General features: G+C 57.4%; 45 protein-coding genes and 1 pseudogene (1 of these 46 running past the window's edge). 18 read left to right on the top strand and 28 right to left on the bottom strand.

The window, feature by feature from the left end; all coding sequences use genetic code 11:
- The 14 genes from GSQ94_RS04820 to GSQ94_RS04755 form a co-directional block, all read right to left on the bottom strand.
- A protein-coding gene (locus GSQ94_RS04820; RefSeq protein WP_254063656.1) for a choice-of-anchor D domain-containing protein crosses the window boundary here: on the bottom strand, positions 1-796 show its 5' end (the start). Its footprint begins 3,593 nt before the window's first position; the window shows 796 of its 4,389 coding nt (coding positions 1-796); the start codon lies at positions 794-796; its stop codon lies beyond the left edge, outside the window.
- Positions 797-1,361: 565 nt separating this feature from the next.
- Positions 1,362-2,789, bottom strand: coding sequence for a deoxyribodipyrimidine photo-lyase (locus GSQ94_RS04815; protein WP_371417441.1), 1,428 nt, complete (start codon positions 2,787-2,789; stop codon positions 1,362-1,364).
- A 101-nt stretch (positions 2,790-2,890) separates the two neighbouring features.
- Complete coding sequence (locus GSQ94_RS04810; protein ID WP_158942175.1) at positions 2,891-3,226, bottom strand: cytochrome C oxidase subunit IV family protein; 336 nt, start codon at positions 3,224-3,226, stop codon at positions 2,891-2,893.
- A 44-nt stretch (positions 3,227-3,270) separates the two neighbouring features.
- A complete protein-coding gene (locus GSQ94_RS04805) occupies positions 3,271-4,035 on the bottom strand; it encodes a cytochrome c oxidase subunit 3 (RefSeq protein WP_158942174.1) in 765 nt (254 codons plus the stop codon).
- Positions 4,028-5,701 (bottom strand): cbb3-type cytochrome c oxidase subunit I, encoded by a 1,674-nt coding sequence (locus tag GSQ94_RS04800; RefSeq protein WP_158942173.1) that lies wholly within the window; start codon positions 5,699-5,701, stop codon positions 4,028-4,030. The genes GSQ94_RS04805 and GSQ94_RS04800 overlap by 8 nt, the downstream gene beginning before the upstream one ends.
- Positions 5,698-6,741 carry a cytochrome c oxidase subunit II gene (gene coxB, locus GSQ94_RS04795; RefSeq protein ID WP_158942172.1) on the bottom strand — a complete coding sequence of 348 codons (1,044 nt, stop codon included), beginning with the start codon at positions 6,739-6,741 and terminating at the stop codon, positions 5,698-5,700. The genes GSQ94_RS04800 and coxB overlap by 4 nt, the downstream gene beginning before the upstream one ends.
- 9 nt (positions 6,742-6,750) lie before the next feature.
- Complete coding sequence (locus GSQ94_RS04790; RefSeq protein WP_158942171.1) at positions 6,751-7,647, bottom strand: SCO family protein; 897 nt, start codon at positions 7,645-7,647, stop codon at positions 6,751-6,753.
- 40 nt (positions 7,648-7,687) lie between these two features.
- Positions 7,688-8,380 (bottom strand): hypothetical protein, encoded by a 693-nt coding sequence (locus tag GSQ94_RS04785; protein WP_158942170.1) that lies wholly within the window; start codon positions 8,378-8,380, stop codon positions 7,688-7,690.
- Positions 8,370-9,713: a hypothetical protein gene (locus tag GSQ94_RS04780; RefSeq protein WP_158942169.1), complete on the bottom strand. Its 1,344-nt coding sequence runs from the start codon at positions 9,711-9,713 to the stop codon at positions 8,370-8,372. Before GSQ94_RS04780 ends, GSQ94_RS04785 begins: the two co-directional genes overlap by 11 nt.
- A 33-nt stretch (positions 9,714-9,746) precedes the next feature.
- Positions 9,747-10,529 carry a cytochrome c gene (locus GSQ94_RS04775; protein WP_254063655.1) on the bottom strand — a complete coding sequence of 261 codons (783 nt, stop codon included), beginning with the start codon at positions 10,527-10,529 and terminating at the stop codon, positions 9,747-9,749.
- Between the two features lie 7 nt (positions 10,530-10,536).
- A complete protein-coding gene (locus tag GSQ94_RS04770; RefSeq protein ID WP_158942168.1) occupies positions 10,537-11,079 on the bottom strand; it encodes a DUF3341 domain-containing protein in 543 nt (180 codons plus the stop codon).
- Positions 11,079-12,521, bottom strand: a complete 1,443-nt coding sequence (gene nrfD, locus GSQ94_RS04765; RefSeq protein ID WP_158942167.1) for an NrfD/PsrC family molybdoenzyme membrane anchor subunit — start codon at positions 12,519-12,521, stop codon at positions 11,079-11,081. The genes GSQ94_RS04770 and nrfD overlap by 1 nt, the downstream gene beginning before the upstream one ends.
- The gene (locus GSQ94_RS04760; RefSeq protein ID WP_158942166.1) at positions 12,522-15,749 is read right to left on the bottom strand and encodes a TAT-variant-translocated molybdopterin oxidoreductase; all 3,228 of its coding nucleotides are present in this window, start codon (positions 15,747-15,749) and stop codon (positions 12,522-12,524) included. It abuts the gene before it with no gap.
- Entirely contained in the window at positions 15,746-16,615 is an 870-nt protein-coding gene (locus tag GSQ94_RS04755; RefSeq protein WP_158942165.1) for a cytochrome c3 family protein, read from the bottom strand. The genes GSQ94_RS04760 and GSQ94_RS04755 overlap by 4 nt, the downstream gene beginning before the upstream one ends.
- Positions 16,616-17,029: 414 nt before the next feature.
- On the opposite strand from GSQ94_RS04755, the gene GSQ94_RS04750 reads away from it, so the two are divergent.
- From GSQ94_RS04750 to GSQ94_RS04740, 3 genes are read left to right on the top strand one after another with little or no spacing between them, the layout of a single operon-like run.
- Positions 17,030-17,752, top strand: coding sequence for a DNA-3-methyladenine glycosylase (locus tag GSQ94_RS04750; RefSeq protein ID WP_158942164.1), 723 nt, complete (start codon positions 17,030-17,032; stop codon positions 17,750-17,752).
- Positions 17,752-19,008 (top strand): hypothetical protein, encoded by a 1,257-nt coding sequence (locus tag GSQ94_RS04745; RefSeq protein WP_216843012.1) that lies wholly within the window; start codon positions 17,752-17,754, stop codon positions 19,006-19,008. The genes GSQ94_RS04750 and GSQ94_RS04745 overlap by 1 nt, the downstream gene beginning before the upstream one ends.
- A gap of 20 nt (positions 19,009-19,028) precedes the next feature.
- Complete coding sequence (locus GSQ94_RS04740) at positions 19,029-21,671, top strand: DUF3536 domain-containing protein (RefSeq protein WP_158942163.1); 2,643 nt, start codon at positions 19,029-19,031, stop codon at positions 21,669-21,671.
- A 2-nt stretch (positions 21,672-21,673) separates the two neighbouring features.
- On the opposite strand, the gene GSQ94_RS04735 is transcribed toward GSQ94_RS04740, so the two are convergent.
- Positions 21,674-22,759: a M23 family metallopeptidase gene (locus GSQ94_RS04735; RefSeq protein WP_158942162.1), complete on the bottom strand. Its 1,086-nt coding sequence runs from the start codon at positions 22,757-22,759 to the stop codon at positions 21,674-21,676.
- A 300-nt stretch (positions 22,760-23,059) separates the two neighbouring features.
- Here GSQ94_RS04735 and GSQ94_RS04730 point away from each other — a divergent pair, with 300 nt between their 5' ends.
- Positions 23,060-23,755: an MBL fold metallo-hydrolase gene (locus tag GSQ94_RS04730; protein WP_158942161.1), complete on the top strand. Its 696-nt coding sequence runs from the start codon at positions 23,060-23,062 to the stop codon at positions 23,753-23,755.
- Positions 23,756-23,851: 96 nt separating this feature from the next.
- Here GSQ94_RS04730 and GSQ94_RS04725 read toward each other — a convergent pair whose 3' ends face one another.
- Together GSQ94_RS04725 and GSQ94_RS04720 are read right to left on the bottom strand one after the other, a co-directional pair.
- Positions 23,852-24,067, bottom strand: a complete 216-nt coding sequence (locus tag GSQ94_RS04725) for a hypothetical protein (RefSeq protein WP_158942160.1) — start codon at positions 24,065-24,067, stop codon at positions 23,852-23,854.
- Positions 24,068-24,383: 316 nt separating this feature from the next.
- Positions 24,384-25,466, bottom strand: coding sequence for a Rieske 2Fe-2S domain-containing protein (locus GSQ94_RS04720; RefSeq protein ID WP_158942159.1), 1,083 nt, complete (start codon positions 25,464-25,466; stop codon positions 24,384-24,386).
- Positions 25,467-25,570: 104 nt separating this feature from the next.
- On the opposite strand from GSQ94_RS04720, the gene GSQ94_RS04715 reads away from it, so the two are divergent.
- Positions 25,571-27,601 carry a glycosyltransferase family 39 protein gene (locus GSQ94_RS04715; RefSeq protein WP_158942158.1) on the top strand — a complete coding sequence of 677 codons (2,031 nt, stop codon included), beginning with the start codon at positions 25,571-25,573 and terminating at the stop codon, positions 27,599-27,601.
- A 114-nt stretch (positions 27,602-27,715) separates the two neighbouring features.
- Here GSQ94_RS04715 and GSQ94_RS04710 read toward each other — a convergent pair whose 3' ends face one another.
- Positions 27,716-28,003, bottom strand: coding sequence for a hypothetical protein (locus GSQ94_RS04710; RefSeq protein WP_158942157.1), 288 nt, complete (start codon positions 28,001-28,003; stop codon positions 27,716-27,718).
- A gap of 185 nt (positions 28,004-28,188) precedes the next feature.
- On the opposite strand from GSQ94_RS04710, the gene GSQ94_RS04705 reads away from it, so the two are divergent.
- Positions 28,189-28,704: a response regulator gene (locus tag GSQ94_RS04705; RefSeq protein WP_158942507.1), complete on the top strand. Its 516-nt coding sequence runs from the start codon at positions 28,189-28,191 to the stop codon at positions 28,702-28,704.
- Here the strand turns inward: GSQ94_RS04705 and GSQ94_RS04700 are convergent.
- Positions 28,701-29,426 (bottom strand): YafY family protein, encoded by a 726-nt coding sequence (locus tag GSQ94_RS04700; protein WP_158942156.1) that lies wholly within the window; start codon positions 29,424-29,426, stop codon positions 28,701-28,703. The two genes, GSQ94_RS04705 and GSQ94_RS04700, sit on opposite strands and share 4 nt — an antisense overlap.
- A gap of 226 nt (positions 29,427-29,652) precedes the next feature.
- Positions 29,653-30,036, bottom strand: a complete 384-nt coding sequence (locus GSQ94_RS04695) for a VOC family protein (protein WP_158942155.1) — start codon at positions 30,034-30,036, stop codon at positions 29,653-29,655.
- Between the two features lie 433 nt (positions 30,037-30,469).
- Here GSQ94_RS04695 and GSQ94_RS04690 point away from each other — a divergent pair, with 433 nt between their 5' ends.
- Positions 30,470-30,895 (top strand): DUF3291 domain-containing protein, encoded by a 426-nt coding sequence (locus tag GSQ94_RS04690; protein ID WP_158942154.1) that lies wholly within the window; start codon positions 30,470-30,472, stop codon positions 30,893-30,895.
- Positions 30,896-30,928: 33 nt separating this feature from the next.
- Here the strand turns inward: GSQ94_RS04690 and GSQ94_RS04685 are convergent.
- Both GSQ94_RS04685 and dnaB read right to left on the bottom strand, forming a co-directional pair.
- Positions 30,929-31,325 (bottom strand): annotated as a pseudogene (locus GSQ94_RS04685) (cupin domain-containing protein).
- Positions 31,326-31,443: 118 nt separating this feature from the next.
- Positions 31,444-32,820: a replicative DNA helicase gene (dnaB, locus tag GSQ94_RS04680; RefSeq protein WP_158942153.1), complete on the bottom strand. Its 1,377-nt coding sequence runs from the start codon at positions 32,818-32,820 to the stop codon at positions 31,444-31,446.
- A gap of 217 nt (positions 32,821-33,037) precedes the next feature.
- Here dnaB and GSQ94_RS04675 point away from each other — a divergent pair, with 217 nt between their 5' ends.
- The gene (locus GSQ94_RS04675; protein WP_158942152.1) at positions 33,038-33,337 is read left to right on the top strand and encodes a DUF5076 domain-containing protein; all 300 of its coding nucleotides are present in this window, start codon (positions 33,038-33,040) and stop codon (positions 33,335-33,337) included.
- Positions 33,338-33,714: 377 nt separating this feature from the next.
- Here GSQ94_RS04675 and msrA read toward each other — a convergent pair whose 3' ends face one another.
- On the bottom strand, positions 33,715-34,332 hold the full coding sequence (gene msrA / locus GSQ94_RS04670) for a peptide-methionine (S)-S-oxide reductase MsrA (protein ID WP_254063679.1): 618 nt from the start codon (positions 34,330-34,332) through the stop codon (positions 33,715-33,717).
- Positions 34,333-34,500: 168 nt separating this feature from the next.
- The gene (locus tag GSQ94_RS04665; RefSeq protein ID WP_158942151.1) at positions 34,501-36,639 is read right to left on the bottom strand and encodes a tRNA uridine-5-carboxymethylaminomethyl(34) synthesis enzyme MnmG; all 2,139 of its coding nucleotides are present in this window, start codon (positions 36,637-36,639) and stop codon (positions 34,501-34,503) included.
- Positions 36,640-36,720: 81 nt separating this feature from the next.
- Here GSQ94_RS04665 and GSQ94_RS04660 point away from each other — a divergent pair, with 81 nt between their 5' ends.
- A complete protein-coding gene (locus GSQ94_RS04660) occupies positions 36,721-37,662 on the top strand; it encodes an alpha/beta fold hydrolase (protein WP_158942150.1) in 942 nt (313 codons plus the stop codon).
- A gap of 75 nt (positions 37,663-37,737) precedes the next feature.
- The gene (locus GSQ94_RS04655) at positions 37,738-38,898 is read left to right on the top strand and encodes a mechanosensitive ion channel family protein (protein ID WP_158942149.1); all 1,161 of its coding nucleotides are present in this window, start codon (positions 37,738-37,740) and stop codon (positions 38,896-38,898) included.
- 98 nt (positions 38,899-38,996) lie between these two features.
- Here the strand turns inward: GSQ94_RS04655 and GSQ94_RS04650 are convergent, their stop codons facing one another.
- Positions 38,997-39,977 carry a VTT domain-containing protein gene (locus tag GSQ94_RS04650; protein ID WP_158942148.1) on the bottom strand — a complete coding sequence of 327 codons (981 nt, stop codon included), beginning with the start codon at positions 39,975-39,977 and terminating at the stop codon, positions 38,997-38,999.
- A gap of 72 nt (positions 39,978-40,049) precedes the next feature.
- Complete coding sequence (locus tag GSQ94_RS04645; protein ID WP_158942147.1) at positions 40,050-43,469, bottom strand: TonB-dependent receptor; 3,420 nt, start codon at positions 43,467-43,469, stop codon at positions 40,050-40,052.
- Between the two features lie 295 nt (positions 43,470-43,764).
- Between GSQ94_RS04645 and obgE the strand changes: the two genes are divergently transcribed.
- From obgE to GSQ94_RS04605, 8 genes are all read left to right on the top strand, one after another.
- A complete protein-coding gene (gene obgE / locus GSQ94_RS04640) occupies positions 43,765-44,877 on the top strand; it encodes a GTPase ObgE (protein ID WP_158942146.1) in 1,113 nt (370 codons plus the stop codon).
- A gap of 149 nt (positions 44,878-45,026) precedes the next feature.
- Complete coding sequence (locus GSQ94_RS04635) at positions 45,027-45,827, top strand: GNAT family N-acetyltransferase (protein ID WP_158942145.1); 801 nt, start codon at positions 45,027-45,029, stop codon at positions 45,825-45,827.
- Positions 45,828-46,348: 521 nt separating this feature from the next.
- Positions 46,349-47,263: a 3-methyl-2-oxobutanoate hydroxymethyltransferase gene (gene panB, locus GSQ94_RS04630; protein WP_158942144.1), complete on the top strand. Its 915-nt coding sequence runs from the start codon at positions 46,349-46,351 to the stop codon at positions 47,261-47,263.
- Positions 47,264-47,383: 120 nt separating this feature from the next.
- Entirely contained in the window at positions 47,384-48,226 is an 843-nt protein-coding gene (gene panC / locus GSQ94_RS04625) for a pantoate--beta-alanine ligase (RefSeq protein WP_158942143.1), read from the top strand.
- Between the two features lie 217 nt (positions 48,227-48,443).
- A complete protein-coding gene (locus tag GSQ94_RS04620; RefSeq protein ID WP_158942142.1) occupies positions 48,444-49,724 on the top strand; it encodes a GGDEF domain-containing protein in 1,281 nt (426 codons plus the stop codon).
- A gap of 513 nt (positions 49,725-50,237) precedes the next feature.
- Positions 50,238-51,002, top strand: coding sequence for a DeoR/GlpR family DNA-binding transcription regulator (locus GSQ94_RS04615; protein WP_158942141.1), 765 nt, complete (start codon positions 50,238-50,240; stop codon positions 51,000-51,002).
- Positions 51,003-51,183: 181 nt separating this feature from the next.
- Positions 51,184-52,140: an MFS transporter gene (locus tag GSQ94_RS04610; protein WP_254063654.1), complete on the top strand. Its 957-nt coding sequence runs from the start codon at positions 51,184-51,186 to the stop codon at positions 52,138-52,140.
- 32 nt (positions 52,141-52,172) lie between these two features.
- Complete coding sequence (locus GSQ94_RS04605; RefSeq protein WP_254063652.1) at positions 52,173-54,404, top strand: glycoside hydrolase family 3 protein; 2,232 nt, start codon at positions 52,173-52,175, stop codon at positions 54,402-54,404.
- 214 nt (positions 54,405-54,618) lie between these two features.
- Here the strand turns inward: GSQ94_RS04605 and GSQ94_RS04600 are convergent, their stop codons facing one another.
- Positions 54,619-55,767, bottom strand: a complete 1,149-nt coding sequence (locus tag GSQ94_RS04600) for an acyltransferase (RefSeq protein ID WP_158942139.1) — start codon at positions 55,765-55,767, stop codon at positions 54,619-54,621.
- 114 nt (positions 55,768-55,881) lie between these two features.
- Positions 55,882-57,624 carry a glycoside hydrolase family 3 C-terminal domain-containing protein gene (locus GSQ94_RS04595; protein ID WP_254063678.1) on the bottom strand — a complete coding sequence of 581 codons (1,743 nt, stop codon included), beginning with the start codon at positions 57,622-57,624 and terminating at the stop codon, positions 55,882-55,884.
- Between the last annotated feature and the right edge of the window lie 47 nt (positions 57,625-57,671).

Genomic DNA, 57,671 nt, shown 5'->3' with positions numbered 1-57,671 from the left:
AGCGTTGGCGGAACTGGTTCCACACAACAGCCGTAGCCGCTCTTCCGCCGAGATCTCCGTTTGAAGGCTCTGGTGTCTGTACGATCTGGCTGCCATCCATAATCGTGGACATCTGCCAGGTGACTCCGGCATCGGTCGAGTAATAAAGTCCCATCACGCTATTCGCCAGGTCGGGTGCATTGACCAGAACACCCTCTGCCGCCTGCGACACCGCTGCAACAACAGTGCTTGGCGTCACGGTACTCCATGCAAAACCTGCAAAGCCCAGACCTGTAAATAAGTGGCTCCCCGAAATACCATCCTGCGAGGCTTGAATGAGCGTCCAAGTCACCCCGTTATCCGCCGACCGCAATAACCCACCCCCATAGAAAGAGTCGGCCGCGTCGTTAGGATCCCCAGTGCCTGCCAGTATCACTCCACCGCCTGTCTGAACGCTGAGTGCACCTATGCTGAGCGATGGAATGGCCGCGCTCCCCGCATTCGCGCTGAAGACCGGCAACGTGTCCGTAAGAGGAACAAAGGTGACACTTGAAGATGGGCCCGCTGCGTTCGTTGACTTCCATACGCCCCCCCCGGTGGTCCCAAGGTAAACCGTGTTGCCTGTCGGGTCAGCTGGATCGATCGCTATTGCCGTGACGCGCCCAGTTATGTTGCCATAAGCGATACTTGCAACCTGGCCAGGCCCTATCGCCTGCCACGGCGCACTTAGACTCGATTGTTGAGACGAGTTCGCCTGTTGCAGCAACATCTCCACATGCTTCTGGCGAGCAGCGGCCATAGCTTGTGCGGCCGGCACGTCTCCTGCAAGCGTCCGGCCACCAAGAAACTGACGCGCCCGGATCGCATGCTGTGAGGCGGAAATTGTTTTGGGAGCTGTGCCCTGCCGAATGACTGTAGAAGATTCAAAGGGAGTCTGAGCCAGGAGAGGGCGGAATGCAGTAAAGACGATTACAAGAATGATCCCAAAAACGAAGCAGCAAGCTCTGTGGCGTACCCACCCTGCGCGACGTTCGAGATGTGAAGTGGTGACCAGGCCCATAGCGTACGATTCGCAATACGAAGACAGCTAGCAATGATGCTGCAAGCTGACACCGGATGAGTCAACGCTAGAACAGGAGAGGTATGACAGACAGTGCCAGAACGGGATGAGAGATCTCTCAGAAACGTTCGGGACTCAAGCTTTGCCGGGGCTCTACGGCCACTTCTTCAAAGCTTCCACTGGTAAACAGTAAAAAACTTGTGCAGCTTATCGAAGCTATCACCAGTCATGACAACATCACAATCTCACCATAGTGGTAGATCAAAAACCAATGAGTGTTTGGCAGGTGCCCCCGATCCACCAACCTACTATTAGCACCGCCTTAAAACATCAGCGACCCCTGCTGGGGAAGTGTTACCATCTGGCGGATATATTCTTTCGAATCGAATTTCTTCCCAGTTGAAGCACCCGACATGTGTCGAATCTTGCCAAAGATGGGCCGTGATCCCCATGCCCGGTCGAACTTTCCAAGAATTGCCCACGCAATCCCCGCATATCCATTTGGATCGCGGCCATCAAGAAAGTACTTATCATTGAGATAGATCGAGTGCTTCATCGCCGTAGCAGCGTCAGGCGTCCACTCCAGGATCTTCTTCGCCCAGTACATCCGCAGATAGTTATGCATCCAGCCGTATCGAACCATCTGAGTCTGGGCTGCATTCCACAGATCGTCGTAAGTCTGCGCGCTCTCCAGTTGGCGAAGCGTGTACAGATGTTCCCTCTCATCGCGGGCGTGTTCAGCGATGGTCGTCTTCGCCCAGTTCTCCGCACAGTCAGCTGAATCATAGTTCGGCGTGTAGCGAACGAAATTGATAGCCAGCTCTCTCCACGCGATCAGTTCGTTGAAGTAGCTGTCACGCGCAGATTGCAGCTTAGGATCAGCTTTCGCAGCAGCGTCTACCGCAAGCGCGATCGTAATCGGACCAATATGTCCGTAGTGAAGATAAGGGGACATGCACGACGTACCGTCTGTCTCCGGATGGTTGCGCTGCGTGTCGTAGTCGCTCAGGAGCTTTCCGGTAAATACCTTCAACCGTTTCAACGCAGCATGTGTTCCGCCCTTCCATGCCTCAACTGGCGCCACGCTACGGTCGAAGTCCTTCCAGTCGCGCGTCATGTCTTCATGGACAGAATCGGCATAAAATCCCTTGGGCCGTTTCCATGCATGATCTGCATGCAGATTTTCAAAGGGATGCAGATACTCCGGCAGCAGGCGATACAGCCTCGGTCGAATCGTATAGGCCCCATACTGCGCCTTCTCCATCAGCTTCGATGGAACCACCACATCTGTATCGACAGTCCAAAACGGAATCCTGACCTTCGACGCCAGCTCTCTGCGCCACTGCTCCGGCACACGCATAGGATTTTCATCCCCAATCAGGAACGCTGCATTCACATCGGCCAGCAACTGTTCATGCGACTCATGCGGAGCGCGCCGCATCACAAAACTGATATTGCGTGCTGCGAGGTCAACTTCGATATCCGGCAATCCCTGATTCAAAAAGACGTAGTGCCGCAGATTCGCGTGAGGAAAATTAGAGATGCCGGCAAAATATACGACGAGTGGGAGCCTAAGAAGATTAGCCACCTTCACGGCAAGATCAACCGCGTGATTATCGACCCCTCTCTGCGCCCGTTGCATCCAGTACACAACGCACTTACCCTTTGCATCCGGCAGCCCATCACGCCGCACAGCCACGCGGGGATCTTTCGACCAGAGAATTAGCTTCTCCGACAGTGAAGATTTCATAAGACTCATATAAGGAGAGTGTACGAGGAGGGAACGAGCCTACTTCGACCGCAACAAAAATGCGGCCCAAAGGCCGCATCCTTGTGAAAAATCCTGCGAATCTACCAGAGACCCCATGCGCGGCTGATGTAGTCGCTCAGTGTCATCGTGATCAAAACGAGAAAGGTGAAAAATCCGGCAGCAACCGTCAGCTTGATCAGCTTGGACTGATATTTGACGTGCATGAAGAACAGAATCACGACAACCGCTTTGAAGCTTGCGATCGCCAGCGCCACTACTGGATTCAATATCCCCAGATCGACATAGGCTGCTCCCACCGTAACCCCGGTGAAGACCAGCAGCGTCAGAAAAACAATCCCATAAGTGACCGGACTGATGATGTGATGATCTGCGTGTTCAGGATTGACTACATTTGATGGATCGTGAAATTCGGACATTAATAATCTTCTCCTTCCAGCCAAAACTGCACTTGCGGTCGCGGCTAGGAGCCGGGATGTCTATTGATGAGATAAAGCAAGGGGAAAAGAAACAACCAGACAATATCGACAAAGTGCCAATACAATCCAAAGTTTTCAATGGGCGCAACATACCCCGAGGAAAACTCCCCTCGATGGGCGCGCCAGGTAAGCCAGAACAAGAGACCAATTCCCAGAATCATGTGAAAGGCGTGCATCCCGGTCATGGCGAAATAAAGGAAAAAGAAGACCTGTGTCTTCTGCGCCATGTCAGGTGCCAGCGGCTTCTCCTTAAGACCGTAAGCCTGGGGATTGATGAACTCGGAGACATCGAAATGCGCTCCAGGAATATGGTGCTTCTCCCACTTCTCGTGGTACTCGACCGCCTTCACACCGAGAAACGCCACCCCGAAGACGGTCGTGAGAACGAGGAAAAGAACAAGCAGCCCCTTCTTCTGCACCTCAGCGGCCCAGACTCCCAGCGCCATGCAAAAGCCAGAGGTAATCAGAATCGCTGTATTCGCGGCTCCAAGGGGAATACTCAGCTGATTCGACGACACGACAAACGCATCGTGGTACCAGTTGCGGTAGAGCAGGTAGGCGAAGAAGAGCCCGCCGAAGAACATGATCTCGGTGAGAAGGAACAGCCACATCCCAAAGGTAGCAGCCTCCCGCTGCTGCTCCTTCGTCTCGAAGTGGTGGCGATGCTGCGGAAGCATGACGTGCTCATGCTCTGCCGCTACCGCGGTCTCATGCGTATGTGGATGCGTAGCTACAATCGCATTATCCAACGGTCGTCACCTCTTGTGCGGTCTTGTGTGCGAGCCACTCGTAATCATAGGCCTCATGATCCATGATGGGTGTCTCAATAAAGTTTTCAGTCAGTGGCGGCGACTGGATCTGCCACTCAAGTCCTGTAGCCTGCCACGGGTTGTTGCCTGCAATCGCACCATACTTCAGCGACCAACCGAGGTAAAGCAGCGGCAGCATGTAGCCAATACCCAGAACGGTCGCACCGGCGGTCGAAAGAACATTCAGCACCTGAAACTCCGGCGGGTACGCATGGTACCGGCGAGGCATTCCCAGATAGCCGAGAATGAACTGCGGCAGGAAAGTCAGGTTGAATCCGATGAATGTCGTAACCGCGGCAAGCTTCGAGAGCGACTCCGGATACATCCGTCCAGTCATCTTCGGCCACCAGAAGTGAATCCCGGCGAGGAACGCCATCAACATTCCACCCACCATCACAAAATGAAAGTGAGCAACGATGAAGTAGGTCTCCGTCAGGTGGATGTCCATTCCCAGTGCACCCAGGAAGACTCCGGTCATGCCGCCGATCGTAAACAGCCCAAGAAAACCGAAGGCGTAAAGCATGGGAGTCTCGAACGTAATCGAACCCTTCTGCAAGGTAAACGCCCAGTTGAAAATCTTGATCGCCGAAGGGACCGCGACAAGCATCGTCAGCAGCGAAAACACCAGAGCGGAGTAGTTGGATACGCCCATGATGAACATATGGTGAGCCCAGACGAAGAAACCGAACAATGCGATCGCCACGGACGAGAACGCAACGGCGGTATAACCGAAGACGCGCTTGCGGCTAAACGTGCTGATTACCTCTGAGATCACACCCATACCCGGAAGAATCATGATGTAAACGGCCGGGTGAGAGTAAAACCAGAAGAGATGCTGGAACAGCAACGGATCGCCGCCTTTGGTTGGATCGAAGACTCCGATTCCCACAAGCCGCTCCAGCGCGACCAGCACCAGGGTGATCGCCAGCACTGGAGTGCCCAGCACCATCAGGATCGAAGCGGCATAGTTTGACCAGCAGAACAGCGGCAGGCGGAACCAGGTCATCCCAGGAGCACGCATCCGATGCAGCGTAACGATGAAGTTCAATCCCGTGAAGATGGACGAGAATCCGATGATGAAGACCCCGGTCGCGGCGGTGACAACATGCGTATTCAGATAATGTGTCGAAAGCGGAGTCGTAAAGGTCCAGCCCGTATCCACTCCACCCAGAACCAACGCGGCCAACGTAAAGAGTCCGCCGATCCAGTAGAGATACCAGCTGAGCAGATTCACCTTTGGAAACGCGAGATCCTTCGCTCCAATCATGATCGGAATCAGGAAGTTCCCTAAAGTTGCTGGTACCGATGGCACCAGAAAAAGGAAGATCATGATGATGCCGTGCATCGAGAAAAACTTGTTATAGGTGTCCGACGCAACAAGATCAGCCTGAGGCGTCAGCAGCTCGAGCCGAATCAGACCCGCAAACGCACCTCCAATGAAGAAGAAGAAGGTGATCGAAATCAGGTACAGAATCGCGATCCGCTTATGATCGCCGGTAAACAGCCAGCTAAGCAGCCCGTCCTCGTTATTCAGATAATTCCGCTTCGGGATCCTGGCTGTTCTCTGATCGGGTAAGTTGACGATGGTAGTACTCGTTGTACTCATGGCTTCATCACCCCTGGCGTTGTCGGCGCCGCTTGATTCGACGTTGACGTGGTCAGCGTCTGCTGCACACGGTAGTTACTCTGCATAGCTTTGATGTACTCGACCAGATCAATCAGGCCGTCTTCACTGATCTGTCCCTGGTAGGTCGGCATGATCGGAGCGTATCCAGCCGTAATATGTTGCGAAGGATTCAGAATCGCATCCCGCAGGTAAGCATCGTTGACCAGCACTTGCGAACCATTGGTTAGCTGCAGCTTCGAGCCATAAACACCTGCAAGGTTTGGTCCACGGGCTGCTGCGCTTCCTGAGTGGCAAGCGTTGCAACCCATGCTGGCAAACAGCCGCTCGCCATTCTGAGCTAGCGACATGCCGCTCGTCGACTCCTGTGTCCACTTGTCGTAGTCATCCGGACTAAGCACGGTAACTTCACCGATCATCGCCGAGTGATTCGTTCCGCAATACTGTGTGCAGAAGATATGGTACGTGCCCGGAGTTGTCGCCTGAAACCAGACTGTGGAATATCTGCCAGGAATAACCTCACGCTTTACGCGAAAGTCGGGAATCGAAAAGCTGTGGAAGACGTCTTGCGAGATCATCGTCAATTGCACAGGACGGCCAGTCGGCACATGAAGTGCATTAATCTCGTGCTGGCCACCTGGATGCTCGGCCTTCCACATCCATTGTTTCCCGATGACATAAATATTCATCGCATTCGTAGGCGGATTATAGATGCGGAAATACAGCAGAGCGCCCCATACGAACACAATCAGAAACAAGGCAAGAGGAATGATCGTCCAGGTCGCCTCCAGCAACGTCGAACCTTCTACCTGGATCGCAACGGGGTGCTTCTCCTTGCGGTAGCGAATCGAGAAACCGAAGATCAAAATGCCTACCAGCGCCAGACCAACTACCGTGATCAACAGCAGGAAGAAGTAGAGCGCGTCAGCGTAGGGAGCGATGGTCGACGCCTCGCGCGGAAAGAGCGCCGAAGCGTTGAGCCACTTCACCAAAAATTGCCACAGGACTGGACTGATATGCATCGTTACCCTTTATCCGTTCTCTTTCTTAGTCAGGTCGTGTTTGCGCGCCGAGTTGACATCTCTTCGAAACATCAAAAACATAAATCCGCCCAATCCCGCTACTGTCACCATTCCGCCGAATTGCACAACGCGAGCAATCCTCAGTGACTGTTTGTTCGTCTGCGGATCGTAGTGGTAGCAGTAGGTCAAAATGTTCGCGACCGGGGAGCCAATCTTGTTGCCCGAGGCATCGATCAACCCCAGCAGTACATCCTTCGGCGAATACTCCACTCCAAGGTAGTACTGAGCCAGCTTGCCGTCTGTCGTCACGATCTCGATCGAGCTCGCGTGGGCGAACTGCGTGAGCTTTCCATCAGGTCCGGGAACTTTCACATAGCCAAAGCCGACTGCATTCGTTACCGCATCAATCGCCGGCCGCTGACCCGTAAGGAAGTGCCAGCCGGATGCTGTCTCTGGCCGTCCGTACCGCTTCACGTAGAAAGCTTTCTTCGCAGCCGCAAGCTCCGGCGTCTCACTCGGATCGATACTGACAATCACCACATCGAAGTCTTTGCCCGGTGTCAGCTTGACCATCTCCAGGGCCCCGGTGAGGCCATCCAACTCCTCAGAGCACAGCATCGGACAGTTGTAATAGACCATCGACAGAATAGCCGGATGCTTGCCAAAGTAATCTCCCAGCTTAACCGTCTTGCCGGTATCGTCCACAAAAGTGGCGTCAAGAGGAAGCTGCTGATTCAAATGCTGTGAAACGCCAACCTTCTGTAACACCTGTGGCAACTGGTCGCCGGAGTTATCGCCACTCTGCTTGTCGCCATAGCTTGAGACTTGGGCAAACAGGGGAACGCTCAGCAGCACGCAAAGAATCACCGTCTGCCATCCACTCCGTATTGTCCGCCCGTGTCTCATACCGTCTCTTCTCTATGCTAAATCTGCTGGAACAAACTTGTTACTTCACAGGCGCAAGCTCTGCCTGATTTGCAGCCTCGGCTTTGCCGTAGCTCATCTTCTGCTGCCGTGCTTCGATAACATCAAGCTCGTATCCCGTCCGGGCAAATCCTGAAGTCAAAGGAGCCAAAACCACCGGCTTCTCGTCTCCAGCCATCTCCACCGTGGTTGTCGCCGACTGGTTGTTGACCGGCAGACCACGCTGCGCAACCAGCTCCATCGCACGCGAGATCGGAATCCGAATCGACCCGTTCTCCGCAGGCGTCACACTGTAGTTGTCGAGCAGCAGATCTTCCCGGGCGTGGAGATCCGCCGTCGCCTGGTTACCATCGTCGATATCCAGACGTGGCTCCGGAAAGGTCGACGTCATCTGTTGAAACTCCTTCTGCTGCATCTCAGGGTTGCTCGCAAGATCCTGCCGCTTGCCGTTGGTCGTCTCCGCACCGGCAAACGCTGAGAGCTTGTTCCACTTTGTCGTCGGCCCGTCTGACTTCTCAATAGCCGAGTTGATAACCTTACCCATCACAAAGCAAAAGACAAAGAAGACGAGGACAAATCCGAACAGGCCAGCCAGAAACACCGCCACACCACCGGCGTTGACGTCCGTCGTCTCGTAGCCAGGTGACTCCGCATCGCGCGTGTGTACGTCGTGCGGTCCCGGCGTTTGGTGCATCTCGTGATCGTTAGTGGGCATGTTCGGGCTCCAGCATCTCTTCCACGTGAGGATCGTTCACGTTGATCAAAGGACGTGCTTGCAACTGAGTGATGTAGTAGGCCGCCCACAGGGATATCACCGCTGCAGGGACCGTAATGTAGGCAAGAATTCCTACGTTGCCAGAGAGATGTAGGTTGCCGGCGGCGTCCGCAAAGTTCGGCTCGATCAGCCAGAACATATCCAGGCAGCGAGCAAAAATCATGAAGCACGTCAGCCAGATCATCTTCTGCTTGTTCCGCTTCAGGTCACGCGACAGCAATAGGCAGAAGGGAATCAGCCAATGGCAGATAAAGTCTGCCGAGCAGACATACCACCATCCCCCATGAATTCGGTTCAAATACCACGGAATCTCGTCCGGAACGTTACCTGACCAGATGATCAGGAACTCGGCGAAGCAGAGATAGATGTTGAGCATCACGAACGCGAATGCCAGCTTGCCCAGATCGTGCTGTTCGGTCGCTCGCAGCATCGTCTTCATCGGCTCGTATCGCGACAGCAGGATCACCGTCAGAATGCTCAGCGCCAACACCGCGTATCCCTGGCCAACCAGGAACTGCAGTCCCCAGATCGACGAGTACCACGTAATGTCGAGCGACTTGATCCAAACGATCGCGCCATCGGTAAGAAGGATGACGTAGATCAGAATTCCAATACCGCTCAGGTTCTCAAACTTCACCCGCCAACGGTCGAAGCTGGGCTCTGTTCCCCGCGCAGGATCCGCATCCCGCTGCAACGACCACTTGTTGAGAAGGAAGGCAAACGTGCAGAGAACCGCAAAGATAAAAGCCGTCTGGAAGATTGCCGCGCCGGGGTTCAGCATCGTCCGCTTGTCGTTCAAAGTCATTGCCTGTTCCAGCGTCACGGCATGATTCGAGAGGGCCTGGGCCACCGCCGTCGCAGTAGGAAAGGCCGCCCACTGGTAAAGGTGCTTCCAGAGAAAGATGATCGGCACGAACATCAGCCCAACCAGCCAAAGCGTACGCGACATCGCCTCTAGAGGACGGCGAAGCAGCAGTCCCCACTTACCGCCACTGACATACTGCAGCATCAATAACACCAGCCCACCGCCAGCGAAGCTGAAGCAGATCATGTATCCCATTAGGTAGGCGCGGAGAAGATGATTCTTTCCCTCGTGGCTGAAGGTGAAGAAGACCGACAGAATCGTGGCGATCGCAAAGACGATCAGCGCGCGCATCCGCCAGGCGGAGAGGATCTCCGGCGCAGCCAACGACGCAGGCAGAGTCCGCGGCCCATGGTGGGAGTGGTCGTGTTGCCCGCCTGCTTCTCCGTTATGTTCGTGTCCAAATGACATGCGTTTCAAACCTTCGTTCGGAAGCTTCCGAGGTTACTGCTTCGGTACGGTTTGTCCGGCAGATGCAGCCGGAGGTATTGCATTGGTTCGAGAAGGTGTGGCAGTCGTCGGTGCGGCTGCTCCGGATCCTGCAGTCGGAAGAACATACAATCCGTTATCAGGCGTACCGGTCACTGCCGTCGGTGGCAACGTCCATTCATCGGCAAAGGAGGCAGGCAGGCCCTCCCGCTCGGCGATGCTTGACAGCGGCTCAACGTGTGAACCAGAAGCGACATCCGCCTGCGTTGCTTTCTGGCTCAGCTGCAACGCCTTGATGTAAGCGACAATCGCCCAACGGTCCACTGGCACAACCTGCGCAGAGTAATCAGGCATGGAGCCGTAGCCATTCGAAATCACATGAAAGAAGTGTCCCAGTGGCGCAGCTTCGAGCCGGGCGGAATGAAAGCTGCCTGCCTTCGAGTATCCGCGCTGCACGATCATTCCGATCCCGTTTCCTACGCGCGAGTGGCATGGCGTGCAGTAGACGTTGTAACGCTCCTGCCCACGCGCCAGCACCTGCATCGTCACCGGGAAGGGCATACCGTCGCCCTCTTTTCCATTCACCAGACCCGTATAGAAGTAGGTATCTTCATGTAACTGATTCCGCGCCACCGTATTCTCGACCTGCGGGCGCACCGAACGGCCATCCGCATAAAAATCTGTCCCGCGCTGCGGAAAGAACTTCGGCTGGTTATGCATATCCTGGCGGCAGCCCGTCACAACCAGCAGAGACAACGCTGCGGTGGCGAGGCCCAGACGCCGGGATGTCAATCTCACTTGCGTATTAATGATCCACCTCCACCACGGAGACCGCAGGGAACTGCTCAAGGAACGTCCGCGTCTCGCCTAGCGAGAACTTCGGATCTACCGCCTCGAGGCACAAAAAGAACTTGTCAGTCGTCGCGCCGTTACGAAAGTTAGGCGCGTTGAAGACCGGATGATAAAGCTGTGGCAAGCCATTGAGCGCAATCATGCCAAGAGCCGCCGAGAAGCCCGCAAAGAGAATCGTCCACTCGTACGCCGGAATGATGAACGCAGGCCAAGAGAACAGCGGACGGCCCGCGATGTTCAGCGGATAAGCCCACACGTTGATCCAGGTCTCCATCAGAAACGCAGTCGTCACTCCCATCAGACCACCGATCAGGCAGACCATCGGCACACGGGTCTTGTGGAAGTGCAGCGCCTCCGCAGCCTCTTCCACCGGATAAGGCGTGTAGCACTCCATACGACGATAGCCCGCATGGTGCGCCGCTTCCGTCGCTTGCACTAGCTCACCAGGCGTATTGAACTCGGCCAGCAATCCGTAAACTCCTTCACGCGGCGGCATTAGACTGTCTCCTTACTAACCGTCTCAGCATCGGCTCCGCCGCGTGTGACCTTGGTCTGCGGCAACATCATTCGAATCTCAGACATCGGAATCATCGGCAGGAAGCGTACGAACAGGAAGAACAGGAACGTAAACAGACCCATCGTTCCCACGTAGATCATGTAGTCCCATTTTGTCGCCCGGTACGTGCCCCAACTGGAAGGCAAGTAGTCGCGATAGAGACTCGTTACGACGATGACGAATCGCTCGAACCACATACCCGTATTCACGATCAGCGAGAGGATAAACAGGTACGTCACATTGACCCGGAGCTTTCGCGACCACAGCGAAGTCAGCGGAATAGCGATGTTGGTCAGGATCAGGATCCAGTACGCCCAGCCCATCGGCCCGAACATACGGTTCCACATCATGAAGAACTCCCAGTGGCTGGCCGAGTACCACGCCATGAAGACCTCCATGCCGTAGCCATACGCCACAATCGAGCCCGTTGCCAGCATCACCTTGGCCATGTTGTCCAGGTGCCGCAGCGTGACCAGATCCTCCATGTGATAGAACTTCCGGATCGGAATCGCCAACGTCAGCACCATGGCAAACCCCGAGTACACGGCGCCAGCCACAAAGTAAGGCGGGAAGATCGTCGTATGCCAGCCCGCCAGCGCCGCCACCGCAAAGTCAAAGCTGATGACCGTATGCACCGACAGCACGAGAGGAGTCGAAAGTCCGGCCAGCAGCAGGGAAGCCGACTCATAACGAATCCAGTGACGGGTCGAACCACGCCAGCCCAGCGAAAGCATTCCGTAAAAGTACTTCGCGGCTGGCATCGTCGCGCGATCACGCAGCGTCCCGAAGTCGGGAATCATGCCGATGTACCAGAAGATGATCGAGATCGAAGCGTAGGTCGATACCGCGAACACGTCCCAGGCCAGCGGACTGCGGAACTGCGGCCACACGTTCATCGTGTTCGGGTAAGGGAACAGCCAATACGCCAGCCATGGACGGCCAACGTGAATCAGTGGGAACGTTCCGGCGCAGACCACGGCAAAGATGGTCATCGCCTCGGCAAACCGGTTGATCGAGTTTCGCCAGGTCTGCTTGAACAGCAGCAGAATCGCCGAGATCAACGTGCCCGCATGGCCGATACCGATCCACCACACAAAGTTGATGATGGCGAATCCCCAAGCTCCCGGAATCGTCACACCCCAGATTCCGACGCCCTTCAGAAACAACCAGGTACAGCCGATCACCACGCCCAGCGCCACGCCGCCGCCCACCATCAGACCAAAGAACCAGCCCAGCGGAGTGTTCGACGTAAGCACAATGCCCGCGATCTTCTGCGTCACCGACTTGAAGTTATGGCCCGGCGCGATAACCGCATACTCGCCAGTACGCGGGTCGATCATGGGATCGACGATCGGGTCTTGCATGGGTCCTTTGGTCGCCATTTATGCCAGCTCCGGATGCGGGTTGATGACTCCGGCCGTGTAGGTTGTGCGCGGACGGAAAGCCAGATCCGCGAGTACCTGGTAATCGCGCTCCTCAGCCTTGGCCTTTGCCACCCTGCTTGCCTTGTCGTTGATATTGCCGAAGGTGATGGCGCTGGTCGGGCAGGCCTGCTGGCATGCCGTCACAATCTCGCCATCGCGAATCTCTCGATTTTCCTTATCAGCCGTGATCTTGGCCGCTTCGATCCTCTGCACGCAGTAGCTGCACTTCTCCATCACGCCGCGCGAGCGAACTGTTACGTCAGGATTACGCATGAACTTCAGGCTCTCGGTGTCATAGTCCGAGTACAGCAGGAAGTTGAACCGGCGAACTTTGTACGGGCAGTTATTCGAGCAGTAGCGGGTTCCCACGCAACGGTTGTAGACCATCGTGTTGATGCCTTCAGGCGTGTGCACCGTCGCACCCACCGGGCAGACCTGCTCACAACCCGCGTTCTCGCAGTGCTGGCAGGCCATCGGCTGGAAGTGCGCCTTCGGAGCATGCAGATCGCCCTCAAAATAGGTATCGATCCGCAGCCATTGCATATTGCGTCCGACCTTCACCTGTTCGCGGCCAACCACGGGAACATTGTTCTCCGCATAGCAGCTCACGATGCAGGCATTGCACCCGATGCAGCTATTAAGGTCAATCGCCATACCCCACGCATTCTGAATCTTCAGCGTCGAGGGGTCCTGCTTCTCATAGTTCCATGCATTCGGGAAGAACGAGTTCTCCTTGGGAACGGTCTCGCCCTGCGGGGAGTAGCCAACCTTATCGATCAGCGTCCCGCTCGCCCCATCCTCATGGGCAAACTTCGGATTCTTCTTCACCTCATCCAACGTCGCATAACGGATGATCGACCGCTCCATCGCTTCATGGCCAGCAAGAGAGTACACACCCTCTTTATCAGAGAGCGGCTTTTCGAGGTCGTGCTGGGCAAAACTGCCGCGATGTTCGATGTTATGCACCTTCGTGATGCAAAGGTCATAGGTTCCCGGTACCTTTACCGCCGTCGCACCGGAGACGAAGAGCGCTCCATCGGAGTTCCGAATCTGGTAAGCATCGAAGCCGACGCCTTGTCCTACGCGGCCCGCTTGAACACCGCGGCCAAAGCCAAGGTGAACAGTGATCACGCCATCCGGATGTCCCGGAATCATCAACGCCGGTGCAATTACCTCGCGACCGTTGACCGTAATCTTCACCGGGTCCGACTCATCCAGCTTCAGATCGGCCAGGGTGTTGATGCTCATGATCGCCGCATTATCCCAGCTCAGGTTCGTCACCTGCTTGGGCAGCTCCTGCATCCAGCCGACGTTGGCGAAGCGGCCATCGTAGATCGAAGGATCAGGCCGGAACGAGATCTCCAGGCCATTCGAAGCAGGTGCAGAAGGAAAGGAAGCGATAGCGCTCTTGCCTGCACCGCCGCCCTTCGCCGTAAACGCGGTTCCTTCTACCCAGCCGTCGTGCAGAGCCTTGCGCCATCCAGTGGCGAAATCGCCCTTGATATAAGTCTTCGCGTTCGCCACCACAACGTCATAGGCGGACTGCTGTGGATCGGCCAGCAACGCCTGCAGCATGTCATGCGAGGACCTGCCCCCATACATCGGATCGATCATCGGCTGAATAATGGAGATCGTTCCGTCATACGCGCGCGCATCCGACCAGCTCTCTAGGTAGTGGCTCTTGTTGATGTGCCAGTTCGAGATCACGCCCGTCTCATCTACATGCGAGGCAAGCTGCACCGTCACCGGAACCTTCGCAAACGCATCTTGAAACTCGAGATCGGCAGGAGCGGAGTAGATCGGGTTCACCCCGAGCATCACCAGCCACTGCACCTTGCCGGCGTTGATGTCGGCGACCAGCGACTTCATCTCGGCGACCTGCTCGCTCGGCATCGGGTTTACCGTCTCGGTATAGATCACCGTCTTGCCGACCGCACCCAGGGACGAGTTCAGCGCATACGCTGCCGCGTGGACTGCCGGCGAAGCCTGCTCGCCAGGAATCACCACGCACTTGCCGCCGCTGTTCTTCAGGTCGCTGCTCAGAGCCGCGAAGAACTTCTGCTGTTCGCTGCTGGCACCCTGCGGCGCAGCACCATTCGCCAGCGCAACGGCGAAGGTCGCAATCTCGCTCGGCTTCAAACCCAGCCGATGCTCCGCCTTAAATCCGGTCACAGTCGGCATCGTCTCGACGACATACAGCCGGTTCATCGTCTTGCCTTCTTCGTAACGGTGACGCTCGGCATAGCCGGCAGCCAGAGGAAGGAATCCAGGATGACCGATCCCACCGAGGAAATCGGCATCGAGCGATAGGATGACGTCCGCCTCTTCGATCTTGTACTGCGCATCGGTATAGCTGCCGAACGCCGCCTTCGAAGCTGCGCGCGAAGAGTCCTGGTTCACCGGCTCCCACTGCACCAGCTTCGCCTGCGGATACGCCGCCTGCACCTGCTTCCACTGCGTGGCCAGCGTTGGCGAAGTAATCGTCTCGCTTAAGAAATAGATGCCCTGTCCGCCTGAGGTCTTCTTCGCCGCACTCGCGAACGCCTGCTGAAACTCACCCCAAGAAGAAACCTCCCCGCGGTGCAGCACATGCTGCGAGCGGTCAGGATCGTACAGATCCAACAGGGTAGCCTGTGTAAACGTGTCCGACTTGCCCTTCGACATCGGATGCTCAGGATTGCCGTCAACCTTGATCGGCCGGAACGAATCCGACTTCACCAGGACAGGAATCGCACCGGTCGGAAAAGGGTACGCGGTAGCAAAGTACATCGGCTTGCCGAGAACCAGGTCCTCAGGCTGCTTGATATAGGGAAAGATTGGCTCGTCAGGCTGCTTCGTACAACCGGCTAATCCAGCCAGGGCGAAGGAAGCACCCATCACCTTCAGGAAGCCGCGGCGGCTCACCGCATCGACCCACTCGCCCGCTCCAGCCTGGCGCGGAAACTCTTCCTTCATCAAGTCATGGAACGCCGGCGTCTCCGCCAGCTCATCCAGATTCTTCCAGAAGCGTCGTCCCGTCTTACCGTCCAACTTGGCATGAACCTCAGCCAGCGTCATCTTCGCCGGGGAAATCTGGGTGACCACTACGGGTTGTGCTGCCGGTGTTTTCATCTCAGCCATCGTGTCTTCGGTTCCATTCCCAATCGCTTTGAATCCAGTCGTCGTCGATCCAGTCGTCTTCATCATCGGTGGCACGTCTCGCAACTCGATAGCTGCTCCGGATTGCGGATGTGGTACTGAGTAGTCAGATACTTGCCCAGATCCATCTGGTTCGTAAACTTCTGGTAGCTCGCAGGCATCGTGATCCCCAGCGGCGGAACATCGCTCGACGTAGGCCCGTTCGCCTCTGCGTTCATCTGCAACATCGCCACCTCAGGCGACTTGCCCGAAGGACTCGTCGTCGTGCAGCTCACATTCTGCGCCGTCGGGCCGGTTCCAGCCGCGCCAGTCCCTGTGGTCGTACACCACACTGGCTTGTCGTTCGACGGTCCGGCCCATGCCATGTTGTAGATCTCGCTCGTCGGCCTCAGATTTACCGCGGGGTTGCGATGGCAGTTCAAACACCACTCCATCTGCAGCGTGTTCTGCTGATACATCAACGGCATCTCGTCCACGCGCCCATGGCAGCTCGCGCATCCGATGCCCTTGTTCACATGGATCTCGTGATTGAAATAGACGTAGTCCGGAAGGTCATGCACCCGGATCCACTGAATCGACGCACCCGTCGCCCAGCTCTGTCGCACCGGCTCCAGCAGCTCCGCGTTGGTCCAGATCTGCGCATGGCAGTTAATGCAGGTCTTGGTCGGAGGAATCCCGGCATACGCGGCCTTCTCCACCTGCGTATGGCAGTACTGGCACTGCAGGCCAAGTCCCTCGACGTGATGCTTGTGGCTGAACGGTATCGGCTGGTCTGGCCGCTGGCCCTGCCGCGTCACCCACGGCGATCGCTGTAGCTGGTCCAGGGTCACGCCGAGCGCGATAACGATTACGCCCGTCAAGACAAGGCTGAATCGAGCCAGCGCGTTCGAACTGCGGTCAAAAACTTGCGCCATGAGTGCGTTCCTGCTTCCTCTGCATTACCTGAGCTAAGGGTTGAGAAGTTGCTGTCAATGGTTGTGCTGCTGTCTAAAGATTGAGCCGAACACTCTCTTGCCCGGCAGTTGCTGCATCTCCAACTACAGATGCCACGAAAATTCTTCTCTACGAAACTCCGAGTATAGCAGTGGAAAAGCTCGACTCAACTTGTCCTCGCCGACTCGCAACTGTTTTTTTATATGCAACATCCGATTATCGAATCGCTTCTTCGAGGCCATGCACAACATCTCGTGCATGCTTGTTCATCGGCTGAAAAGGAACACTACATCTACCCTGCCGCAAACGTATCGAACTTGTAAATGCAAACCAACTTAGTCCGAGTTCCCGCGTGAGGCAAGACATTCCTCGTCGCTCTGCGATACCGTCTCACTATGCCGCGTCCGTTACGTAGCCCACGTTCTCCCCGCTATGACGCCCATCAAGCCTGCATCGACCTGTCCGTCGCTGACCCTAAACTAGGCAGGCTCATCGAGCGCGTTGGTCCCTTCACCCTTCGTGTCGCAAGCGCCCAGTCCCCCTTTGAAGCCCTCGTCGAAAGCATCATCTATCAACAACTCCACGGAAAAGCTGCAGCCGCCATCCACCGCCGCCTGCTCGAAAGCTTCTATCCCGTTACCTCCAACTCTGGTCCAGCCGAGCACTTCGCCGCCCAGCACCTGCTCGACTGCCCCAACGAGCAGCTCCGCGCCGCTGGTCTCTCCCACAACAAGTCCCTCGCCCTCCGCGACCTCGCCGCCAAAACCCTCGATGGCACCGTCCCCACCCTCGCCCGCATCCGTCGCATGCCCGACGAAGCCATCATCGAACACCTCGTCCAGGTCCGTGGCATCGGTCGCTGGACCGTCGAGATGCTCCTCATCTTCCGCCTCGGCCGCCCCAACGTCCTCCCGGTGGACGACTACGGCGTCCGCAAAGGCTTCGCCCTCACCTTCGGCAAACTCAAGCCCGCCGACAAAGTCACCCCGGCCGACCTTCCCAAACCCGACGTCATGCGTCGTCGCGCAAAGTGTTGGCAGCCTTGGTGCTCTGTTGCCAGCTGGTACCTCTGGCGCGCCGCCGACCTGGCCACGAAAAAAGCAGACACTCCCAAGTGATGACATCGAGCAGCCACTTCAACCGTACTGGTCAGCCCGTCCAGCGAGCTCTCCTAACAATCGGCATCTGCGCAGCCTGGACACTCACCTCCGCAGCCCCGATCTGGAAGTATCTCTCTCACACCAAAGCAGTCGCCGCCATAGCATTTGGTCTTATCGCCATCCTCATCGGATTGACCATCCTCCACAAAATCAATCGCAAACATCACCAAATCAGCCTTGGCTGGTTTCTCCTTCTCTTTCTACTTCTCACAGCAGCCTTCGCGGTCCTCTATCCGATCTCACTCAAGCAAGTCCTCAGCCACCGCTCCGACCGCGAAGACGCTCTCCGCGTCGAACTCGAATCACTCCGCCATCATCAGGATCCCTATACCACCCCCACCTTCCTGGGAAATCCCCCCACCCCGCTCCCCGGAGCGATGCTGCTGGCCGTGCCCTTCTACGCCATCGGACACATCGCCTGGCAGAACTTCCTCTGGCTCGCCCTGTTCTTCGCCTTTACCCTGCGCTTCTTCCGTTACCGCGCAACCGCTCTCCTGTTCTTGACCCTCTTTCTCCTCTTCACCCCGGCACATCTCAGTGACTTCACATCAGGCGGCGACTACCTTACCAACTTCTTCTACATCGCAATTGCCGTCACCCTCCTTTACGATTCCCTTCGCCATTCGTTCTATGCCTGCGTTCCCGCCGCACTCTTTCTCGGCATCACCCTCTCTTCCCGCATCATCTATGCGATTGTCATCATCCCTTTGCTGGCTCTCCTCCTGCAGCGCACCACGCGCTCTCGCGCCGCTCTCCTGCTGATCTTTGTCCTCATCACTGCCAGCGCAGTCACTCTACCGGTCTTCACACCTCATCCTGCAACCAACCTCCTGCATCAACTCCAGCAAAACTCTCCCAAGCTGCGATATATCCCATCCGCGCTTCATCCCCAAAAAACTCTTCCTCTACTCTCCGCCCTCGTGGCATGCACCGCATTCTTCCTCCGCATGGATCTCCCGCGCTTCTTCCTCGTCTTCAGCGCAGCGGCCTTTGTCCTGCTTGCGCCATTCGTCGTCACCTTTGCCCTTCACGCGGACTATCTGCGATACGCCTTCTTCTATCTCTCCGCCTCCACTCTGTCCTTCTCGCTGTGGGCTCTCTCCCGTTATGAGACGATCTCCTCCTCTCCAGAGGCCAACCCCTTCTTTCGCCTCAAATCTGAGAAACTAAACGAGGAACTTCACAGCGAAAAGCTTGCATCTCATCAATCATGAATAGAAATCTCGAGCGACATATGACCCGGCAGAAAATCCAGTCCAAACAAACGCCCAGGAAAAAATCCTCGATCGAAGTATCGGCTGCTACCGAAGCCCCCCGTTTCGTCTGCGTGCACGGCCACTTCTACCAGCCGCCCAGAGAGAACCCCTGGCTTGAGACCGTCGAAGTCCAGGACTCCGCCGCGCCCTACCACGACTGGAACGACCGCATCACCGCCGAGTGTTACGCCCCCAACGGAGCCTCCCGCATCACCAATAAGCAGGACGAGATCATCCGCATCATGAATAACTACGCCCGGATGAGCTTCAACTTCGGTCCTACCCTCCTCAGTTGGCTGCAGGACAAGGCCCCTCGTACCTACCGCATGATCGTCGACGCCGACAAGGTAAGCGCCCAACGTTACAGCGGCCACGGATCCGCCGTCGCACAGGTCTACAACCACCTCATCATGCCTCTTGCCAACCGCCGCGACGCCATTACGCAGATCCGCTGGGGCATCGCCGACTTCGAGCACCGCTTCGGACGCAAGCCCGAAGGCATGTGGCTCGCCGAAACCGCCGTCAACTGCAGCGTACTCGACCTCATGGCGCAGGAGGGCATCAAGTTCACCATCCTGGCCCCCGTCCAGTGCGCGCGCGTTCGCCGTCTCGTGATCCCGGCCAGCACAGCCTCAAAGCCCGACCTCGACCCCGTAGCTCTCGCAGCAGCCGGGGCTCCCACAGACACCTGGACCCAGACGCCCAGCGCTAACGTCGACCCCACCCATCCCTACCTGGTCAACCTCGACGAAGGTCGCAGCATCGCTGTTTTCTTCTACGATGGCCCCGGCTCTCGCGCTATCGCCTTCGAAGGCCTCCTCAACAGCGGGGAAAACTTTGGCAGCCGTCTCCTCGGCGGCTTTCATCCCAACTCTCCCGGCGACCCAGAGCCCGCGCAGCTCTCTCACGTCGCCACCGACGGCGAAAGCTACGGCCACCACCACAAGCACGGAGAGATGGCGCTCTCCTATGCCATGCATTGGATCGAAGAGGGCGGCAAGGCCAAGCTCACGAACTACGGTGAGTTCCTCGATAAATTCCCGCCCAAATGGGAGGCAGAAGTAGCCGAAGACACCTCCTGGTCCTGCGCCCATGGCATCGAACGCTGGCGCTCCAACTGCGGCTGCAACGGCGGCAAAGCCGGATGGAATCAGGAGTGGCGCGCCCCACTGCGCGAATCCCTCGACTACCTCCGCGACGCCACCGCACCGCTCGCTGAGGAGCTCTCGAAGTCTCTCTTCAAAGATCTCTGGGCCGCACGCGACGCCTACATTCAGGTCGTCCTCGACCGTTCACCCGCCTCCATCATCCAGTTCTTCGCCGACCACGCCGCCAGTGAACTCACCGAAAAAGAACGAGTCGCCGCACTCGAACTCATGGAGCTCGAACGCCATGCCCAGCTCATGTACACCAGCTGCGGCTGGTTCTTCGATGAGATCTCCGGCATCGAAACCGTTCAGATCATCGCCTACGCAGGACGAGTCCTTCAGCTCTCCGCTAAACTCTTCGGACAGCCCGGCGCAGCACTCGAACCCGAGTTCCTCACCCGCCTCGCCCGCGCCAAGAGCAACGTCCCCGAGATGGGCGACGGTGCCGAAGTCTACCGCCGCTACGTCACCGGCATGAAGATCGGCCTCGAGCAGGTAGGCGCCCACTACGCCATCTCCTCCATCTTCCGCTCCTACCCCGAGCACGGTGAGCTCTTCTGCTTCGACGTCCACCGCGAAAGCCAGGAGGTCTTCAACTCCGGTCGTGGCCGCGTCGCCCTTGGCCGCGCCCTCATCTACTCCCGCATCACCGAGGAGACCGAAGAGCTCTGCTTCGCCGTACTTCACCTCGGCGACCAGAACCTCTCTGCCGCCGTCAAAGCCTACAACTCCACCAACCCCGCCGAGGTCGAAGCCTTCGCTACCTTCTCCACCGACATCAGCACCGCTATCCGCCGCGCCAACCTCCCCGAGGTCATCCGCCTCATCGATCGCTTCTTCGGCCACGGACTCGACAACGGCCAATCTCAAACCGCCTACTCTCTCACCTCGCTCTTCGCCGACGAGCAGCACCGCATCCTCAGCACGATACTCAACCAGACCCTCTCCGAGATGGAGGAGTCCCTCCGCAAGATCTACGAAGACCACGCCTCGCTCATGCACTTCCTCACCGAATCAGGCATGACCGCACCGCCTGCCCTCGCCACCGCCGCTCGCTTCGCTATCAACGCCAGCCTGCGCAACGCCATCGAGTCCGACGCCTTCGATCCCTCCGAGATTGAATCCCTTCTCGCCCGCGCCGAAGCCGATCAGATTCCACTCGACACGCCTCTCCTCAGTTACACCACCGGCCAACGCATGAAGCGAGCCATGATCCGCCTCGAAGCCGCGGCCGCCGGGGACGGCACAGCCACAGACGCCCTTCCCACCGCCCTCGAGATCGCTACCGCCACCCACAAGATGCCCTTCGAGGTAAACATCTGGCAGGCCCAGAACATCTGGAACGATCTCCTCCGCCGCAGCGACACCAACTACTGGACCGACGAGTGGAAAGAGGGCTTCAAAAAACTAGGCGAGACCATGAACATCAAAGTCGACCAGCTAGTCATCGAAGAAGGCGTCAGCATCTTCTAACCCTACCAGGGAGTCAACGAGATAATCAGTTGATCGAGCGGCAGTGAATCCTCGACCACGTGAGGAGGAGAGAACGCTTTGACTGCAAGCGGCGTTCCCTTCTCCTCTGCTTCATCAAACGCCTCCGTACCTGGTGTCGCACCCGTAACTTTGAAGGCATCGATCTGATAGGGCAGCCCGTTAGAAGCGAGCGACAACTCCGAACTCATTACATGAAAGTGCAGATGCGGCGCGACCGAGTTGCCTGAATTACCCACCAGCCCAATCACCTGGCCAGCCTTAACTTTATCGCCGCGATGAAGATGGATGCTCGACGACTGCATGTGCGCGTAACAGGCAAAGTGATGCCCCCCAAGATCCTCAATGATCGCGTTCCCATCGGCCTCTTCAATCGAAATATTCGTGGGATACTTTCCAGGCGTCTGTTCGGGTAAGCCTGTGACAGCAACGGCTACAACACCATCTGCAACCGCATAGACAGGCTTCCCGAAGATCGTATAGCTCTCAAGTTTTTCTCGTGGGCCTGCATAAATTCGATTGTCTACATCCAGCTGCTCCCAATCGACAGCGTAACGTTGCGCCACATACACACGTCCGTTGATAGGCATTGCAGCCCGCATGTGTCGCGTGGAGTCGCAACACGAATCGGCTGACACATACCGGTCGCCACGGAGAGGCGCGCTGATCCGCACAACCGGCTGAAGGTCCGGCGTCGTTGCGCCGCCGCTCTCGACGATCTCCTGTCGTCCCGGAGGCGCAGCGCTGTAGTGCGCCTTAACGCGGTGCAAAAGCTGTTTAGGAATCGGAGTGCCGTTTGGGAGAATGACGTTCAAAAAAAGTATCGACTGAGTACCCCGGGTAAGCACTGCGGAAGATTCGCGCAGACCAGCAGGCTGAAGACGATGAGAGACAGCTGTTGCGTCCAGTCTCTGCACAACCGCCCCGTCACCGATTACGTCGATATCTTGTATATCCGCTTCGCCGCTTGAGATATTCGCCAGCCATACCTCATAGACCAGGTGCACAAGACCATCCGACCCCTTGAAAGGCACTGGCGCATCATGAACCGTAAGCAGCAGCGGTGTCATCTCCTGCGATACCTGACAACGTCCGAACCTACTGCAGTCCACTGCCGTGATCAAGAACAAAACACACACAAAGAAAGTTCTGGACGCACTCTGCATCGTTCTCCTCATAAGCTCGGTTCTTTGAGATCAATCTCGCCCAGAACTCAAGTCGCAGTTTGACGAGAAGGTCTGCAACAAGAAAGAAGAAGGAAGTATTCCACTCACGACAGCGGCCTTAGGAAGGTGTGGGGGAAATACTATGTCACCATAGCTGATCTATCAAATCGTGTCTTCAGCGATACCCCCTGCATCAAATCCACCATGAAGACGACCCCGGTCTCCGCAAACGCCTATCAACTCACCCGCCTCGGCCTCGTCAACTGCTACCTCGTCCGCGAGAACGACGGCTTTACCCTCATCGACGCCAACCTCTCCAACTCCGCGGACGACATCCTCGCCGCAGCCAAAACCCTCGCCGCGCCCATCCGCCGCATCCTCCTCACCCATGCCCACGTCGACCACATCGGCTCCGTCGATGCCCTTCTCGCAGAGCTTGACCCCACGCAGGTCGAGTTCGCCTCGAACGCCCGCACCCTCCCGCTCCTGCAAAAACCACCCGACAAGTCCCTCCAGCCCGGCGAATCCAACGAAGAAATTAGAGGGGGCCTTCCCGGCATCGACGCCCGCCCCACGCGCCTGCTCATCGAAGGTGAACTCTACGGCTCCCTCCTCGTCATCGAAACTCCGGGCCACATCCCCGGCCATCTCGCCTTCCTCGACGAGCGCGACGGCACCCTTTATGCTGGCGATGCCCTCGCCAGCGTAGGCCACCTCACTGTCAGCGGCTATCCCCCGTGGTTCTTTCCAAACGTCGGCACCTGGAGCAAATCCACCGCCGTAGCCACCGCCAATAAGCTGCTATCCTTCCCCGTCGAGCGCTTCGCCTGTGGACACGGCGCAGTCAACTCAGGAGGCATACCTGCCCTGCGCACCGCTATCGCCAAAGCCAGATCCTGAGCGACCGTCGCCATGTAACTCATGACTGCCAGTACTTCGCCGCAACCAGATAACGCTATTGACATTGCTCAACCCACTCTCAAGCACAGCCCACTTTCAGGCGGCCCGACGGTGCCGCACCCACTCCGAAGCGATACGTCCCGTCTCATCGCTCGCGCTTAAGACTTGAAATCGGGACAAGACACAATTCGTCGTCTCTTGCAGACGGGTGTTGGGTCGATGCATGCGCCGCGTCGCCTTCGCTAACAGCTTCACCAGCCGATAGCGGTTCGATTCATAGGTAAGCGCGTTGAAGACCAACTCAGAACGCATAACTTCCTCCGGATCCAAACCTTGCTTGGACCAACTCATTCATCGACCCAATGCTCAGAGTGTGGAGGATCTGATGTTTTTCTCAAGGCCTCGCCATGCAAAGACGCCCTATCTACGCCGAAGTATAGGGGTGCCCCACAAAGGATCGAACCTCTAAAAGGACAGTGATTCGCTCATCTTTTTGTATAGTCGGCACACCCCTCTTTAGAGGCGTCTGGAAGCTAAGATCCCTCGTACTGCGGGCCGCAACACATTACGGGAGAAGGTTCTTCTCTCCTCCAGCCAGCGTCGCGGAAGATGTTTTCCATCACTTCCCTTAACTCCGCCAGTGCAAAGTCACCGGCCCGCTCAGCGGATGCTCTCCGGTGCCCTTCAGCCGCGCCTCCTTCAGCGCGAAGTACCACTTCGCAGGCTTATCCGCATCGTCGATCAGCATCAGCCCGGGATGAAACCGCAGCCCCTCCGCCTGCTCGATCATGGTCTGCTGATCCTGCTTCACAAACCGCGTCCCAAAAAACGTAGCAACGGAGGTTACGAATGGAACGTAATAGAAAATATCCCACGCCGCCATCACATCGATCCGGCACGTCGAAGCCGTAATCGGGGTCACCGTCGTCAGGCTCGAGAACCATCTCTTCCCGGCGCGAATCGTCTCATACCGCCGGTTCGGCAGCACAAAGTCAATCGTCGTCGTAATCGACTCGCCGTAAACCCCCAGCAGCTTATACGGCGCCGAGTTCGCGCTCGGAGCATGCGACGACATGCGAAAGCCCTCTGGAATCGGCTCAAAGTGCTTCGTCTTCTCGTGGATACTCGCCTTGCTTCGCCACCACCACGCCTGGTGCACAAACGGCCCGTGCGCCGGATCCATCAACCCGATAATCCCGTGGTCAACATTGCAAGGCAGCTCCGCCACCAGGTGCGCGCTGCGAAACTTCTCCGAAAACTTCGGCACCTCCGGCACCGGCGGCAGCGCCTCACCCACTCTCCCCGTACCCGGAGCAGGCAGATATACCCACGCATACCCGTCGCGCTCCTCGCAAGGAAACGCGCTCGCATAGATCTTCGTCGGGTCCAGCGTCTCATGGCTGGTCAGCGAAGGAATCTCCCTGCACTGCCCACTGCAAGGCTCGAACCTCCACCCGTGGTACTTGCACGTCACCGTCTCCCCATCGAACCATCCCGCCGACAGTGGAATCCCTCGATGTGGACAAAGATCCCGCATCGCAAACAGCTTCCCGCCCGTCTTCCTGCCCAGCAGCAGCGGAACACCCAGCAACAGCGCCTTCGCCGTCTTGCCCTCCTGCAGTTCACCAGCACGCAGCGCCGGATACCAATCCCCAAAGATCAGCTCCGTCGGCGGTCCCGCAATCTCCGCAACTCGTACCAACTCACTCAAACCGACTCCCTCGCCTTATCCAGCCACACGCTCCCATCATAGCCGCGCCCTCCTCCATCGCCCCCAAACCATCATCATTGGTAAACTCACCCAACATCATCACAATGCAGACGCCGCCCTCCATATCCTCACTGTCCATCCCGGCGCGAAACCGCCTCATCCTCTTCCTGCTCTGGTTTCTCTGCTACGCAACGCTCGCCCTCTTCGTCCCTCCCCTGCTCGACGACGCCGACTCCGTCCACGCCGAAGTCGCCCGCGAGATGCTCCTCCGCCACGACTGGGTCACCCTCTACGCCAACGGCATCCGCTACCTCGAAAAATCACCCCTCATCTATTGGAGCACCGCTCTCAGCTTCAAACTCTTCGGCATCACCACCGCCGCCGTCCGTCTTCCCATCGCTCTCACCGTCCTGGGTCTCGCTCTCGCCCTCGAAGCCTTCGCCCGCAAAGCCTTCTCCACTCGCGCGGGCCTCTACGCCGGACTCATGATCCTCTCCAGCTTCGGCATTTTCATCTACACCCGTATCCTCCTGCCCGACGCCGATGTCTGCCTCTGGCTCACCCTGGCCCTCTTCTGTTACTGGCGCACAGAACAGCCAGACCCACCGCAGCCTCAATCCGAACAGCCACAGAATAGGGTGCCCCATCTTCGCGAAGCGAAGGTGGGCATTCGCGAAGCGAACCGAACGTCTCCCCTCTCCGCACAATCCAAAGCCAACCCCATCCTCTGCTGGACCTTCGCCGCCTGCTGCGCCCTCAACATCCTCACCAAGGGCCTCATCGGCATCGTCTTCCCCATCCTCATCGTCTTCGCTCATCTGCTCCTCACCCGCCGCAGCCTTCGCGCCGTCTTCTCACGCATCCGTCAGCTCCGCCCGCTCTCGAGCATCCTCGTCTTCCTCGTCATCGCCGCACCCTGGCACATCCTCATCGCGTTCGCCAACCCCACCCAGGGTCACCCCGGCAGTCTCGCCTTCTCCCATGGCCACTGGTCCGTCCCGCTCCCCACCGACGGCAACGTCCACGGCTGGCTCTGGTTCTACTTCGTCAACGAGCAGCTTCTCCGCTACCTCAACCTCCGCGTCCCCCGCGACTACGACACCGTCCCCCTCGCCCTCTTCTGGGGACTCATCCTCATCTGGATCATGCCCTGGAGCGCCTATCTTCTCCGCGCCCTCGCCACCGTTCCCTGGCGCAAAGCCTTCCGCCCCTTCGTCTCCATCCGCACCCTCACCCAGCGCGAAAGCACCCTGCTCCTATTAGGTCTCTGGTCCATCATCCCGCCACTCTTCTTCTCCCTCTCCACCCGGCAGGAGTACTACGTTCTCCCCGCGCTTCCAGCCATGATCCTGCTCATCGCCGCCTGGCTCGACGACGAAGCCACCGAAGCCGAATCCTTCAAAGTTCCCAACTCCCTCGTCCGCTCCGGCCAGCGCATCTCCGTCTTTTTACTTGCTCTCGGCTCCCTCGCCGCCCTCGTCGCTGGATTCTTTCTCTTTCACTCCCACGCCCCGGCCCCTGGCATAGATCTCGCCTCGCTCCTCAAGCAAAACCCCGGCGACTACGCCCTCTCCTTCGGTCACTTTCTCGATCTCAACGCTCAAGCCATGGGCGCCTTCCGCGACCCGCTCCAGCTCACCGCCGTCGCGCTCTTCGGCGGAACCCTCGCCAACTGGCTCTGCCGCCGCAACTACCGGCCCCACGCCGGAAACCTCTGCCTCGCCGTAGCCACCTTCGCCTTCCTCGTCGCCGCCCACATGGGCCTGCAGACCTTCTCGCCAGTCCTCACCTCGCGTCAGCTCGCCACCACCATCGCGCCCGAGCTCAAACCTTCAGACATCATCGTCATCCATGGCGAGTACGAAGCCGCCAGCACCCTCGGCTTCTATCTCCAGCGCAGCGACCTCCACATCCTCGATGGCCGAAGCTCCAACCTCTGGTACGGATCCTTCTTCCCCGACGCCCCACCCATCTTCGAGGACACCCTCTCCCTCAAACTTAAGTGGCTTGAGCCTCGCCGCATCTTCCTCTGGCAGGATCTGGCCGAGCCGGTACCCGCCCTCCCGGGTAAGACCTACTTCATCGCCCAAAGCGGAGGCAAAGAGATCCTAAGCAACCAACCCAACCCGTACTAAAATCAGCACCGACTAGAAAAAGTCAAAGGGAACAGAGGCGAAGCCAAAAAAAGCCACGTCGTGGCCGCCCCACGCGCAGTGGGCCCGTCCGGCAGGACAGGCCTCTACAAGTCTTTACTCATCCGTCTTCCACACAAACAGAAACTCGTCGTTACTCGACGTAGCCAGGTTAATCTTCTGCTGGCGAGCCGCCCTGCTCAACGCCGACCGCACGTTCTCCTTCGTATCCGGAAGCTGGGCCAGGGGAATCTTCAGGGCGCTCCCTGTCTGCAACTGCGCAATGTCGTTCAGCAGTTGCGTGATGATTGCCTTGTGCTTGCCATCCCTGCCCTTCGGAACATTCACCTGCAACACCGACTCGAACTTCATAACCTTTGAGGCAAACTCGCCGTCGCTACCCATGATCTTCTCCCTTAACCTGATCTGGAACTAACGTGACGCTAACGTGATACTAAATTGATGCCTCAAGCAGTTGTCAAGATGCTTTCTTCTACTCAATTAATCTGACCCATAACTGACAGATATAAAAGAGTTAACCCGTACAGCGGAAGCTGGTCTAGCGTTCAGACAGAGGTACCGTCATGTCCATGAAAACCAGGATCCGGTATGAAGTTGTCCCCATAGCCGAAGTTCCAAGTGAAGACGCCGTAGCTATCCCCGAAAAAAACAGGCCCGTAGTCCTCATCGTTGACGACGAGCGCATCATCGCCGACACCCTCTCCACGATCCTCTCCCGCAGCGGCTTCTCCACCCTCACCGCTTACGACGGTATCGCCGGTCTTGAGATCGCCCACTCCGCCGCCCCTGACCTCATCATCTCCGACGTCGTCATGCCCGGCATGACCGGCGTCGAACTCGCCATCACCGTCACCCAAACAATCCCCACCTGCAAGATCCTCTTATTCTCCGGACAAGCTGCCACCGTCGATCTCCTCGAAGAGGCCCGCAGCGCAGGACACAACTTCACCACCCTCTCCAAACCAGTCCATCCCACCGATATGCTCAAGCGTGTCTCGGAGTGCCTCGCCATCCAGACGACCACCCTCCCACCTGCTCGCACCACAGCCAGCTCAACCCAGGCCGTAATCTACTCGATCAACTAGTCTCGCCCAGCGGCCGCTCCAACCCCAGCCTCGTAGACCGCGGCATCCTTCTTTGCCTGGCGCACAAAGTCTTCCAACCGCTGCCCCTTCTTCTGCACGAACTCACGCTTCAGCACCTCGACCTCCTCCATCCGGTCGATCCGAAACACCCTGAAGTCCTTCCTCAGCTCGCACCACGCCGCCAGCGTCCACGCTCCGCCCCAGAAGTAGAGCGCAAGTGGCCGCACCTCGCGCACACTGCTCTGCCCATCCTCCCTGGCATAACGAAACGCCACCGCCCGCCGCCCGACGCACGCATCGTGCAGCACGTCCAGCCGCTCCTTCAAAGGCTGCACCATGCGATGCCCCGGCGCATACATCAATATCGAGTCCAGCCGCTCGCGAAGCTCTGCAGGCAGCACCGCCTCAATCCTCTGCAACGCCTGATCCGCAGACGCCGCACACGCCGCTCCGCCCCAAGCCTGCACCATCCGCGCGCCCAGCACCAGCGCCGTCAGCTCATCCCGCGTAAACATCAGCGGAGGCAGGTCCAGGTCGCGCCGCAGCGTGTACCCAACCCCCGCCTCCCCTTCAATCGGCATCCCCGAGCTCTGAAGATCGCGAACATCCCGGTAGATCGTCCGCTCCGAGACCTCGAGCTTCTCCGCCAGCATCTTTGCCGTCTGCAGCCTGCCACCGCGCAGTACACGTACGATTCGGAAGAGTCGGTCAGCCCGTCGCATGCAACCATCCTACCCACTTCATGAGGTGTATACCGCGTAGCACAAGATCTCTCCCCGCGACCAACGGGAGCGCCAACCGAAGGGGTATATAAGTCACGAAGTGACCGCCCCGCGCGCAGCGGGCATTGGAATTGGAATTCGCAGCGCGCAGCGGGCAATAGCATGGCGAGCCGCGCAGCAGGCGGTGGCATGGAAGATCGCGCAACAGGCATCTGTCGTTGCCCCTTCAAATCGAGCTATGCAGCCCAACATGGTTACCCTCGCTATCCTTCACACATGCAAACGCGCCATGCCCTCCCGGAATCAGCGTCCGAGGCATCAGGATCAACCCTCCCGCCTCGCGAACCCGCGCCACCACTGCCTCCAGCTCTCCATCGCAGTTCAGGTACACCATCGTGCCGCCGCTGCCAGGCTTGCGAAACGTCCGCTTCACCAGCGCCCCGGTCATGGTCCCTGGCTTCGCCGGAAACACGATCAGATCATCCGCATCGCCAAGATCGTCCTTCTTCATCGTGCGCCCAAGAATTGTCTCGTAGAACCGCGCCGCCCGATCCAGATCGGCACACGGAATCTCGAACCACACCGCACCCGACTTCGATTGTTCCTTCATATTGCCTCCTCGTACTGATAAACACAGAGGCAGAATACTGACACCCTCCTGACACCGTACTGTCAGGAGCCTTTCAAAATCTTCGCCCGGAATCCCGGCTGGCATACTATTGCCTGAATGATTCCAGCTCGTACCCGAAGCCGCCGGCCCCTGTAGCTGCATCCGTTACTGCTCTGATCGCCATCATCGCCGTGCAGCTCATCATCATGGCGCGCGTAAACTCCTGCACCTGGGATAAAGCCGACCACACCTACCAGAGAGCGCTCACATTGGCGAAGACGGTCGAACCGGCCTTCCAAAGTTCTCCCGGAGGGGTGCTCGAAAAACACTAGGCGGAAAGCGCTAAACGAAAGAAGCTCTAGCACGGGCAAAACAGGGAAGCCATCACCCTCGCCACTACTGGGGATGCATCAAAGCAATCAGGGCAATCTTCATGATCTTTGTCAGTCTCACGCGCCTGCGCATTCGCTCCATTCGCTTCCTGCCCCTCTTCGTGATCTATACGCTGCGATCCCTTCGGCAGGTAAAGAAGGCGCCCGGGTTTCAGAGAGGGGCACTTCTGCCTGACCGAAGCTGGACCTTCTGGACGATGACCGCCTGGGACCAGTCCGACAGCATGCGCAGTTACATGACTACAGGAGATCACAAGCGTGCGATGCCGCACCTCATGCACTGGTGTGACGAGGCCTCCGTAGCCCACTGGGAGCAGGAGGAGAGCACATTGCACTCTTGGGAAGAGGCTGATCGACGAATGCGCGAGAGCGGCCGCATCTCGAAGGTGAACCACCCAAGCCCCGAACACGCTTCTCTGAACTATCGAAAGCCGCGAACATCCGGCGGCGGCTCTATTACGCCTTAGCGCCGCGCACCCATCATCATCAAGCAGCGCTACTCATCGACGATACTGCTCTTCACTCACATGTTCCATCCACTCGACACCCTTGCCATCCAGCCTCTCCTGGATAGCAATATGCGTCATCGCTGTCGTCGGCGTAGCTCCATGCCAGTGCTTCTCATTCGGTTCGAACCACACGACATCCCCCGGACGAATCTCCTCGATCGCGCCGCCCTCACGCTGAACCCATCCGAAGCCAGCCGTAACGATCAGCGTTTGACCGAGCGGGTGCGTATGCCACGCAGTCCTCGCCCCCGGCTCAAAGGTCACGCTCGCGCCAGACACACGCGCAGGATCCGGTGCCTGAAAGAGCGGATCGACTCGCACCGTTCCCGTGAACCAATCCCCCGGTCCCTTTGCCTGAAGGCTGCGAACCCGCTCTCTTAATCTCCATGTGGTATTCCCTTCGCTTCGTTGATACCCACTAACTCTGCTTCGATCACATTACTTTCAAGCGGAACAAAGATCGTGCAGAAGCAAGTTCAGCAAGGTCCGCTTCGCCTCCGCGCTTCCTAGTACCCACCCGGATCGCCCTGCTGCAGATTTTCAAACCGCGTATAGTCCGCCAGGTACGCCAGCTGAATACTGCCCGTCGGCCCGTTTCTCTGCTTCGCAATAATGATCTCAGCCTTACCCTTCAGGTCTTCGTTCTCGCGATCGTAGTACTCCTCGCGATGGATAAAGCACACCACGTCGGCATCCTGCTCAATCGAGCCCGACTCGCGCAGATCGCTCAGCAGCGGCTTCTTGTCCCCGCCCCTCTGTTCGCTCGCACGAGAGAGCTGCGACAGCGCCACCACCGGTACCTTCATCTCCTTCGCCAGCGCCTTCAGCCCGCGCGAGATCGCCGAGACCTCCTGCGTCCGATTTTCAAAACCCTTCTGCGCTCCCGAAGATCCCGTCATCAGCTGCAGGTAGTCGATGACGATCAGATCCAGCGCCCCATGCTGTTGCTTCAATCGCCGCGCCTTCGCCCGCATCTCCGCCAGCGTAATCCCTGGCGTGTCGTCGATAAACATCTTCGACTCCATCAGCCGCTCCAGCGCGCTGATCAGCTTCGAACGGTCATCCCGCATCAGCATCCCGGTCTGAATCGCCTTCGAATTCACCAGCGCCTGCGACGCCAGCATTCTGCGCAGCAGACTCGCCTTGCTCATCTCGAGCGAGAACACCGCCACCACCTTGCCCCCACGCACAGCCGCATTTTCTGCAATGTTGATCGCCCACGCCGTCTTACCCATCGACGGCCGAGCCGCAATGATCGTCAGCTCCGACTCCTGCAACCCACTCGTCATGCGGTCGAACTCGAGATAGTGCGTCGCCAGTCCCGTAACCTCGCGCCCCTGCTCATACAGCGCGTCAATCGATCCAAACGAGTCCTTCACGATCGCCGTAATATCCGAGAACCCGCCCGTCACCGCGTGTTCGGAGATCTCCGTCAACCGGCTCGTCACCTGGTTCAACACATCGATCGCATCGCGGCTCTGGTCAGAGGCCTCGATCATCCCCATATCGCACACCGTCAGCAGCTGCCGCATCAGGCTCTTGTCGCGAACAATCCGCACATAGCTCTCAATGCTGAGCTTTCGCGGCAAACCCTCGCTCAGAGACGCGAGATAGGGCAGCCCGCCCACCGAATCCAACTCCTTCTTCTTCCCCAGGAAGTCGGTAACGGTCACAATATCGACCGCATGGCCCACCTCTACCAGGTGCAGCATCGCGTCGTAGATCTTCCGGTGCGAGTCCAGCGCAAAGTCATCGGTCTTCAGCAGCATCGTCGCGTCGATGATCGCAACCGGTTCTACCAGCATCGCGCCGAGAATCGTCATCTCGGCATGCACCGAGGCCGGTCGTTCCTGATCTCCGACAATATGGGGGTACGTAGCCATAACTCTCTCACCTTACTCAAACCCATCCTGCGGAAAGCAGAGGGTCGCTGTGGAAGCTGTGGATTAAAACCCACGCCTCCGTCTTCCAGCCCTGAGTCTTTAGTCTACGTCCTCTCGTAAATCATCCACGGCCTCCGCTAAGTGCCCTCCTTGGTACCCGCAGCGCGGCCGTTATACGCTAAGGCTGGATCCAACCTAAAACGAGGCAGGAGCAAAGATGGGCGTCGAAAAAGTTCTAACCATTCCCGAGGAGGCCCAGCGCGACAAAGCCTCCTTCGAGGTTCTCCGCGTCTGGATCGCCGAACAGGGCCAGCACGTCAGCATCCGCAGCGGAGCCTGGGAAGACCCCTTCGCCTGGGGTATCGTCCTCGCCGACCTCGCCCGCCACATCGCCCTAGCCCACCAGATCCAAAACAAGGACACCGACCCCGAAGCCTTCCTCAACCGCCTCCTCGAAGGCTTCGAAGCCGAAATCGAAAACCCCACCGACGAACCCGAAGGCGAAGTAACCCAATAACCAAGGCTCACAACCGCGATTGCCCTTGCCGTTGTTTGTCCTTTTGTTGTCATCCCGTAGGGATCTGCGGTTGCACTTGCCGTTGCTGTTCTCTGCTCTTTGTTGTCATCCCGTAGGGATCGGCTGTTGCCCTTGCCCTTGCCGTTACCAGCCCTTCGTTACCATCAAGAGAGAGAGGCCCCCAGCAACCCAGCCGAGCAAAAATAAATCACAAAACCCTGGCACATCTCCCACAGTCCAATCCCATGCTGCTAAAACATCACATCCACCACCCATTCCACCACGCCTAGCCACGCAAAAAACCACGTCCAAACGACGTGGTTTTCTGAAATACCCCTGAAAAACAAGCCCTCCGCCACAAGCAGAGCCAGCCAGAATTATTTGTGCTTGTAGTCCTGAAACAGCTCAGGAAACTGCTGCTTCAGCGCCGCAGTCTTAGGCACATCGCAGATCTGGATATAAGGATTATTCGGATTCTTCTCCGCATAATCCTGGTGATAATCCTCGCCATCGTAAAACCCCTTCAACGGCACTACCTCTGTCACAATCGGACGAGGAAACACGTGCGTCGCATCCAGTTGAGAGATATAGGCTTTAGCCACCTTCTCCTGCTCCGGCGAAGTATAAAAAATCACCGACCGGTACGACGTCCCCACATCCGGCCCCTGCCGATTCATCTGCGTAGGATCATGCACTACCGAAAAGAAGATCCTCAGCAGCGTCCCATAGCTAACTTTGGAAGGATCGAACACAACCTTCACCGACTCCGCATGCCCTGTATCCTCCGAGGAAACCTGTTCATACGTAGCCGTCGAAGCAGATCCGCCCGAGTATCCTGCCGTTGTAGCCGTAACACCCTTCACCCGCTGAAATACCGTCTGCACACCCCAGAAACACCCACCAGCAAACACCGCAGTCTCATGCGCCGAGGAAGCATGCGGCTCATCCGTCGCAGGAGCTGGAATCGGCTCTTTTCTCTCCGCACCCAGAACCATGCTCTTCCCCCTGCCAAACAGCGCAAACGCAATCACAGCAACAACCACCACCATCAGTCCAGTTTTCCAGGCAGATGCCATCTCACACACTCCAATCCACACCTCATTGGACGCCAAAACTGGTCAGCAGTTACATTTTGCCCATCATCCAGCACAAACGTGCCCCGGCTAAGCGACCCGAGCGCGCCCCTGAATCTCGATATAGATGTGAATCAGGCTCACCGCGGCGGGCGTAACCCCTGCAATACGGCTCGCCTGGCCAATCGTCTGCGGCCTCACCCGCGACAGAATCTCCCTCATCTCATTCGACAGCCCGCTCACCGCCGCATACTCGAACCACTGCGGAATGACCCTCTTCTCCGCCTTCCGCATCTTCTCCATCGAGCGCCGCTGCTGATCGAGATACCCGGCGTACTTGATCTCCGTCTCCACCGTCTTCATCTCGTTGCGAATCCACGCAGGCAATCGCGCCAAAGATCTGGGTGCCCCATATCTCGATTCTGAGATGTGGGCATCGTGCGCAGCACGACCATCCTCTTTTACATCCGCCGAGGTGCTTTCAATCGCGGTAACCCACACAGCAAACACGTCGCCTCGCTCAGCCAGCCGCTGCTTCAACACCGGAGCGATCTCCTCCACCAAAACCTCGGGCCGCTTCAGCAGCTGCGCAAACGTCTGCCCAACCACAGCGGCACCGTCGCCATCCAGCCTCTCCATCCAAGAAACCGGTAACTCTCCCGTCCGCACCCGCTCCGTGTTCAACAGCTTCTCGAACGCCGCCGCCCGAGCCTGCTTCGCCTCATACTCCGCCCACGCAGCATCATCGATCAGCCCCAGCCTCCGACCATGCGGAGTCAACCGACTATCCGCATTATCGATTCGCAGATGCAACCGGAACTCCGCCCGCGAAGTAAACATCCGGTAAGGCTCATTCGTCCCTTTGCTGATCAGATCGTCAATCAAAATCCCCGTATAAGCCTCAGTCCGATCCAGCGTGAACCCCTCCTCACCCCGCACCGCCAGCGCCGCATTGATCCCCGCCATCAATCCCTGGCACGCAGCCTCTTCATACCCACTCGTCCCATTAATCTGACCAGCCAGATAAAGCCCCGCAAACGACTTCACTCGCAGCGTACGATCCAGCTCCGTCGGATCGATCGCGTCATACTCGATCGCATACCCTGGCCGCAGCATCTCCGCGTTCTCAAGCCCCGGAATAGACCGCACCATCGCCGCCTGAATCTCCATCGGCAGGCTCGTGCTCATGCCGTTGATGTAGACCTCATGCGTATTCAGCCCCTCCGGCTCCAGAAAAAACTGATGCCGCGTCTTATCTGGAAACCGCACGATCTTGTCTTCAATCGAGGGACAATACCTCGGTCCAATCGCCTCGATCTGCCCCGTGTACATCGGCGAGCGGTGCACATTCTCTCGAATCAGCCGCAGCGTCTCCGGCGTCGTATGCGCGATGTGGCACATGATCTGCCGCAGCGGAAGCGATCCACCCCTCGCAACAGCAGACCGAAAGCTGAACGGCGTAGGATCTTCATCCCCCGGCTGCTCCTGAAACTGGCTCCAGTCAATCGTGCGTCCATCCAGCCGCGGCGGAGTCCCCGTCTTCAGCCTGCACTCCCGCAGCCCAAGCCGCTTCAGCGCCTCACCCAGCAGCACGCTAGCGGGCTCCCCACTCCTCCCCGCCGTGTACTGCTGCTCCCCGCAATGAATCAACCCATTCAAAAATGTCCCCGTCGTCACAATCGTCGCAGCCGCATGGATCGTCCGCCCATCCCGCAACCTCAGCCCACGCACCACCCTCCGCGGCACAAAACCGGGTGCCCCATATCTCGATTTTGAGATGTGGGCATCGAGCGTAGCGAGACCGCCTTCCTCAGCGTCCTTCAACGAAGGATCTTCCTCCACAATCAGGTCCACCACCTCAGCCTGCTTGATAAAGAGATTCTTCTGCCCCTCCAGCACCTCGCGCATCTTCACGCGATACAGCGCCTTATCGCACTGTGCCCTCGGCGACCAAACTGCCGGCCCACGCGAAGTATTCAGCAGCCGAAACTGGATGCCCGTCGCATCCGCAACCTCGCCCATCACACCGCCCAGCGCATCCACCTCGCGCACCAGGTGTCCCTTCGCAATCCCGCCAATCGCAGGGTTACAGCTCATCTGCGCAATCAAATCAAGATTCAACGTAAAGATCGCCGTACGCAGCCCCATCCGCGCAGCCGCCATCGCCGCCTCGCACCCGGCGTGCCCCGCACCCACAACCACCACATCGAACTGCTCCGTAAAGCTCACATATCCATTCTAGTAGCTCCAGCACGCTTTCTTAAATCAACTCGCCTTTACAATTCATGCCTCACCAACAACAATCAGCGCATGCGCCTCTCTCGCTTCCTCGCCGTCTCTGCACTCCTGTTCACCTTCCTTCCTCTCGCTGTCCATGCCCAGCAGCTTCCTACAGCCATCACCACCGACCCCGTCCCCGACAAGAACAACCCCGCCACCTTCGAAACCTTTCAAATCCCCAGCCACGGCGCGCTCCTCAACGCCATCGCCTACATCGCGCCCGGCCCTGGCCCACATAAGGTTGTGCTTCTCCTTCACGGCTTCCCCGGCAACGAAAAGAATCTCGACCTCGCCCAGGCTATCCGCCGCGACGGCTGGGACGTCGTCTACTTCGACTACAGAGGCTCCTGGGGCTCGCCCGGCGACTTCTCCTTCACTCACTCCATCGAAGACACGCAGTCCGCCATCGCCTACATCCGCGATCCCGCCAACGCAAAGAAGCTCCACGCCGACCCGTCCTACATCGTTCTCATAGGCCACAGCATGGGCGGCTTCCTCGCCCGCTACGTCGCGGCACAAGATCCCGCCATCAAAGCCGTAGGACTCATCTCCGCAGCCGATATGGGCGTCGACGCTGCCCTCTCACTCAAAGCTCTGTCCGCCAGACCCGAGCAGCAAAAAGCAGCCGTCGCTGCTCTCGCCGCTGGGTTCGCCCAGGAGGGCATGGCCCCCCTCGCCGGATGCACCCCCGACAGCCTCGCCAACGAGGTCTTCGCAAACGCAGCCGCGTGGAACATCCCTGCCCTCGCCCCAAAGCTCGCCACTCGCACCATGCTCATCCTAACCTCCGACGACGGCCTCGCGCCATCCAATGAAGCCTTCGTAAAAGCGCTTTCGCAGACAGGCAATCAGGAGATCACCGCCATCCACATAGCCACCGACCACTCCTACTCCGACAGCCGCACCGCTCTCGAGAAAGCAGTTCTCGATGGCCTCGACTACCTGCAGAACCGGCAGCAAGCTCCCAGGTAGCGAGGATGTCCCGCCACGCCGAGACGATAAACTGCTCTCAGAGCCGCATCTAACCGGCGAAGGAGACGAACACCTTTGATCAGAGCCACCCTCAGCGCCGCTGCTCTCCTTGCATCGCAGTCAAACGTGCCTTCGGTCGAAAATCTCCACTTCCGTCACAGCTGGTTTCTGGCAATCTTTCTCTTCTGCACTGCTCTTGTCTTCGCAAATCTCTTCCACTACGTCATCTTCCGCGTGCTGCGTCGAAAGGAAGAGCAGAGCAAAACCTTCGGCTGGGGCGTGCAACGCTACCTCGGCAAACCAGCCCGTGCTGTCTTCCTCCTTACCTGTCTCCTCCTTATCCTCCCGGTCGTACCAGGCCTGCCCGACAGACTCGAAGACACCATCCGCCAGGGCCTTATCATGGCGATGGTCGCCTCCCTCGGCTGGTTCGCCGTCGGCTGCATCTACGTTCTGCAGTCCATCATGCTGCGTCGCTACGACCTCAACGCAGAAAATAATATCCAGGCTCGCCGCGTCCACACTCAGTTTCAGCTCTTCCGGCGAATGCTTATCTCCTTCGTCGTCATCATCGACATCGGCGCTCTCCTTTGGACCTTCAACGACCCGCGCATCTGGCACTATGGCTCTGGCCTCCTCGCCTCCGCCGGCATCGCCTCCCTCATCCTTGCGACCGCCGCCAAATCCACTGCGGCAAACTTCCTCGCCGGCCTCCAGATCGCCCTCACCGAACCCATTCGCATCGATGACGTCGTCGTCGTCCAGGGAGAATGGGGACGCATCGAAGAGATCAACTCCGCCTACGTCGTCATTCGCATCTGGGATCTCCGCCGCCTCATCGTCCCCCTCAGCTACTTCATCGAAAACTCGTTCCAGAACTGGACCCGCGAGTCCTCCGACATCATGGGCACGGCCTTCCTCTACGTCGACTACTCCATCCCCGTCGAAGCCCTCCGCCAGCAGCTCGAAGCCATCGTCCACCCCTCGCCTCTCTGGAACAAAAACGTCTGCGGCCTCCAGGTCACCAATCTCACCGACCGTTCCATGGAGCTCCGCTGCCTGATGAGCTCTCGCAACTCCAGCGAAAACTTCGATCTCCGCTGTCTCGTCCGCGAAAAGATGACCGAGTGGATCCAGCAGAACTACCCCACCGCCTTCCCCACCACGCGCTTCGCCTCCCGCCCCGAAGAGAATCTCCCACCCGACACCCCAAGGGAGACACAAGTCACGAAGTGATCGCCGAATCGGGTCCCCACTAACAGGTCTTCGTTTGTGGGGTGACTAAGCGCAGGAAGCCCGTCCGGCAGGACAAAATCGCCGGCCTGCAGCCAAAGTCAATCGAACCGAGGTAGATGTTGCATGTCAGTCGCGGGAACCATCTCCACGTCGCCGCCCGCCTTCACCCAGGCCTTCATCCCACCCGTGATCACCTGCGTATGACAGTTCTCCTGCATCAACATGTGCGCCACCCGCACGCTGGTCGTATCGCGAAGACAGCTGCAGTAAAGATAGATCTCGCACTCGGGCACCATAAACTCACGCAGTGCAATCAGCTCTTCCTTCAACCGATGCGGTTCCACCCGAATCGAGTTCTTGATTCGCTGCATCCCGGGATCGTAATACCCATGACTGCGTACATCCGCAATAATCACGAGCCTGTCCGGCGTTATGCTCTGCAGGCGTTCATAAAGATTGTCTGCCGTAATCCGGTCGATGCCTCTGTACCGCTGCGCTCTCATCGTAAAAACAATCAATGCCAGCGCATATCCAAACCCGAGCAGAAGAAGAAGGAATAATGCAGCATGGCTCACCCGGCCAATCCACTCCGCAATCTCCCGCAGAAATCCGCTGAACCTGAAGCCGATTGCCAACCACAAAGAACAATAGATCAACGCTCCAAGCGCATCGAGCCGCAGAAACCGCCAGAGCTTCATATTCAAAGCTCCTGCCAACGGAGCCGCCATCGCTCCAAGCCCCGGAATAAACTTGGCGAACAACAGCGTCTTCTGCCCGCGCCGGTAAAAATATCCTGCCGAACTGAAGATGCACTGCTCAGGGTTCAGCGATACACGGCACATCCCCGACAGCAGCCACCATCCCGTGTATCGCCCGCCAAAATAAAGCAGCGTGTCACCCAACACCGCTGCAATCCAGGCCACAGCCGCCACCATGGTTAGCTTCAGGCCATGCTGCGAAGCAGCGCCTGCGGCCAGCAGTGTAATCGACATCGGGAGAGGCAGCCCCAGCGCCGCCAGAAACATCACCATCGCCGTCACCGCGTATCCATGATTCGCTATGACGTCCATCAGGCCCATTCCCAAACTTCTCCGGCATTCCCAAAATATGATGTAGCCTACGCCTCTCCCCATCGCGCAGGCCATACAACCTTAGAACTCGACCCTCACTCCCAGCTGCATCTGTCGCTCCGGCGACTGTCCCGTAGACGCCGCCGTAAACGTCCCAAAAGGCCGAACGCTGAGTCCCTCCGCCGCAACAGTCGCCGCACTCTGAAACACCAGCGGCGTAACACCATTCGTCTCGGTACCCACAAGATACGCCCGCTGCATGATCGCAGAGTAGTTCACTCTGTTCGTCAGATTGAACGCCTCGACCAGCCCCCTAATCTTTATTCCTTCATGCACCACCACCGCCCTGCTCAAACGCAGATCGACCCGACCTGTATCCGGCAGCCGCAGCGTATCTCTCCCAACCGTCGGCAGGTACGCAGCGCCGCCCGAACCGTTAATACTCTCGTGGCCGCCCGAAAGCCTCGTCCCGCCGAAGATCTCCAGGCTATACGGCCTCCCGCTCGTCTCGGTAAAGATCGGAGCGACCGCCCAGCCATTCGCCACGCTCCTCACCCAATGCCGCTCCACAACAAACTTAGGCTCCCAAACAGCACTCGCCACGATCTTATGTGGATAGTTCAGCGCCGCCAGCCCCTTGTCATACCGCACATCGAACGGATCGAACTGCCCGTTGGTCCGTGGTGAAGCCCCACCGCTCTGCCCATAATCAATCGCCTTTGCCCACGTCCAGCTCGCCCGAAACTCCAATCCGCCCCGGCTGCGGCGTCGCGCCTCCATCACCAGCGCGTTATACGATGCATTCGCATTCGAGACAATATCTGTCACCGGCCCGAAACTCGTATCCAGGCGCTGCGTGTAAGAAGGAATCACAAACGTCTCCCCATCTCTCACCCCCAACGCACCGGTCCCACCCTGCAGCTGAAACTCCTTCATCGTCGTCGAAGGAGAAATATTGATATCCACTGAGTTCGGCAACTGCCGGTCGAGATTCAACAAGTAAGTCGCGCTCGCAACCGTCCCTCCGCCAATCCCATGTTCAATCGAAAAACTGCCCTGCTGCACAGCAGGAAGCCGAAACCTCCGATCGAAGACCATCGCCGAGGTCGTCTTTGCCACTGCTGCCGGCGGAGCCATCAGGTAGGAGCATGCATACCCGAATCCCTGGTTCGAAACCTGCGGACAACCCGTCACCGTCGTCGGCAGAATCAGCACACTCGTCGTCGATGCAGCCAGCGCCGTATTCGCCAGCGCACTGCTCACCGTAGCCCCAGGCAGCCTGCCATAGAACAAGCCGTACCCGACGCGAACCAGCCCGCGGCCCAATCCAAACGGCTCCCACGCCACACCCGCCCGCGGGCCAAAGTTATTCCGATCCTCCGGAAACACGCTGGTCGCGCCCTTCTGTCCAAACGTTGCATCCAGCAGCGCATTAGGCTGTTGAGGCAAAGGTAAGAACTCGTATTCGTAACGCAAGCCGGCACTAATTGTCAGCTCGGGCCTCATTCGCCAATCCTCCTGCAAAAACCCCGCCCACTCCTGCGTATCGAAGGACACCTCCTGTTGTCCGAAGCTCTGCGAAAACGATCGAAAACAAAAATCATGCACCGCTGCCGTAATCGACGGACACCCGCCATTCGGATAAGCGTTCACGTTGAACGTATAGTCGGTGATCCAATCCACCAGCCCACCCGCGTGACCGCCGGTCGTTCCGCTGTCATACTGAAACGCCCCTTGCGGATTGTTCAGACTCGAAATCTTGTCATGCACGAAACTGACATCCACTCCAGCCTGAAGCTGATGCCGCCCTCGCACCAGCGTCCACAGATCAGCCAACTGAACCTTCTTCTCATCCGGATAAGCCGTCCGCCCCAGCGAACTCGCCGTGCCAAAGGTAAACCCGTCCGGCCCAATCGCAATCTCAGGAGCGTACCCACCCGGTGCCACCGTCGGCTCCTGCGGAAGAGGCTTCGGAGCCGTCTCAAACTGAAGGTCCCCCCCATACTGAATCCTCAGCTCCTGGCTCAGCTTCGGCGACGCCCTCCAGCTCCATCGCCCCAGCAGCGAATCCACCTTCGCCTCGCTGCTTCCCATACTCGCGGTTCCAAGATCCACCACCGGAGCCGACCGCACCCCAAACGGCGAACTCGCCCGCGCCCGGTCATACTGCAAGCTCACGCGATGACTCTCCGAAGCCTGCCAGTCGATCTTGCCGAAGTTAATCGTCTGGTCCTGCCGCCTCGCAACCGTCCCCGTAAGACTGTCAAGGTAGTTCAACGCAGCATCTACCTTCGCTCGCGACACACCCCGATTCGCCAGCAACGCCTCCTGCGTCGCCGTCAGCAGGTAAAAATTCGGATCGTCAGGAGTCGAAATAGCCGGGAACGACCGCCGCTGCTGGTCGTACGCATAAAAGTAAAAAAGCTTGTCCTTCACCACCGCCCCACCAACGCTCCCTCCGAACTGCTGCCGAAGATCGTAAGGCTTCACCGCCACGCTCGTACTCATACCGTCCGTATAAGTCGTCGCGATCGAAAAAGGATTCGTCGCTCCAAACGCACTCGACCGCACCAGGTAGAACCCCGTCCCATGCAACGCATTGGTTCCGCTCTTTGAAACCGTCGTGATGATCCCGCCCGCCGCATGTCCGTACAGTGCCGAGTAGTTTTGCCCACTCACCCGAAACTCTCGTACCGCCTCCTGCGAAAACGTGTAGGCCGCACCTGCATGACGGCCATATCCACCGCCGCCATCCACGCTCCCGGCGCCCACCCGTCTCGACGACCCCGTCTCTGCTGCATCTTCCACTTCAGCGGCACTCTCCCCACCTGTCCCACGCGGCACAGCACCAAAGCTCTGGTCATCGTCTCCACCGTCGATCCGGCTGCTGTTCTGGGTCGAAGCCACTCCGCGAAAACTCAGCAGACCCTCTCCCTCTGGATCGGAGTTCGCCATCGGCGTCAACAGCGCAAACGTCTGCCAGCGTCTTCCGTTCCCCGGCGTTCGTTCTATCTCATCGGAGGCAATCACGCTGGCCGTCGCCGCAGACGCAGCTTCATCGACCTCTACCGTAGCTGGTGCCGCCGGGGTTGCGGTGACATTCACCGAAGTCAGCACCCCACCGACTCGAAGCCTGGCCACAACAGAGCTCACACCGCCTACCTCAACCACCACCGGCTCCAGCGTCAGATCCGCAAACCGCTCATAGTCCACGTCTACCCGGTACTCTCCCGCTGGCAGATGCGACACGGCGAACTCGCCTCTACTCCCGGTCTTCACCGACGCCGTCAATCCATTCGCGATCTCCCGCACCTGCACCTCTGCTCCCACCAGTGCAGAGCCTGTGGCATCGACGACATATCCATTGATCGCCCCATCGACCGAGGTCTGGCCCCACGCGCACCCCGCCAGGGCTGTAGTGGCGCACCACCACAGCAACCAAGCCCGAATCTTGACCCTCACCTCTGCGCGCACCCTCGCGCGTCCCAGACACAACGACATGCACTCTCCGCGGATTCTGTACTGCTCTACGCCGCAATCACGGGAAGATAAAAAGGTACGCTCGCGATGTCACTTTGATATCCGGACAAAGCGTTGCAGTCAGGCCCTGGCATCATGCTGGAGACAAGGAGACTCTATGAGAGTAGCCGCAGGCGAGGTGATCTTGAAAGACCACTTCCGTGTTAATGAGAGAAAGTGACAGCCGAAGCCGTCGCCCTCAGCAGCTGCGCGCAACCCGCGATCCGGCGCCAAACCCGCGGTGCGGCCCACATCCTAGTACACTGAATACTGAACAATGTTTATCGATGAAGCAAGAATCCGCATTAAGGCCGGCGACGGCGGCAACGGCTGCATGGCCTTCCGCCGCGAAAAGTTCGTTCCCAAAGGTGGCCCCTCGGGCGGCGACGGGGGCCACGGCGGCGACGTCCTCATGTCCTCCTCCCTCAGCCACAACACCCTCGTCCACTTCCGCTACAACCCTGAGCACAAGGCCCAGCGCGGCGGTCACGGTCTCGGCTCCAACTGCTCCGGCTACGCAGGCGAGAGTATTACTCTCAAAGTTCCCGTAGGCACCCTCCTCTACGACGACGCGACCGGCGAGCTCATCCATGACTTCGCCCGCCCCAACGAAACCATCGTGATCTCCAAAGGTGGTCGCGGCGGTCGCGGCAACCAGCACTTCGCCACCAGCACCCACCAGGCCCCCCGCGAGCACGAGCTCGGCCGTGCGGGCGAAGAGCGCGCCTATCGTCTCGAACTTCGCCTTTTGGCCGATGCCGGTCTCGTCGGCTACCCCAACGTCGGCAAATCGACCCTCATCTCGCGTCTCTCCGCTGCCAAACCCAAGATCGCCAACTACGCCTTCACCACGCTCGAGCCCAACCTCGGCGTCGTCCAGGTCGGCGACTTTCCCCACACCGAGTCCTTCACCATCGCCGACCTGCCCGGCCTCATCGAAGGCGCGCACCTCGGCCACGGTCTCGGCATTCAGTTCCTCAAGCACATCGAGCGCACCAGTGTCATCGTCCATCTCGTCGACGTCTCCGACTCCAGCGCCGCCGAAGGTACCGACCGCCCCGACCCCGTCGCCGACTACAAGGTCATCACCGAAGAGCTCAAGAGCTTCGATCCCGCACTCGCTGCCAAGCCCACCATCCTCGTCGCCGCTAAATCCGACGTGGCAAATCCAGACAAGCTGAAGAAGCTCACAGCCATGGCAAAGCGCCGAAAGCTCCCCTTCTTCGCTATCTCCTCCGTCGCTGGCGAAGGGATCGAAGCGCTCAAGTTCGCCATCGCCGAGATGGTCGCGACCCATCGTCCCATCGATCTGGAACCAGAAGCACCCGAGCCAGCGAAGATCCGTCCCAACTACCCCCCACCCCCAAACTCCGCCAAGGGCCGCGCCTAGCACCCGTTCATCGTCACGAATTGATGCTCTCCCTTGAGATCTGACTCTGGATCTGACAAAGAGAGTCAGCCAGTCTGTAAGCGGAAGGTCTGTTCCTTCCGTTACAGCTGTTCGTCTAACAATAAGTAACTAACCATCAAGGAGTAAGAGTGCAACAAACGAAGACAGAACTGGAAGAGTCTCTCCACCAATTTGTAACTACCTGGAGGCTCCTCGCGCGACCGTTTCCTCAAGCCGACCTATCGGATAAGCCTAGTCTAGCGGTGAGTTGGCCAAGCACTCACTTTCCTTTTTACAACATGGTCTTCCTGACAGAAGAGTTGAGGGATACGGATGTATTAGGTGACAGGGTTCGGGAGGCAGCTACCTACTTGCGTACCAACCAGGCCACCGGCATGTTTCTGGTTTGCCTAGATCGTCTCAATGGAACAGCAGAGAATAGTTTTAGCTCGATACTGAAACAGGAGAAACTTGTTCCTGCAATTCCCATGACTGGCATGGCTGGGGATGTTCTTCCCCTCGCAGGCACCGCACACCCAGAGGTAAGATTCGTACGAATCTCTGATGACAAGACAATCCAGACGTTCGCAGAGATCAACTGCGCGGCGTATGGCCTCCCAGCTGAAACTGCTCTTTCCCTGGTAAAGGAGCATACCCTCTGGAGCGAGCATGCCTATGGGTTTCTGGCTTATGTCGGCGACACACCAGTGGCAACTGCGACCGCGATCGTCAATGACGACTGTATCTTTCTGTTCCTCGTCGCGACAATGCCTGACGCACAGCGGAAGGGGTATGGCAATGCCGTCGTGAGACATGCGTTGAATACAGCCTACGAGGCAACCGGCATCATGCGGTCCGTTTTGCACGCTACCGAGGCCGGCTATCCTGTGTATCTGCGTCTTGGCTATCATCCGACCGGGAAGTTCATTGGCTGCATGCTCGAGAGCTAATACGTGTCTGCATGGGAATCACCTGACCGTGGAAGACGCCATACTATCGGCGTCTTCCACATTCCCGCCGCAGTCGACTGTAGCCGTAGATCGAAATGATTAAATAGGTCGAAACAGCTGTCAAGTGGTCTGAGGCATAAGCCATTTAGAATAAGCAGCTTATCGTTGGCGTAAAGCTGGCGACCGAAAGCTATACTTATTTAGACAGAGCTAAAATCAAGTCGCACTCCAAATCAAGTAGCTCATCGACCCTAAGTAATTGATTGCAGGTATTTTGCGCGTAAGCTACCTGCAATGAATACTTTGCAGTCAGAGGCCCTCTGCAAATAAAACAAAACAATAAACTTACGCGCAAGATCCCCCACCCCCCGGGGGGTACCCCTTCAACTAGGTAGAGACACTTGCAAATCCGTACCTCACGCGAGTAGGGTTTAACGCGGACCCAGGCAGTCGCTGGGACAGGTGGTATCCGGCCAAAGTCGCCTCAGCGACACGCGGCGGAACTGCACTGGAGATTTGTAATGAGTTTGACCACGTTTTCTACAGAGCGAGCTGGTGCCCAGGGTGGGCAGCACGCTGGCTCCTCTCCCAAAGTTACCGTCCCTTCACTCCTCGAAAAAAAGCAGCTCAGCCAGCCAATCACCGCCGTCACCGCCTACGACTACGCCACCGCAAGGCTCGTGGAGGAGGCCGGCCTCGACGTCATCCTCGTAGGCGACTCGCTGGCCATGGTGATGCAGGGCCACGAAAACACCCTCGCCGTCACCATGGACGAGATGGTTCTCTACACCCGTGGCGTACGGCGGGCAGTGAAACGCGCCCTGCTGGTCGCTGATATGCCCTTCGGCAGCTACCACACCGAAGACAGCGAAGGCATCACCAACGCCATCCGCTTTGTCAAAGAAGCCGGGGCGGAGGCGGTCAAGTTGGAAGGCGGTCGCGAACGAAAGCAGCTCATCCAGCGCATCGTAGCCGCTCAGATCCCCGTCATGGGGCACATCGGCCTCACTCCTCAAAGCGTTCATCGCATGGGAGGCTACAAGGTACAGGGCAAGACGATGGAGGCGATCGACGCGCTCCGCACCGACGCCCTTGCCCTCGAAGAGGCAGGCTGCTTCGCGATCGTACTCGAGGGGGTACCCCGCGAGCTCGCAAAGATCATCACCGACGAGCTCCATATCCCCACCATCGGAATCGGAGCCGGCCCCGACTGCGATGGGCAGATCCTCGTACTGCACGACATGATGACCATGACCTTCTCGCCTCCAGCTAAATTTGTAAGGCGATACGCAGACATAGGGGGGGCCATGCGCGAAGCATTGGAAGAATACCGGCGCGACGTAGAAGCCCGGACCTTCCCCTCTGATAAGGAGAGCTATCACTTCTCTCGAGAGATGCGAGAGCTTATGGGCGAACCAGTTGAGGTAGTGGGATAACCAAGCTGCATCGAGTGCGCCACAAGGAAAGCTTGATCGCGAAGCTGGCTTCACCTGCATTGGTTTGTTCATGAAAAAAGCAATGGTTAGATACACCGCTGGAAGCGGAGAGGGAATGTTATGCAGGTCGTAAAGAGTGTTGCGGAGATGCAGGACATCTGCCGCAAACTCCGTAGAGGAGGTGAAGCGCTTGGCTTTGTGCCGACGATGGGTGCACTTCACGAAGGTCATCTCTCGCTTATCCGCCGTGCGCGAGCCGAATGTCAGGTGGTGGCGGCATCGATCTTCGTGAATCCTCTCCAATTTGCTCCGGGAGAAGATTTTGCTCAGTACCCACGCACCTTCGAAGAAGACTGCAGACAACTCGATACCGAAGGTGTAGCTGTTCTCTTCGCCCCTGAAGCAGAGGAGATGTATCCCAGTGGTGCCGTAACCTTGGTGACCGTCTCTGGGATCGGCGATCGGTTGGACGGAGCTTCCCGGCCTGGCCACTTCACCGGCGTAGCTACCGTCGTCGCAAAGTTATTTCATGTGGTGGCACCCGCTCGCGCTTACTTTGGCCAGAAGGACGCTGCACAACTGGCTGTCCTGCGGCAGATGGTTCAGGACTTGAACTTCGACCTGGAGCTGGTGGGCTGCGAGATTGTGCGAGATAGGGATGGCCTCGCCCTGAGTAGCAGGAATAAATACCTTAGCGGCAAGGAGCGCGATCAGGCTCTCGTCTTAAGTCGGACACTCAATCAAATGAAGCAGAGCATCTCCAGTAGAGAGCGGCAGAGTGCGGCACTATTACAACTGGGAAAAGATGCCCTGAATGGAACTGAAGGAGTCCGATTGGATTATCTGGCTATCGTCGATTCAAGGACGCTGCTCCCTGTACCCTCTGCAGAAAAAGGGGTCCTGGTAGCAGTAGCGGCCTACGTTGGGCGGACGCGATTGATCGACAACTTCCTCATCGCCTGAGATCTTTAGAACGGTGAATGCCCTGGTAGACGCCCGCGAAGGATGACACGGAAGTACCATGTATTTCCTTGAATTGGGCGTTTATTCAGTCCATGCTTTAGTAACATCGAGGCACGCTACCGATGGTGGCAACCAGTTCTCCATACGCTGACGACAGAAGGATGGAAACGCGGATAGAGGATGCAAGGGCATGATCTAAGAAAGAAGTGAATTCAAGATGCCGAGCACTTCCATTCATGAACTCGCAATTGAGCAGATCGAACGGCTTTCCCAAAGAGGGTTTCGACGAGTAACGCTGCCGAAGCCTCTTGAAAACGCCTTCGAACAGTCGACTCGCGCGCAACGCTCTGAGCGCCTTTGGATTGAGGGACTCGTTGCGATCGGTCTCTTCAATATTTACGTTCTCGTTGATCACTTTCTTCAGGGCAACACCTCTTGGCTGCCCTTGCAGATTCGCCTGTGTGTCGCCACCCCCCTCGCCCTGCTGATCAATGTCAGCATGAGGTGGAGCCCCAGTAAGTTTTATCGCGAAACGAGCATCGCAGTGGTGACCTGCATTATCGGAGTAACGCACCTTTACCTTGAGAGCAATAAAAGTTCGACAGCCTCCGCCTACGCCCAGGTGGGGCTCATCGTAGCTGTGATCTTTGTGAACGTCGTGATGCGGCTTCAGTTTGCCTACGCTCTCAGTGCGTCTGCGATTTTGCTGGCCAGCGATCTGATCTTCATACAGCGAGATCCTTTTCTGAACTCTCCTGAGAAGTTGCTTGGAGTCACGCTGGCGATAAGCGCTATCTTCATGACGATGATCGCAAACTACAGCATCGGACGGGATGAGCGCTTAGGTTTTCTGATGCGGTTGCGGAGCGAGATCCAGAGCAAAGAGCTCTCTTTCCTGAACATAGAGCTACAAAGGATCTCCTGCATCGATAGTCTCACCGGACTCGCCAATCGACACGCTTACGAGCTGCAGTTTGCCAAGCTGTGGCGTGAATCGATCGAAGCCGGCTCGTGCTTCTCGGCCATCGTGATTGATATCGATCATTTCAAGCTTACAAACGACACCCGTGGGCATCTCTATGGAGACCGCGTACTGGTTAGAGTTGGATCTCTCCTCCTGCAGAGCCTTCGCTGCAAGGACGACTTCGCAGCCAGGTTTGGAGGGGAGGAGTTTGTGGTTCTGCTCCCCGATACCAACCAGGAAGGAGCCATGATCGTTGCAGAACGCATCCGCAAGCTCGTCGAAGTAGCTGGCTCTCCCGCTCTCACCGAACCCGGCAGCCATCCCCGTCTATCTACCGTAAGTTGTGGCGGAGCCTCCTGCACCCCCAGCGATGCCAGCTGTAAGGAAGATCTGCTCGACGCTGCTGATAAAGCTCTTTACCAGGCAAAAGAGCAGGGTCGCAACCGTGTTTGCTGGGGAGAACTAGAGAGTAAACATAAAGAAAATTCGCCAGCTTCCAAGCGATCCACTGTGTTTTCGACAAACATCGGTTAGGTTACTTGCCGATGCAGAAGCTAAAAAACTAGGAAAATTCCGTACTGCAGGGAGCCTATGCGTAGCCTCGCAGTTTGTTGACAATCTGGTGGTCAAGAAACTCCGCATGAGCAAGGTTCTCAGAGAAGACCACTGACACCGGGGAAGTGGTTGTCCTAGCTTTGCGCCTGGGAACTACTGCGGCACCACCGCTTTCGCTACTCGAAGACTTATCGAAGTTCTTGAACGCTTCAGATGGCTTGCCTTTGGGTTACCGAAACAGCCGACCCTCTCAGATCAAAGATCTAATTACCGGCCAGATTCCCGTCCCTGCTGCATGAGGCAAAGAACAGATAGTTGATCTCCCTGGTACCGAGTTTAATTTCGAATTGGACTCGCCGACTTGCCTGAAGGTCGGCGCTCTAAATTCAGTGAACTTTCTCGTAATGGTGCAAACCCGTATTTGAAATGCACATTTGTTCATGATATTTCTTGTTTGTGCACGATTTATCACTGCCCACATCTAGTAGAGAAATGATCGCGGAAAGATTCGATGCGGGACTCTCTGTTATCGCTTCCGAGTTGGCGGAAGAGTTCCAGATTTCGGAGGATGCGATACGGCGTGATCTGCGCGCAATCGCCGCAGAAGGACATTGCAAGCGGGTGTATGGGGGCGCCCTTCCTGTGTCGTCTGCCTCTGGGTCGCTGACAGAACGCATTCCGGTTCAATCAAGTGAAAAGATTCTGCTCGCGCGGACCGGCGCGCGCCTGATTCAACCGCGAGGGTTGATCTTTTTGGACGGGGGCAGCACGAATCTGGCACTGGTAGCAAAGTTGCCAGAGAACAAATTCCTAATCATTGCGACTAATTCAGTTCCGGTGGCGAATGCTGTCTTTAACCGGAAGGGGCTCAGGCTGCTTCTGGTCGGCGGCGCAGTAGAAGCGGAACTAGCCGCGTGCGTCGATGTCGAGGCTGTTCTCGCAGTGCAGAAGATGAATATCGATCACCGCTTTCTTGGCGCCTACGCAGTTTCTTCGCAATTAGGCATTGGAGGATTCAACCCTGCAGATACACTCTTCAAATGTGTCCCGCTATCCCGCAGCCAGAGAGTAACTGCGCTCGTGACGCTCGACAAGCTTGAGACCCGAGCACCGCACGTCATCGGACCGCTGGAGTTCGTCCATGAGTTGGTTGTTCCACACGATACCCCCTTCCATCTTTTAGCGACGCTCGGAAAGGCCGGTACCACCGTTTTGACTGCCGACGAGCCACCTCAACCCGTCGCGACGGGAGCATGACGTGTCATCCGTCGCTGATCACTCAAAATCACGTCTAGCCACGCGGCTTTGTTTTGCCGCGGCTGGCTTCGGGGTGGCCTGTTGGGCTCCTCTTGTTCCCTTCGCCAAGACCCGACTCGGGATTGGAGATGGCGCCCTGGGATTTCTGCTCCTATGCCTTGGGGCCGGCTCGGTTGCCGCAATGCCAATCACTGGAATCCTCGCGACGAAATTTGGCAGCAAACCCATCATCCTCGCTGGTGGCTATGGGGTATCGCTTTTTCTTCCGCTTCTAATGCTTATGGATCGTCCAGTGTCTCTCGGAGCAGTACTTATGCTGTTCGGCGCGTCGCTCGGTTCCCTGGATGTCGCCATGAATCTCCATGCAGTGGAAGTGGAACGGGCTTTATCGCGTCCGCTGATGTCGGGATTCCATGCTCTGTTCAGTATCGGAGGATTCGCCGGGTCGGGATTTATGACGCTCATGCTATCCAGCCATATCTCCCCGTTCCACAGCTGCATCATCGGTTCCATCGCAGTCGCATCAGCTATCACTGCGGCGGCTCCGTATCTGCTGCGAACGGGCAACGAAACTCCAGGTCCCTTGTTTGTTGTACCCCGCGGTATTGTTCTGGTGATTGCCCTACTTGCGTTTGTCTCATTTCTAGTCGAGGGAGCGCTGCTCGATTGGAGTGCCCTACTGCTGGTAACCACCAAGATGGTCGCGGCTGCCAGAGGCGGAGTCGGCTACATGCTGTTCTCGATAGCCATGACAACAGGACGTCTCACTGGGGATCGCGCGATCACGGGGCTGGGCGATCGCAAGGTGTTCCTGTTCAGTGGACTTACGGCGGTCTGTGGCTTTGCGGTCTTGCTTGCTTCGCAATACACTCCGCTCGCTCTGGCCGGGTTCGTCCTTATCGGCCTTGGAGCGGCAAACATCGTGCCAATTCTGTTTCGGCGAGCTGGAAATCAGCGGGAGATGCCTGCCCCGCTTGCTCTTGCTGCCGCTACATGTGCGGGATATGTAGGCTTGCTTGCAGGGCCGGCGTTGGTGGGCTTTATCGCCCATTCCGTTGGGTTGCGAGGAGCTTTTGTCGCTCTCGCACTTCTTATGTGCCTCGTCCCAGCCCTGAACAAGAGTGTGAATAAGTTATAGTGGCGACTTCGCGTATTTGAATGGAGACAGCTTTGGATTTGAGGGAAAGTTCATTGAGAATGCGAAGGAATGATATGCAGCCCAACCGCGTATGGATCGCAGTACTTCTTGTTATGTTTTTTGCCGTTCCCCTCACCATCACGGTGGACGCCCAGGAGAAAGGGGCACCAGATGATGCTGTCTCGCGGCGCGCAGATGAACTCCTGAAGAAGCTGACTCTCGACGAGAAGCTTCAGTTGATTCTCTCCAAGTATCCCTCCAATGCCTCACCAGGTGGCGGAGGCGGATATATCGAGGGTGTAACGAGGCTCCATATTCCCGACATCAATATGTCCGATTCGAGCACCGGATCAGGGAGCACAACCCAGCCGAGCTCTACTTTCCCTGCGACTATTGCTCTTGCTGCCAGTTGGGACAGGCAGTTGTCTTATGACTACGGAGGTGAAGTAGCGATCCAGTTGCGCGCCCAAGGATTCGCAATGGGTCTTGGCGGAGGTGCAAATCTCACAAGAGAGCCCAGAGGAGGCAGGTCATTCGAGTATTTAGGCGAAGATCCACTCCTCGCCGGGGAACTGTTGGCTGAGCGCACGAAAGGGACTCAGAGCCAGAAAGTGATGGCGTCGATCAAACACTTTGCGGGAAATGAACAGGAGACTAACCGCATGGGTGGAGACAGCCACATCGATGACCGCACCCTGCGAGAGCTTTATTTATTACCTTTTGAAATCGCCGTTGAACAGGGCCATCCGGCAAGCGTTATGTGCAGCTACAACCGGCTGAATGGCGACTATGCCTGCGAGAATTCAGCGCTTCTTACTAACATTCTGAAGACGCAATGGCAGTTTCCCGGACAGGTACAGTCGGACTGGGGAGCGACTCACACGACGGCAAAGGCGATCAACGCCGGCCTCGATGAAGAAGAAGGAAGCGATGCGGGACCCTCTTACTTCGGGCGTGTCCCGGTCCTATTCGCGTTGGCAAACCATGACATCACTCAAGAGCGGGTCGACGATATGGTGCGCCGCAAACTCTATTCAATGATTGCTTCCGGCGTTATGGATTATCCTCCCCACGGTGGAGAGAAGATTGACTTCGATGCGGCGCGGACCTTTGCACAATCTGTAGAGGAACAATCCATCGTATTGCTCAAGAACGATCGCAGGCAGCTTCCGCTATCAACCTCAAACCTGAAGCATATTGCGGTCATCGGCTCCCATGCAAACGTAGCTGTGATGTCTGGTGGCGGTTCTGCAGATACGATGCATCCGGTGACGGGCTCGTTCCCTGGGTGTGAAGGTCTGGAATTCGTCGACCATAATGGCTGCGGATGGTGGCGCAATCCGTGGCTGAAAGTTCCTGTTCCCCTGACAAAAGCCATTCGCGAATTGTCGCCGGCCAGCGAAGTCGAATTTTCTGGGGTCCAGGACGAGCAAGCCCCCTTCCGCGCATATAGTCCGGGCGAAATCGCCGATGCAGTCGCGTTGGCACGTCGGTCAGACATCGCAATTGTCGTAGTCGCGCAGCCTGCTGGAGAAGATTTCGGAGATTTGAGGACTCTCAGTTTGCAGAACCCTTCGAACCAGAACGAACTGGTAGATGCTGTTGCAAACGCCAACCCTCATACGATCGTTGTGGTCCAGAGTGGTAATCCGATTCTGATGCCTTGGAAAGATAAGGTCGCGGCGATCGTCGAAGCCTGGTATCCAGGCGAAGCGGGAGGCAGAGCGATTGGCAATGTCTTGTTTGGCAAGGTGGATCCGTCCGGCAAGCTGCCGTTTACGTTTCCTGCCCGGGACGAGGATACTCCCACATGGGGCGCTACCGGTGCCGTTTCTAAAGATCCTGTCTATTCCGAAAAACTCAATATAGGCTATCGATGGTACGACGCGAAGAAACTTGCACCGCTTTTTGAGTTCGGCTACGGGTTGTCGTATACCAACTTTACATACTCGGACCTCTCCCTGAAACGCGATCCAGACCACACTCTCCATGTGTCGTTCACGGTCAAGAATGACGGCACTGTTGAAGGTGCAGAAGTTCCGCAGGTCTACCTGGGAATTGACTACGCCGGGGAACCACCTCTGCGATTGGGTGGCTGGAGCAAGGTTCGTTTGAAACCTGGAGAAAGCCAACAGGTCGATATCACAGTCTCGCCCAGGACCCAAAGCGTTTGGGACACGTCCGCCAGTGATTGGCGGTATATTCCGGACGCCGTCGCCTACGTGGGCTCCTCCTCGCGAGACATACGCTTGAAAGAGCGATGATATGCGACGGAGAACAGCATCAGGCAAGACTGGATTCCACCCAAGTCACAAAAGGCAGGTGATATCACGATGAAGTTCTCACACCGACAGTTTCTTGCACGCTCGGACTGGCCACCGCATCGTTTCAGTCACACTCGACGCAGATGCCGGACGACGTTCTGGCAGTGAGTAATCCCTGTCGAGTCGTTCGTAGAACAGAGCAGTGAATCGGGCATTATGCTGCTGTCCGCTTTATGCCGTAGCGGCGGGTTAGCCACACACGAACAGGCTCATCGAAATACTTAAGAACTAGCCATGCCAAGGCGGTCACGAATGGCAGAAGCAGGAAGATCCAAGTCAGCAGAACGGACTTGGCTGGATGTCTCGTATGAGCGAAGTTCGCGATGATATATACGAACGGGATGTGGGTGATGTAGAGGGGATAGGAAAGCCTGCCGCTGAACTTGCACAACCTCATCATGCCTGCACCAGCATTAGAGTGCGCGCCACAGATAATGATGAGCGGGAATAGAAACAGCACGCACGCAGCATCATAGAGACCATTGAAAGAAAGCCCACCTGCGTTGGGGAACTTCGGCGCCTGAAAGATGACTACAAGAAGAACCGAGAGAGACAGGAGTCCAATTTTTGGACGGCGGATGCGACCCTGAATACGAAACAGCCAGAGCCCCATCACAAAAGAGACGGTCAACCGCAGGGGCGCCATCCAGATATCCGGGTAGCCCCAACCCCCATCCAGTGAACCTTTCACATTCCCGACCCATATGAGGAGCAGCCCGGAGACTCCGAAGATGATTCCAAGTGTGAGCGCACGCAACCGGCGAAGAATCAGAGCGTACGCGATATTTCCGAGATACTCCTGCATGAGGGACCACGCTGGCCCATTCAGTGCCTGGCTTTCGTCCTGTCGGCCCCCTACTGGCGGAGAAGGCAACAGGAGAAGTGAAGTCACATAGGCCAGCAGTAACATCGGCGTTGACGTCTGGTTTATCCCCTTGCCGAAAGGATCGAGAAGATAGCCGAGAAGACCAAAGGTCGCGCCCACCAGCACCAGCGGATGAAGCCGAATGAGCCGGATGCGAAAGAATTGGAGGGTAGACATACGAGTCCATCGGTCATCGTAGGCATAGGCGACGACAAAGCCGGAGAGCCCGAAGAAGAAATCGACTGCCAGGTAGGCGTGGTGCATTAGGCTCAGAGGAGTATCCCAGCCGAATGAGTAATTGAAGACGTGAAAGATAACAATCAGGATGGCCGCACTCCCTCTCAACCCATCCAGCACTTCAAAGTGTTCTTTCCCGGTGCTCGTCCGATCAGACTCAACTGCGCTGCCCGTCTGACCCAGAGCTGATACGTCGTTCATTCGAGAGGTCTCCTATCTTTCGGACTTCAACTTGACCTATAAATAAACCGTTACTGGAGGTACAGACAGCTCTCATCGGTCCATTCCGGAGTGGATTTCGACGAGTGGTCAATCTCAGTGGATCCGAAGACTTGCCCTCAAAGGGGTGCTCTCTGAAGATGGTCCAACCAGAACGCCGTATTCGCCATTAGTCAGCATCCATGTGTCCTTCGATTCGTCGAAGGTCTGCAACACCTGCGGATCGATTGCAACGGTGACATCCTGTGACTCGCCAGGCGCAAGAGTCACACGCTTCCAACCGACCAGGCGTTTGAACGATTCATCAGCTTCCTTGGGAAGTGTGGCGTAGACCTCCGCGATCTCAGTCCCTGTCTTTCTGCCCGTGTTCTTTACTGCAAAGCGGACTGTTTTCGCGGATGAATCGACGCTTAGGCCGGAATACGCGTAGGACGTATACGAAAGGCCAAAACCGAACGGAAACAACGGTTGCTTATGCTGGGCTTCGTACCACTTGTAGCCGACCTCTGCACCTTCGTCATAGTGCACGGCATAGCTGGAGACACGCGTTTCGGAGTTCACAGCATAATGCCCTTGGCCTTCGTCATTCGGAGGAAGGGGCGCGATTAACGGGCGAGGAAGATCCGTCTCTCCCTTAGGGAAAGTCATCGCCAGCTTGCCAGACGGATTGACCTCCCCGAGAAGGATGTTTGCTAATGCCTTGTGCCCGGCGCTACCCGCATACCAGGCTTCAACGACCCCGGCCACTTTGTCGATCCAGGGCATAGTAACGGCAGTCCCTGTTTCGAGAACGACGATAGTATGCGGATTGGCCTCCGCTATCTGCTCGATCAGCGCATCCTGGCTGCCCGGAAGTGAAAGATTCGGCAGGTCCATGCCTTCGGACTCCCACTGATAGGCGAAGACAATCGCCACATCTGCAGTCTTTGCTAAAGCTGCCGCTGACTGCAGATCCGTTCCCGGATTGAATTCAATCTTCATGTTCGGCAACTTTACTCGTAGCGCCTGTAAAGGAGAAGTCGGAAACCAGATATGGTCCTGCCAATGCGTTGCTCCTTTACCAGGAGGCATAATGGCATTGCCGCCAGGCGGATCAACTTGTGCAGAACCACCACCTGAGATCATTCCAACATCCGCATGTCCGCCGATGATTGCAATGCTGCGGATCTTGGAAGGATCGATGGGGAGCACCTGGTTGTTCTTCAGGAGAACGATGCTCTTTTCCTCGATACGCTGCGCAACCTCAAGCCCCTTTTCTACGTTAACCACACTCTTACGCGGAGGATCATCGACGATTCCAGCTAAAAATTCCGCGTACAAGACCCTGCGAGCATGGTCATCGATCTCGGACAGAGGTACTCTCCCTGCGTCTACGGCCTCCTTCAACTTCGGCCCGAAGTAGTCGGCCATAGGCTGCTCTTGATCGAGTCCGGCAGCCGACGCCTTTTCCGTACTATGCGTGCCGCCCCAATCCGAGATCACGAACCCTTTGAATCCCCAGTCCTTCTTGAGAACATCGTGCAGCGTGTAAGAATTTTCACAACCGAAGTCTCCCTTGATTCGGTTATAAGAGCACATCACGGCACCAGGATTGGCGATAGAGATCGCGATGTGAAAGGCCAATAGATCGGACTCCTGCATCGCGCGTTTCGAGATGACAGAATTCACCACGAACCGTCCAGTCTCTTGGTCGTTGACTGCGTAGTGCTTGATATCGCCGATGACATGCTGTTCCTGCTCACACTTCATCATGTTTCCAACGAGGGTTCCGGCAAGAAGCGGATCTTCACCCGCGTACTCGAAGGTCCGCCCGTTTCGGGGCTCGCGAGTGAGATTCACGCCTCCTCCCAAAGTCACGTCGAAACCCTGCGCCCGAAGTTCGCCGC

Origin of the sequence: Granulicella sp. S190 (assembly GCF_009766095.1) — a bacterium.
In the GTDB taxonomy this organism is placed as follows: Bacteria; Acidobacteriota; Terriglobia; order Terriglobales; family Acidobacteriaceae; genus Edaphobacter.
The sequence above is the reverse complement of the archived record's forward strand: the minus strand, read 5'-3'. Positions and strand labels throughout refer to the sequence as shown.

Excerpts from the sequence above, each read along its gene's own strand:
- GSQ94_RS04815 (WP_371417441.1), bottom strand. The coding sequence starts at position 2,789 with ATGAAATCTTCACTGTCGGAGAAGCTAATTCTCTGGTCGAAAGATCCC.
- GSQ94_RS04810 (WP_158942175.1), bottom strand. The coding sequence starts at position 3,226 with ATGTCCGAATTTCACGATCCATCAAATGTAGTCAATCCTGAACACGCA.
- GSQ94_RS04800 (WP_158942173.1), bottom strand. The coding sequence starts at position 5,701 with ATGAGTACAACGAGTACTACCATCGTCAACTTACCCGATCAGAGAACA.
- coxB (WP_158942172.1), bottom strand. The coding sequence starts at position 6,741 with ATGCATATCAGTCCAGTCCTGTGGCAATTTTTGGTGAAGTGGCTCAAC.
- GSQ94_RS04790 (WP_158942171.1), bottom strand. The coding sequence starts at position 7,647 with ATGAGACACGGGCGGACAATACGGAGTGGATGGCAGACGGTGATTCTT.
- GSQ94_RS04785 (WP_158942170.1), bottom strand. The coding sequence starts at position 8,380 with ATGCCCACTAACGATCACGAGATGCACCAAACGCCGGGACCGCACGAC.
- GSQ94_RS04780 (WP_158942169.1), bottom strand. The coding sequence starts at position 9,713 with ATGTCATTTGGACACGAACATAACGGAGAAGCAGGCGGGCAACACGAC.
- GSQ94_RS04770 (WP_158942168.1), bottom strand. The coding sequence starts at position 11,079 with ATGCCGCCGCGTGAAGGAGTTTACGGATTGCTGGCCGAGTTCAATACG.
- nrfD (WP_158942167.1), bottom strand. The coding sequence starts at position 12,521 with ATGGCGACCAAAGGACCCATGCAAGACCCGATCGTCGATCCCATGATC.
- GSQ94_RS04760 (WP_158942166.1), bottom strand. The coding sequence starts at position 15,749 with ATGATGAAGACGACTGGATCGACGACGACTGGATTCAAAGCGATTGGG.
- GSQ94_RS04755 (WP_158942165.1), bottom strand. The coding sequence starts at position 16,615 with ATGGCGCAAGTTTTTGACCGCAGTTCGAACGCGCTGGCTCGATTCAGC.
- GSQ94_RS04750 (WP_158942164.1), top strand. The coding sequence starts at position 17,030 with ATGCCGCGTCCGTTACGTAGCCCACGTTCTCCCCGCTATGACGCCCAT.
- GSQ94_RS04745 (WP_216843012.1), top strand. The coding sequence starts at position 17,752 with ATGACATCGAGCAGCCACTTCAACCGTACTGGTCAGCCCGTCCAGCGA.
- GSQ94_RS04740 (WP_158942163.1), top strand. The coding sequence starts at position 19,029 with ATGACCCGGCAGAAAATCCAGTCCAAACAAACGCCCAGGAAAAAATCC.
- GSQ94_RS04735 (WP_158942162.1), bottom strand. The coding sequence starts at position 22,759 with ATGACACCGCTGCTGCTTACGGTTCATGATGCGCCAGTGCCTTTCAAG.
- GSQ94_RS04730 (WP_158942161.1), top strand. The coding sequence starts at position 23,060 with ATGAAGACGACCCCGGTCTCCGCAAACGCCTATCAACTCACCCGCCTC.
- GSQ94_RS04725 (WP_158942160.1), bottom strand. The coding sequence starts at position 24,067 with ATGCGTTCTGAGTTGGTCTTCAACGCGCTTACCTATGAATCGAACCGC.
- GSQ94_RS04715 (WP_158942158.1), top strand. The coding sequence starts at position 25,571 with ATGCAGACGCCGCCCTCCATATCCTCACTGTCCATCCCGGCGCGAAAC.
- GSQ94_RS04710 (WP_158942157.1), bottom strand. The coding sequence starts at position 28,003 with ATGGGTAGCGACGGCGAGTTTGCCTCAAAGGTTATGAAGTTCGAGTCG.
- GSQ94_RS04705 (WP_158942507.1), top strand. The coding sequence starts at position 28,189 with ATGAAAACCAGGATCCGGTATGAAGTTGTCCCCATAGCCGAAGTTCCA.
- GSQ94_RS04700 (WP_158942156.1), bottom strand. The coding sequence starts at position 29,426 with ATGCGACGGGCTGACCGACTCTTCCGAATCGTACGTGTACTGCGCGGT.
- GSQ94_RS04695 (WP_158942155.1), bottom strand. The coding sequence starts at position 30,036 with ATGAAGGAACAATCGAAGTCGGGTGCGGTGTGGTTCGAGATTCCGTGT.
- GSQ94_RS04690 (WP_158942154.1), top strand. The coding sequence starts at position 30,470 with ATGATCTTTGTCAGTCTCACGCGCCTGCGCATTCGCTCCATTCGCTTC.
- dnaB (WP_158942153.1), bottom strand. The coding sequence starts at position 32,820 with ATGGCTACGTACCCCCATATTGTCGGAGATCAGGAACGACCGGCCTCG.
- GSQ94_RS04675 (WP_158942152.1), top strand. The coding sequence starts at position 33,038 with ATGGGCGTCGAAAAAGTTCTAACCATTCCCGAGGAGGCCCAGCGCGAC.
- msrA (WP_254063679.1), bottom strand. The coding sequence starts at position 34,332 with ATGGTTCTGGGTGCGGAGAGAAAAGAGCCGATTCCAGCTCCTGCGACG.
- GSQ94_RS04660 (WP_158942150.1), top strand. The coding sequence starts at position 36,721 with ATGCGCCTCTCTCGCTTCCTCGCCGTCTCTGCACTCCTGTTCACCTTC.
- GSQ94_RS04650 (WP_158942148.1), bottom strand. The coding sequence starts at position 39,977 with ATGGGCCTGATGGACGTCATAGCGAATCATGGATACGCGGTGACGGCG.
- GSQ94_RS04645 (WP_158942147.1), bottom strand. The coding sequence starts at position 43,469 with ATGTCGTTGTGTCTGGGACGCGCGAGGGTGCGCGCAGAGGTGAGGGTC.
- obgE (WP_158942146.1), top strand. The coding sequence starts at position 43,765 with ATGTTTATCGATGAAGCAAGAATCCGCATTAAGGCCGGCGACGGCGGC.
- panB (WP_158942144.1), top strand. The coding sequence starts at position 46,349 with ATGAGTTTGACCACGTTTTCTACAGAGCGAGCTGGTGCCCAGGGTGGG.
- panC (WP_158942143.1), top strand. The coding sequence starts at position 47,384 with ATGCAGGTCGTAAAGAGTGTTGCGGAGATGCAGGACATCTGCCGCAAA.
- GSQ94_RS04620 (WP_158942142.1), top strand. The coding sequence starts at position 48,444 with ATGCCGAGCACTTCCATTCATGAACTCGCAATTGAGCAGATCGAACGG.
- GSQ94_RS04615 (WP_158942141.1), top strand. The coding sequence starts at position 50,238 with ATGATCGCGGAAAGATTCGATGCGGGACTCTCTGTTATCGCTTCCGAG.
- GSQ94_RS04610 (WP_254063654.1), top strand. The coding sequence starts at position 51,184 with ATGCCAATCACTGGAATCCTCGCGACGAAATTTGGCAGCAAACCCATC.
- GSQ94_RS04600 (WP_158942139.1), bottom strand. The coding sequence starts at position 55,767 with ATGAACGACGTATCAGCTCTGGGTCAGACGGGCAGCGCAGTTGAGTCT.